The following is a 57,671-nucleotide window of genomic DNA, read 5'->3' on the forward strand; positions in this document are numbered from 1 at the left end:
TCAGTTCCGTCAATAAAACCTGTGAGATCTCGTTCCTCCACCCAACGAAAACCATGAATTTCTTGCTGAACATCAATAGCTTGAGCAAAAGCATTCACTGCAGCTTGTGCCACAGAAAAATTAACATCAGGGCGTAACGATTGAATATGCACTAAAAGATCGGTTTGTGTACTTGGCGCAGTTAAATCACCTTTTCCTAAAGTAACAAAAGGTTTAAGTTCTGATGCGTCCTGCCCACCAAGGGTTTTCCAAGCTTTATCGCCAAAAGCAACTACCGCCCCCAAACGCGCATCGGGATAAGTGTGTTGAAGCTGTTCTAAGCGACTAAGGAATTGGCGAGCCGCTGCTGGAATCTGAGAATAATCTGAGATATTTGCTTCTAAAAATACACCTGCTTTGCAACCATCAAGCAAAATACCAGTTTGTGCTGTCATAAAAATCTCCTAAAAGGGCAATTGGAAAACGCTTGCATTATACAACAGCCATTAAAAAATCTTAAATATTCAAATAAAACTTGATCTAAGTAGCAAAAATTCAAATTTATTGTTGAGATTTTTTATCATTAGATATATCTTTCAAATAAGAATGGATTTCATTTATAAGGTTATTAGTTCTATGCCGTACCTTTTACGTTATATCAGCATATCTTTACTATTTTTATTCTCTCAAACAGTCTTTGCAGATAACTATCAAAAATGGGTAGATGACATTACTCAACGCTTGAATCACACCGAACAACTTCTTAAAGAAAACAAAATTGATGATGCCAAAACCGAAGTACAAATGGCATATTTTGAAGTATTTGAAAATTTAGAAGGGCCGATTCGCATTAATTTTTCAGCGCAAAAAAGCTATCAAATGGAAGCCACTTTTGGTGAAATCCGCAAAATGATTGGCGAAGGTAAACCAATGAATGAGGTTCAAGCCAAAATCAACGGTTTAAAAAATGAATTACAGCAAGTTTTACCTTCTCTTGTTGAAGGGCATCAACTCAATGCTGATAGTCAGCACGGCGTTTATGATAATCAAGCTATCAAACCTTATTGGCAACAAAGTTTCAAAACCATTGATGATTTGATCGCGCAAGCCATTACTGCTTATGAAAGCGGTGATTTTGCCAATGCTAAAAAAGCATTCCAACAAGCCCAATATGACGGCTACAAAAATTCTGAAATGGAAATGTCGGTTAGAACCAACCGCTCTTCTGAAATTTCAGCAGCGATCAATCAACAATTCTATAATTTGATTCGTTTGAGCGAACAACCTGATCAAATGACAGAAATTGCTTACCAAAGCACACAACTCTTGCAAGATATTGAAGAACAGCTTCCTAACTTGCCAACCACTCGCGATGAACAAAATGCTCAAGCGACACAATCACAAGCGCAAACTTCAGATAAAGTTACAGATCAAGATTGGGCAAAAATTACGACTGAAATCAACCAACGTATTCAACAAGCTATTGCCCTTTATGAACAAGGCGATGAGAAAAAAGCCATGCTTGCGGTGCAAGACACTTACTTTGATGTATTTGAAAATTCTGGCATGGAAAACAAAGTAGGCTCTCGCGATAGCAACTTTAAAGCAGAATTAGAAGGTTATTTCACTCGTTTAGTCAGCCTGATGAAAGCGGGAAATGGCGACAAATTACAGGAACAAGCTGCAGGTTTAAGCCAAAACTTAGCGAAAGCCGTTCAAATATTGCAAGGTAGCGAACAAAGTGATTGGTCTATGTTCTTATATAGCTTGCTTATTATTTTACGTGAAGGCTTAGAAGCGTTGTTAATCGTTGCCGCTATTGTGGCTTATATGGTGAAAAACAATCATCACGATAAATTGCCAGTTATTCGCCAATCCGTTTATATTGCGTTAGGGGCAAGCGTAGTTACCGCATTCATCTTCCAACTTATTTTTGAAAACTCAGGGCAAAACCGTGAATTGCTTGAAGGTTTCACAATGATTATTGCGGTCTTTATGCTGTTTAGTATGAGTTATTGGTTGCTTTCTAAAGTCGAAGCACAAAACTGGAAACGCTACCTCGAAGGCAAACTTTCAACGGCATTAACGGCAGGCTCTCTATTCGGCTTATGGCTTACTAGTTTCCTCGCGGTATATCGTGAAGGCGCAGAAACCGTATTGTTCTATTATGCCCTAGTTGGCGATGCGAAAAGTGCGGTCAGTTTAGCCTATCTTTTTGCCGGCTTTATTTGCGGGGTGATTTTACTGGCGATTTGCTACTTTGTAATGCGTTACACCGTGGTTAAATTGCCATTAAAACCATTCTTTATGTTTACTGGTTCATTTATGTATTTAATGGCATTTGTGTTCGCTGGCAAATCTGTACTTGAACTGATTGAAGGTAAACTGTTTGAACCGACATTAATTAACGGTGTACCAGAAATCTCGTGGTTAGGTGTTTATCCTTATGTGGAAACCCTTGTACCACAAGCAATCTTAATTCTTGCTGCTATTTTTGCTTTGTTTGTTATGAAATATCAAAGCAAAAGAGCGGTTTCAAATTAACTCAAAACTCATCTCAGGAGAGAAACTATGAAAAAAGCACTTCTTAGCGCAAGTTTATTAGCAGGAATGTTTGCAGCAACTTCTGCTTACGCATTCCAAGAATATCCAATCGGTGAAGCGGTTACCATGAATGACATGGAAATTGCAGCGGTTTACTTAAAACCAGTGGATATGGAACCTCGCGGCATGGGCTTACCAGCAGCAAAATCTGATATTCACTTAGAAGCAGACATTCACGCAGTGAAAGGTAACAAAAACGGTTTTGGTGAAGGTGAATGGATGCCTTATTTAACCATCAACTATACCTTAGTCAATACCGATACTGGTGCTAAACAAGAAGGTACCTTCATGCCAATGGTTGCTGGCGATGGCCCACACTATGGCGCAAACATCAAAATGATGGGCGTGGGTAACTACAAATTAACTTACCATATCGATCCGCCACCAAAAGCTGGTATGCACCGCCACACTGATGAAGAAACTGGCGTAGGTCGTTGGTGGAAACCATTTGATGTAAATTATGAATTCAAATTTACTGGTTTAAAATAATAGTGCTGTAGGGTGGGCTTCTGCCCACCAATTAACAATCAGACATGAAAAAACGGTGGGCTAAAGCCCACCCTACCATTTAAAAATCCGCTTTCTATGACTTATTTTTTCATTTTTGTTCTGCAATCTCTTTTGCCAATTTCGCTTTTACTCGGTGCATCTTGGGCAATCAAAAAAGGCAATATTTCGCCTAAAACGCTTATTTGGCTAAGCCTTATTGGCTTGGCTTTGGGTGTTGTCCTACGACTCAATATTCCTAATGGACAAACCACCAACCTTATTCTAACCATCGGCTTTTTAATTATCTTCTTACTTTTTGCAATCAGCCAATGGAGCAAATCATCAAACCTTGCCGTATTCTGGCAATTTGCATTAATGCTTATCGCGGGAGCAACTTGGGCAAAAGATCCAAACATCACAGCCCTCACCAACACAGATGTTATTAACACTGACTTTATTTTAAATATAAGTGCGGTCATTTTTGGTGTGATTTTTAGTTTAGCCTCAAGTGCATGGCTCTATATCTTACTTAAACAGCAACAAAAAACACAAGGAAAATCCACCGCACTTTTTGCACTCAGCTTTTTACTTTTTATCGCTTTAATTCTTCCGCTTGTAGCAGAACTGTTGCTTACCTTGATGAAATTACAACTCATTGAACTCACCAAAGTGCGGTTAAGTTTTGTGGCAAAATCAGGAGAAATCTCCGCTTGGCTCAATATCATTTGTGTTGCGTTAATGTCAGTTATTTTGTGTATTTTTACCATTCAAACGCATTCAAAACGTTTAAGAGAAGCAAAAGCTGAAAAAGATCTTATTGAAAAACGCAAAAAATTAGCCTTCGTACAAACATCAAAACGCACAATTTTCTGGGGCATATTGGGTATTTTATTTGTTGCCGCAAGCCAACTTTATTGGGAAAAAGTTGCCTCTCAACCGCCACAACTTTCTGAAGCGGTTCCAGTACAACTTAATAACAAAAATGAAGTGCATTTAGTACTAGAGCCACTTAAAGACGGTAAACTTCACCGTTTTGTTTGGATTGCTGATGATGGCAAAGCCGTACGCTTTTTCATTATCAATCGCCAACCGAATAAAATCAGTATGGCGGCAGTATTCGATGCTTGCCTACTCTGCGGCGATCAAGGCTATGTCATGCAAGGTAATCAAGTGGTCTGCGTTGGTTGTGGCGTGCATCTCTTTATTCCATCTATCGGTAAACCGGGCGGTTGTAACCCTGTACCTATTGAAAATTGGCAACAAACTGAAAATGAAATCGTGATTTCTCGTAAAAGCCTTGAAGATGGCTTAAATCTATTCAGTACGATTGTGGAAATTGAAGTGCAAGATCCGATTAGTGGTGCCAAACTCAAAAACACCAAAACTGAATATAAATATAGCCACGAAGGGCATACTTATTTCTTTGAGAACGAAAAAAATCTCGATTTATTCCGCGATAATCCCGATAACTATCTCGGCATTAACAAAAACGAAAATCCAAAAGGGGGATAACAATGCTTGCTAGAATGTTATTTCAATCTTGGCGATTTGGCATCAAACGTAAATTGCTCGCCATTATCACTATTTTCTTAGCCGCAGGCTTAGTCTCTGCGCTGCTTGCTGTTTCCATTGATATTGGTGACAAAATGGCGAAAGAGCTAAAATCTTACGGTGCCAATATTTTGGTAGAGCCTGCCAGCAATGCGGCATTGCCTGATGAACTCAGTCATAGTGCTTCATTATCTAGCCAAGATTTTTTAGATGAGAAAGAACTTCCCAACATCAAAGATATTTTCTGGCGAAATAATATCGTGGGGTTTGCCCCGTTGCTTTCTGCAAATGTGCAAGCGACAAAATCTTCACAAAATTCCACCGCACTTTCAGCGCCTAAAACGATTAATGTGCTTGGTACCTTCTTTGATCATAATATTGCCGTGCCCGATGAAGAGGATTACCACACTGGGCAACGAATCATTAGCCCTTATTGGAAAGTGGAAGGGGAATGGGTTGATGATTTAAACAATGACTTTGGCGAAATCGTCCCTGCACTTGCTGGCGAACAACTTGCCAAAAGTAATGGTTGGAAAATTGGCGATAAACTTAGCTTAAGCTACACAAACGATAACGGCGAAAGCCAACAAAGTGCGGTAGAAATTAAAGGCATTTTAAGTACGGGTGGAACAGAAGATAATCAGCTTGTAATGCCCCTAAGTGCGGTACAAAATTTGCTGGGTTTAGAAGGCAAAGTGCAATCCGTCCGCGTATCTGCCCTCACCGTGCCTGAAAATGATCTTTCCCGTAAAGCGCGTGCCAATACTGATGCCCTAGATGCGGAAGCCTATGACCGTTGGTATTGCACCGCTTATGTTTCATCAATTTCCCATCAATTAGAAGAAGCGATTTCTGGCGTAATGGTTCGCCCCATTTGGCAAGTTGCCGCTTCTGAAGGTGTCGTCATTGGCAAAATCCAACTCTTACTTGCGATCGTTACCTTCGCGGCATTAATCGCTGCGGCAATGGGTATTGCTTCCTTAATGAGTGCAGGAATTATCGAACGCTCAAAAGAAATTGGCTTAATGAAAGCACTGGGCGCTTATCAATGGCAAATTACCTTACTGTTCTACTGCGAAGCGGTGCTAAGTGCATTAGTAGGCGGAATATTTGGCTGTTTAGCCGGATGGGGATTAGCCAAATTTATCGGTGCCGCACTATTTGGTGCGCCTCTTGATTTCGCTTGGATCGTCGTGCCTTGTGTTCTCATGCTCTCCATTCTTATTGCTGTGATTGGCACTTGGTTCCCTGCACATAAAATCGCTAAACTTTACCCTGTCGAGGTGCTTTATGGCAGAGCATAAAAGCGCAAACACTCAGAGCATGTTCTGGCGATTAATTTTCCGCGCGTTGCGATTACGCCTCCAACGAGTGTTCATTATTTTCACCGCACTTACAGTAGGCGCAAGTATCGTCACTGCAATGGCAGCGGTTTACTTCGACATCAATACCAAAATGAGCCAAGAACTGCGTACTTTCGGAGCAAATTTCTACATTGGTTCAGCCGATGGCGGAATGATGAATCAAGCAGAATTAAACGCAATTTTGCAAAAAGCACCCGATGGTTTTATCACTGCAGCCAGTCCTTACCTTTATGGCGTCGCACGCAGTGATTTAGAAAAAGTTGTACTAATAGGCGTAAATTTTGATGCCATGCGAATCCTCGCCCCTTACTGGCAAATTACAGGATCAGCAATCAACGTAAACTTTGACGATCGCAATGCGATGATCGGGAAAACCCTTGCTGAACGATTACATGTGAAAGTGGGAGACAGCCTACAACTGTCTAAAAATGCCGTGGAAAAACACAGTTTCAATATTAAAGGAATTGTAGAAGCCGGTGATGCAACTGACAATATGCTCATTGTAAATGTTGAATTTGCCCAAAATTGGTTGGATAAAGAAGGTGTAGTAAACAACGCATTACTCAATGTGCAAAATGAGCAAGGCGCCAATACAGTGGATCAATTTGCCGAAAAAATCATACAACAATATCCCGATTTAACCGCTCGCCCGATCCGTAAAGTTTCCGCTTCAGAAGGACAAATTTTAGAAAAAATTAAAGGCTTAATGGGCTTAATTTCCCTTGTGATTTTGGTTCTTGCAACTTTATGTGTGAATACCACCTTAATTGCCATTGTCGGCGAACGCGCCAAAGAATTTGCCTTACAAAAAGCACTAGGCGCGAGAAAATTAGACATCATTCGCCAAATAAGCACCGAAATTTTAATTATCGCGTTTTGTGCCATTATTATAGGGCTTGGCTTGGGGTATTTATTAGCTCAAGTATTGGGAATAACAGTATTCAAATCTTATATTGATATGCGACTTCCTGTATTGCCAATTACGATTGTACTTTCGTTATTAGTAGCATTTGTGGCTGTTATTATTCCAACACGTCGAGCATTGAGTATTAATGTGGCGAATGTGTTGAAGGGTGAGTAAAAGTGGAACACTTATAAATTAGATAATAAAAGAGAAAAACCATGACCAACTTTGTAATAGAAACCCAACATTTATATAAACGCTTTGGGCAAGTGACCGCTCTCGAAGACATTAATATTCAAATCAAACAAGGGGAATTTGTGGCGATTATGGGGGCGTCAGGCTCTGGCAAAACCACGCTGATGAATATTTTAACGGGCTTAGATACTGCTAGTGAAGGTAAAGTGATTTTGGATGGTGTTGATGCCGCCCAATTAGATGAAGTCGGTCGCCAACGTTTCCGTGCTGAAAAAATTGGCTTGGTGTTTCAACAATTCCATTTAATCCCTTATTTGACCGCACTTGAAAACGTTATGCTGGCACAACATTATCACAGCGTGATTGATGAAGCATCCGCCAAAGCGGTATTGGAACAAGTAGGCTTAGGCCATCGCATTGACCACCGCCCTAGCCAACTTTCAGGCGGTGAGCAACAACGTGTTTGCATTGCACGTGCGTTAGTGAATCAACCGCCCGTTATCTTTGCAGATGAACCAACGGGAAATTTAGATGAGCAAAACGAATCTTTAGTGCTAGATTTGCTCACAAAACTTAATCAACAAGGGCGCACTATTGTAATGGTGACGCATAATCCAGAGTTAGGTGAACTCACCGATCGTGTTATTTATTTACATCACGGAAAATTTGTAAAGGAAGAAAATCATGCGAACAAATAAACTATTGAAATTAGTTGCCATAAGTGCGGTTATTTTTGGCGCCGTTTCTTGTAAAGATGAAGTTGCCTCAGTAGGGCAAAAAGCACCTGATATTGCCGCCTATGATCTTCAAGGTAATCCTGCAAACCTTGAGAATTGGAAAGGCACACGCTTACTTATTTTTTGGTCAGAAACTTGCGGACGTTGCATCGCGGAGTTAAAAGAATTTGAAAAACTCGCAGAAGAGAATCCTGGCAAAGTTTCACTGATTGCGATTAATGTGGATAGCGATAAAATGGACACTAAAGCCGTAGTGGCTAAACGTGAACTCCATTTGCCTGTAATTAAAGATCAAATGAAAATTACAGCAGAACGTTATCAACTTGTCGGCACGCCAACTTCCTTTGTCATTAGCTCTGAAGGAAATATTCAAGCTAAATATGAAGGCGCAATTCCCGAAGACGATTTAACTAAATTATTTAAAGGATAACCAATGAAACGAATTTACAACACTACTCTACTTTCTTTAAGTTTACTCACCGCCAGCCAATTTGTATTAGCAGATGTTGATATGGAAAAAGCTGAAAATTTTTATAAACGAACCTGTGCCACTTGCCATGGAAAATCCGCTGAAAAATCAGCATTGGGACAATCCAGAATTATCAATACGCTAAATTCAGAGGAAATTTACACCGCACTTTCCGATCGTAAAAGTGGAAAAATACAAGGTGCAGGCAACATGATAAAAAGCAGATTGAGTGAAGAAGAGATAAAAATGCTGTCTGAGTTTGTGCCGACATTGAAAAATAAGTAAACCAAAATGCGGTCAATATTGACCGCATTTTTTATCACAACCCTACATTATCTCTAATCCGTTCAGCAAACATACCGATGCTCAATGCAAAATAATTAGATTTATTCCAATCCAAAATAGTTCGGAAATTATTTGAAACTAAAAACGCTCTACCCGCTTCGCGATCAGGGCGAACTAACCAAAGCTGAGCATTTTCAAGTGTACTTAATTTTGCTTGCTCCTGTGGATTGGCACTTTTTAATATTAGCCCCATCGCTTGCCAATCTTTTAAAGAACGAGCTTTATTGCTTTCTGTACCAGAATAACTCAAATCAATAGGTTGCGTAAGCATAACCTCTACGCCCCAAGGCAAACTATTATCCCAGCCTACTGTATGCAAATAATTTGCAATAGAAGCGAAAGTATCAAATTGGTTTTTCCAAATATCTTTTACGCCATCATTATTTCCATCAGCCGCATAACGTAAGAAAGTGCTTGGCATAAACTGAGTTTGTCCCATCGCGCCCGCCCACGAGCCTAACATACGTTCACGTTGAATATGATCTTTTTCAAGCATTTTCATGGCGGAGATAAATTCTTTCATAAATAATTTTTCTCTACGACCTTCAAAAGCCAATGTTGCCACTGCAGAAAGTACATCATATTTGCCTTGATAATGCCCGAAACTACTTTCCATTCCCCATAGAGCAAGCAAATACTCCTGCTGAACACCATATTTTTGGCTTGCTTTTTGCAATGGTGCTTGCACTTCCCAATAACGCTCAGCCGCGACATTTACTTTATTTTGAGTTAGCACTCTATTGAGATAATTACTCGTGCCATTAGGATTAGCTACTGGAGGGGAGTTAGGATCTTTTTTACGAATTTTACCGGCTTGTTCACGATCTAAATCTACTGCCTTTTGCATATAGAGAATATTATTTTGAGCATTCAATACCGATAATGACACGCCTTCAGCGGCTGCTTTACCTTTTAAAAATTGAACATAATCATTAAAATTTTCTGGCGTTCTTTGGTTAGTATAACTGGTGCTATTGACCACAGGCTTAATATCAGGCGAACTAGAACAGCCAACTAAAAAAAGTGCGGTGGATAATGCAGAAATTTTAAATAACATATTCAATTTCATCGTATTTCCTATTTACGTAAAAAAGTTTGATAAAGGTTTTTCAATAACGAGGTTGGCAATAAACGAGAACCAAAACGCAATGCAAAAGTAAATAATCCAGATAACAATCCTTGAATTCCCAAACGATATTTTAATTTGAACAAACGCCATTCTGCTTTGGCTTGATTGACACCACGACGACGACTCACCATGCCATTTCCGACTCGTGCATAAACTAAAATATCTGGCAAATTCGCGACATATAAACTTTGTGCAACAAGTTTGATCCACAAATAATAATCTTCTTGAAGATCTTCATATCCACCACAATTAATGACCGCACTTTTTTGATATGCTACCGTCATGTGATTAAATGGACAACGTTTTTGCGTAAATTTGATAATTTCTTGAGCTGACGTTGGCACATTACGATATGCCACAATATCATTTACATTTTCACCAAATTCAGCAATTTGTCCGCCAAAAATGATGGTTTCAGGATGCCGTTCAATAAACGCTACTTGCTTTTCAAAACGCTCAGGCACGCAAATATCATCGGTATCCATACGGAAAACCCAGTCATAAGCACAATACAATAAACCCTCGTTTAAGGCTTTGCCTAATCCTCGATTTTGCGGCAATTTAACTAATTTTAATGGCAGTTTTGTTTCAAACTCCGTCACAACAGATTCTAATTCTGGCGTTACTGCGCCATCAAATACCAATACAATTTCATCGGCTTGACGAGTTTGTGCCACAAGACTTTCAAAACACTCCCGCAAGAATTGAGGATTTTCCTTAATATATAAGGACATTAGAACTGAAAATTTCATTTTATTTTCCTACATAAACCGTTTTAAATTAATGGCTAATTTTGGCGAAATTAAAATAACCAAAGTAATAATGAATTGCTTAATGCTTTTTGTTTTCTTAAAAATATCAAAATAATATTTTGCCGCTTTACGCGATAAATTCATAATATGGGGATAAGCCAAAATATAGCTCGCGTTAATCTCAAAATTACGAGCTTGCTCTACTGTTTTCACATAATGCTCGCGAATATAATCAATCGCTTTCTGTGTATTAGTAGTATCCGTAGACACACTTGAACGTTTAGTATGGAAAGTACAATAAGTCAGTGGCTCATTAATTTTATAAGGGATAAAACTCGGCTCTTGTAGCAGTTTTAATAAGAAATCATAGTCTTCCAAAGAACGAAGTGCGGTGGATAATCCACCTATTTTTAAAAACGTCTCTTTTTTAATCGCAACCATTGGCATGCCACCAATCTTATTGGCTAACAAAATACGTTCTATCGAGATTTCTTGTGGTTCAATCGGTTGAGTCACATAAGTAAACCCTTCATTGACCATTTCACACTTAGCTGGATGATAAATAAAATTAATATTCGGATTTTGCTCAATAACTTGTAATACTTTTTCACATTTTTCTGGCATAAACCGATCATCATCATCGAGAAAAAGTAACCAATCTCCCTTTGATGCACGCGCACCAATATTACGACTTTCCGCTGCACCTTGATTCGTTTCATTACGAATCACTGTAACTGGGAAAGAATAGCTTTGTTTAACAACTACTCTCTCTTTGGAGCAATCATCCACAATAATCACTTCAAAATGAGTCGATGTTTGTTGAGTTAAACTTTCTAATAAAGCTGGCACTTCTGCTTTTCGATTATAAGAAGGCACAATAATGCTTAACATAATTCCTTCCTTTAATTAGCCAAATTTTTCTTAATCGCAAAGATTTTTTTCAATGGATATTTCATTAATTTTTTAAACAAATTATTTGATAAAGATCCACGAACACTTTCTAAATTGCTTATCAATACAGGATTTTCAATGACCATGAGAGGGCGAACCACTTTATTTCTTATATTAAAATCCTGTTCAAAGAGTAAAAAATCATCTGCTAACCAAAATGGTTTGTTTTGAGAAATTTTCTGGATAAATCTTCTTGCAGCAGATTTTTTAATAAGATAACCCACAGTTCCAGCAAAATAACTTTTATAAGGGAAAGCGTAATTTACATTGCCTGTTTTTTTGCATAAAAAAGAAAAAGTTGTCGGGTAATTAATTTCTAAATCGTAATTATTAAAATCATTAATTTTGGACTGTCCAACCAATATAATTTCAGCCTCAAGTTTTTCTGATAAAAGTGCGGTTAAATTTTGCTGAAAATTTGGGTGGAATAAAGCATCATCTTCACAGACTAATGCGTAGCTATCTTCAGAGATTTCGTTGTCTTCAATAATTTTTTGGTACACAGAAAGATGGCTTAATGTACAGCCTATTTCGCCCTTAGTGACATTACGTCCATAATGTGCTTTAAATTGTTCAATATTAAAAATAGCAGCTAATTCATTCCAATCTTTTTGCATGGTATTAATGGCAGAAAAAATTTGGAAATCCTCAGTATTTTTTTGAGAAAAGAATAATTCCCGACGCTGAATATCTTTATCTAAAGAGATCAAATATTTTTTTAACATAAAATTATTCCTTATAAAATCGCTTTCCATTCTCCAATAATTTTCTCAATGCCATAATCTTCACTCATTAAACGAGATTTGTCTGACATTTGTTGATAAAGTTCAGGATTATTCATTAATAAATCTAAACCATTAACCATTTCTTCAATATTATTTTGTTCACAAAGAAAACCATTTTCTTTATGTTCCACTAATTGCTTTACACCAGGAGAACAATTAAAGGCAACAATAGGTAAGCCAAATGCCATCGCTTCAATAACGACTAAAGGCAACCCTTCTGTTTGTGAAGGTAAACAATAAATTGAACTGCTTTCATAATAAAAAGCGACATCATTGGTACGAGGAATAAAATTAACTGAATCTTCAATATCCAATGATTTAGCAAGATTTTTTAAATTCTCTTCTTCCTCACCCGATCCCACTATTTTTAAATTCCAATCTGGGTGATTTTTTACTAAAACTTGCCAGGCTTTTAATAAATAATCAAAACCTTTATAAGAAAATAAATGCCCTACAGATAAAATAGTTTTATTTTCCCATTTTGCTAATTTATTCTTTGGCAAAAGCATATTTGGATTAGCAATACTGATTATATTGTTCGTTTTAAATTTTGCTTGCCACAGCGCTTTTTCTGACTCGGTTAATGTGACGACTTTATCGCATCTTGTTGAAGCTAAATATTTACCGAGTGTACGAACTAGACGATTGTCAGTAAAGTTAAAAGAATAATGCTCCCATAAAATATGCTTTACATGTAAATTGACCAACGCCAAAGCTGAAAAGAGCATAATCGCACCATCAACCACAATTAAAGTATCTAACTGCAATTCTTTAACCAATTCTCTTAATTTTTTTGTAATAGAAAAATAATCTTTTTTCAATGAATAGGGCAATTTATTCATTGCGTAAATATTAATTTTTTCATCAACTTGGAAAAAAGGCTTGTTACCGCCAATGCTAATAAAAGAAACATCATATCCCTGTTTATCAAGGGCATTGGCAACATTAATAGAAACGCGCTCTGTTCCACCTGCACTTTCGATATTCATAATAAAGAAACCAATTTTTTTCATCTTAAATTTCCTTATAAATCGTTAATCCAAGGTCTGGAAATGAATCATAACAAAATTGCCATCTTGGAATACTCGTTCTAATAAAACGAATTTCTACATTAGGATGACTTAATAAATTAAATGCAACTGAACTGAAGAACGTGTAAATAATCACCTTTTTATCCGCTAAATTCTTAAATACGTAATCTTCAAAAATGAGTTCTGATTCAACATAATTTACCCCATCCACTCGGTAATCTTCTGCTGGATGAGGGAAATAATAGTCAAAAGGAATCTGTTCTTTTAATTTTTTTATTAATGAGATATTTTCCTCTTTTGTATTTAACAAGGGTTGTCCAATAAAAAACGAGACCTCACCATCTATCTCACAATCTATTTGATTATCCCATAAGGAAATAGGTTCAATATTGGAAACAATATTTTTGTAATTAGGATAAACCGTATAATGTTTTTTTATTTTATTAAATAATTTATGCACACTATATTTATCGCCAATAAAGGCTTTAATCAGTTTATATTTAAATGTGTCAGGCTCTCTCAATAAATTTGGGTGTGGGAAAATATTATCTGAGCCATCATCAAAGGTATAAAGCTCTTTAAATGAAACATGACTAAGATAAGTTTGTAGCCATAATGAATTAAGATTGGCGAGAAAAACCTTATCAAAACTTTTATGCGTAATTTTATTCTTAAGCTGGCGCATTAATTTCAGGGAATCAAAACCTTTTAGATCTTTTCCCGTATCAATGTTCATCGAATCACTACAAACCTCCGCTAATTTACTAGCGTACAAGGTTCTTTTTTTATCCCATACACCACCAAACATGACGCCAAAGAATTGCTCGTTAGGATGTAATGCAATGATTTTTCTCGCAATTAATACTTGCAATGGTGTGCAACAAAGAATGAGATTCATAGGGTTTTACTCACTTTAGATGTCATAAAATAAAGAATAGGAATAATGGAAAGCGAACCAATAATTCCAGCATAAGGGATATATTTAATTTCTGTAAAAGTTAAAGCCACAAGGCTCGCTACATAAATGATTGTAGATAAAACGGAACATTGGGAAATAAGTTTATTTTTTCCATAATAGAAAAGATAATTAACTAAAATCAAATAAGGAATACTTAATGTGGTCGAAATTAAAAATAAAATAAAATAATATTTCGTTCCCACAAATTGGCTACCTAAAATCCAAACTAGCACATTTTCAGGAATAATCCACATGACTAAAGCAGGAATAGGTATCAGCAAAAAGGAAAATAGCGCCCATTTATGTAGCTGTTGAATCATTAATTTTTTTTGTTTTAAGGCTTCATAAAAATAGGGAATAATTGCTTTATTAAGTGCTTGAATAGCAATAGAAACGACCAAAGCAAGTTGAGCGCCCATGGCATAAAGTCCTAAATCTGTTTCACTGAATTTATGATAAATAAAAATACGGTCTAACTGCCCTTTTAAGAAAAAGCTCGCATGATGCAAAATAAGTGGCAATCCAAATCCTAAAATATAAAATAGTGCGGATTGATAATGCTTAAATTGATATTTTTTAGATGTCGTACTCTTTCTGTAAAGAAAATAAGAAAAAAACCAGACGACTAAATTACTCAATAAAATTGCCAAAATTCTTTTTTCAACAAGATCATTTTGATAATACTCAAGCAATGCGACGGTAAACACTGCACCAGTAACTGTGAGTGAAAATTGAATAAAAGTATAAGACCAAGCCTTTTTCTGGCATTGTCTCACGCTTAACTGAACATTTAAGAAAGACTGAAAAATTGAGGAAAGTGCGGCATAAAATAATATTTCAGACTGAGCAATCCAACAACCCATTAAAATAATACTGCCAATTATCGTGGTATAAGCATAGCCAGTATTCACCACTAAATTTAATGAACGTTTTCCGTAAAAATAAAAATAGCGGGAAATTGCACCCTCTTGAGTTAAAGAAACCACAATTAAAAATAAACTTAAAAAAGTTTGATAATAAGAAAGTGAGCCATACCCTTCTACGCCCAATTTACGCGATAAATAAGGCAAAAGTAAAAAAGGAACTAACTTTGACGATAATTCCCCAACAAGGTAAATGACACTGTCTTTAAAAACTTTCATAAATATAACCGCACTTTTGATGAATTTAGGCGTTTGTTTATCAAAAAATAATAGGCTTATTTTAACAAAATCAACATAGACAAGCTATGACTAATCATTATAATGAAACTGCTCTATATCAAGGATCTTATCTATGTTAGAACTCGGAAAACTTCTTACCGCACTTATCGCACCACCTCTCAATACCTTTGTATTACTGATTATTGCAGCGATTCTTTATCGTGCTCATTTCAAAAAATTAGCCAAATTTATTGCGCTTATCAGTTTCACGTGGCTTTATGTCATGAGTGCGCCTTTTACAGGTTTATTGCTAACAGATAATAATGATTCTCCAGCCCTTACCCTAGATGACTATAAACAAGCTCAAGCCATCGTCATATTAGGCGGTGGATCTTACCCAACCAAAGAACTGTATGCAGAAACAGCTTCTGGCGCGCCACAACTAGAACGTTTACGTTATGCGGCATTTTTACAAAAAGAAACGGGCTTGCCTATTTTAACCACTGGCTATTCTTTGATAGGTATTTCTGAAGGCGACTTAATGGCAAAAGAACTTAACCAATTCTTTAATGTGCCAACGCAATGGATCGAAAATAAAGCTCGTAATACGGAAGAAAATGCCAGTTTCACTAAAAATATTTTAGTGAAAGATCATATTCAAAAAATTATTTTAGTAACAAATCAATGGCATATGAAACGAGCCAAATACCTTTTTGAAAAACAAGGATTTAATGTACTTCCGGCTGCAGCGGCAAGCTATGGCAGCAAAGGAAATCTATCTGCAAAATCTTTTGTTCCTGACTTAGGTGCGTTAAATAGCAATATGGTTTTATTAAAAGAGTGGATTGGTTATTGGAAAGCCCATTATGTAGAATAATTTGCTTATAAAAATGAACCTTCTTTGATGAAAATCACAGCTTGCACATATATTTTCGGTTACCATAAAAACCACTTAATTTTGATGTAGAGAATAAGTTATGAACGGAATCGAATTACGCATTAAAGGCAAAGTGCAAGGTGTGGGATTTCGCCCTTTTGTGTGGTTGTTAGCAAATGAATATGGCCTAAAGGGCGATGTAAATAATGATGGGCAAGGGGTATTAATTCGATTTGTAAATCCAGAAAAAGATGCGCTTACGCATTTTTTAAAAGATTTACAGGAAAAACTACCGCCTTTAGCACTGATCACAGATATTCAACAATGTGAAAAACACTGGGAAAATCTACCGCACTTTGCTGAATTTGTAATCCGAGAAAGCGAAAACAATGCGATGGACACACAAATTGTACCTGATGCCGCCACTTGTCCCGCTTGCGTAGAGGATTTATTCAATCCTGAAAATCGTCGTTATCACTACCCTTTCACTAATTGCACCCATTGCGGACCTCGTTTTACGATTATCAAAAAGATCCCTTATGATCGTAAAAATACATCGATGTCGGATTTTCCTTTCTGCCCAGATTGTGAACATGAATATAAAAATCCAGCAGATCGCCGATTTCATGCCCAACCTAATGCCTGCCCAGTTTGCGGCCCGCATATTTGGTTACAAGATAGCGAACATCAACTTGCAACACATCAAACAGCCTTAAAACAGGCTGCACTTTTGCTCAAAGAAGGGAAAATTTTAGCAATCAAAGGGATCGGTGGTTTTCATTTGGCTTGTGATGCACAGAATTTCAATGCGGTTCAATTACTGCGAGATCGTAAACATCGTCCAAGCAAACCTCTTGCCGTCATGGTGCCAAGTTTAGATTTTTTACAAAATTTAACAGAAATCGAAATCAAACTACTCACTAGCACAGCTGCACCAATCGTTTTGTTACAAAAAAATAAGGTGCCCAATCTTGCAGAAAATATCGCACCAAATCTAAATGAAATTGGTGTAATGTTACCGAGTAATCCATTACAGCATTTACTCTTACGTGAAATCAATCAACCGCTCGTCATGACATCTGCCAATCCAAGTGGGGAGCCACCTGTTTTAGACAACGAAAGTGCGGTGAAAAAATTGAGTTATTTAGCAGATTTCTATCTTTGCCATAATCGCGATATTTTGCAACGCGCTGATGATAGCTTAGTTAGAGCCTCTTTTGATGGTGTGGAAACGATACGCCGAGCACGTGGCTACGTTCCTGATGAAATGCTATTGAAAACGGAAAATACAAAAAATATCTTAGCGTTGGGTTCTGATCTTAAAAATACATTTTGCCTACTAAAACAAAATAAAGCCGTTGTCAGCCAACATATTGGTGATACCGCCAATGAACTTGTGCAACAACAATTAGAAAATAATATCGACTTATTTTACCAAATTTATCAATTCAAACCGGATTTAATCGCGGTTGATGCTCACTCAGGTTATTTTTCATCAAAAACGGGAAAAAATCTCGCAAAAACATTATCGGTACCTTATGTGGAAGTGTTACATCATCACTCACATATTGCTGCCGTATTGGCAGAACATCATTGTGACGAAAAAGTCATTGGTCTTGCTTTAGATGGAATTGGAATGGGTGATAATGGGCAACTTTGGGGCGGTGAATGTTTATTAGTGGATGGCGAACAATCTCAACATTTAGGTGGATTACCCGCTGTTGCTTTGCCAGGTGGCGATCTTGCCGCCACTCAACCTTGGCGTAATTGGCTTGCTCATCTTCAAAAATTTGTACCCAATTGGCGTGACATCGCAGCTAAAACTTGTTCCGAATTACCTTGGGAAATTCTTTCCAATGCTATTGAACGTAATCTCAATTCTCCGCTCATTTCATCGGCTGGACGATTATTTGATGCCGTAGCTTATGGATTAGGTATTGTGGGAGACAAACTCTCTTGGGAGGGGGAGGCTGCTTGTTATTTAGAAGCGCTAGCCACAAAATCTGATTTTATCAAAGATGAAAAAAGTGCGGTCAATATTCAGGTTAAAATGCCAATCAAAAATAATCAATTGGATTTAGCCGCATTTTGGCAAAGGTGGTTGGCTTACGATGATTCAAAAGAAAACAAAGCATTTATTTTCCATTATGCGCTGGCAAAAGGTTTTGCTGAATTAGCTCGTCAGCAAGCAAAACGCCACAATTGCAAAACCATTGTACTTTCAGGCGGTGTAATGCATAACCAATTATTACGTCGTTTATTGAAACAAGCGCTTGCAGAATTTAATGTGTTAAGCGCACATCAATATCCAATGGGAGATGGCGGATTAAGTTTAGGGCAAGCGATAATCGCAGCGAGATTGTCTGGGTAATGCCAAATTCATTTAAGCAAATGTTGCTTATTAACATATAAAAAAACGATCGCAAGTTAAGCGATCGTTTTTTATGAATGAAAGCAATTACAATCGAGTAATTTCGCCTAAATCGCCCCCATCCTTCAAAAATTCATAGAAAAATTCTACCGAACTTTTTACAGCTTCACTCATTGGAAAACCAAAAGAAACAAGATCGGGCTGGATACCAATAAAAATAACCTCAGGAATATCTTCCTCTAATTGCTCGATTAAAAAATTAAGTGGCAAATTATGTGTGCTGACAAAGAACATTTCTGCAATAAGTTCTTTGTCGATAATACGAATTTTGCCAACGGGCAGTTCCATTTCTGTTGCATCAAAAATAATTAAACGCTTTGGTTTCATGGCACGGATCTGGTGCACAAGATTTTCTGGTGCTGAACCTCCATCAAGTGCGGTCCAATTTGGCAACGGATTTTCACTACAAAGCTGAGCAAGATAGGGGCCTGCCCCATCATCGCCCATCATTGTGTTACCAACAGTTAGAATTATATTTTCATTCATCACGACGTTTCACCATTATATACATCACAGGTTCACGCTGGATGGAAGCAAGCGTGTCCATTAAAATATCGACCCATTTTTGATGTTCAGGCGAAAAATTTGCTCTATTTTCATCAAGTGCCTTAGCCAATAAATTCACATGACTTGAATCAATCACTATTTCACCAAATTTCATTAAGCCCGCAAATTTACGTTTTGCATCTCCTTCAGGGAAGGTATCTACAAAACGTTGGTAATCTGCATAATCACAAATTAGCAATTTTTTAAAGCAGTCAATTACTCCAACGTGGTGACCAATCACAAGGGAATAATACATTACTTGCTTGGCTTGCTCTGGAACTTGTTCATCGTTTTCAACAAAACGCTCATTGAGTAAATAGAAAAAAACTTGGGTTGTCATGGTACGTCCTATAAAACTTGTAAAGTAATTTCTTCGCTAATCAATACTGCCAAATCTCCCCTTACCCCTCTTTGCTAAAGAGGGGGATTTTTCTTTAGCAATAAAGTACTTCTCTCTCATTTTAATTTTCTGTTGTTAATGCAGAAAACTAGATTGAAATTGACCGCTCTTATTCCTCTCTTTGCTAAAGAGGGGATTCTTTTTTAGCAATAAAGAATCTTTTCTCTCATTTTAATTTTCTGTTGTTAATGCAGAAAACTAGATTGAAATCAACCGCTCTTATTCCTCTCTTTGCTAAAGAGAGGATTCTTCTTTAGCAAGAAAGTATCTTCTCTCTCATTTTAATTTTCTGTTGTTAATGCAGAAAACTAGATTGAAATCGACCGCTCTTATTCCTCTCTTTTCCAAAGAGAGGATTCTTCTTTAGCAAGAAAGTATCTTCTCTCTCATTTTAGTTTTCTGTTGTTAATACAAAAAAACAGATTGAAATTGACCGCTCTTATTCCCCTCTTTAGCAAAGAGGGGTAAGGGGAGATTTGGCAGAAATCAAAACGGAGCTATTAGTTTATTGAGCAACCGTTAGACTATCCCGAAAACGGCATACTAATTGCATGTAATCGGTTTACGATTTCACTCAAACGAGGATCCGCTTCACGTTCCAAAAATTCGCCAAGGCGAACTCCAAATGGAACCTGATCTTTTTCAGACATCATACTCATAAATTGATTAGCAATGTCTCCGCCTTGTCGATACCCTGCCAAGCGACGTGCTTCACGTTCTAATTCCACGCGTAAATCTAATGGAATATTTGGGAAACGTAATTTAGCCTCTGCATTAGGATCGGCAATTTCTTGTTTACCTTTGAGTTTTTGATCAAGTAAACCAAGTGCCATTGCAAAACCATAAATAGTCGCCGCTGGAGTTGGAGGACAACCGGGAATATACACATCAATTGGCACAATTTGATCGCTACCGCCCCACACGCAGTATAAGTCATGGAAAATACCGCCACCACAACCACACGCCCCATAAGAAATACAGATTTTTGGATCGGGTGCAGCTTGATAAGCACGCATTGCAGGTGTACGCATTGCACGAGTTACCGCACCAGTAAATAATAAAATATCCGCATGGCGAGGTGATGCAACAACCTTAATCCCAAAACGTTCTGCGTCAAAGGTTGGTGTAATGGTACTAAAAATTTCAATTTCACAACCATTACAACCGCCACAGTCAACACGGTAAACATAAGCGGAACGTTGAATATTTTTCAACAAGGTTTGTTTCATTTTCGCAATGTTTTCATCCACACTAAATGGCGTTGAAATACCATTCATGGGCATTGGGATTTGTGTGTTCATCTTGCAATCTCCCTAACGTGATCAAATAACGCCAATTTCACGCGCATATTGGATTCCATATCGGCGGTTTTTTCCAAACTGTTTTGGCGTTTACAGGTTGGGCAAGTGTTGAGCACCGCTAATTTATGTTTTACCAGTTCATCGTTATCCAACGTTTGTTTGAATAAATCCACGGCATAATTGAGTTCTTTATGAGAAACAAAAGGTTGACCACATTGATGACAAATCGTTGTAGTAAAGGTTGTTTCTTGATAAAGATCCTGTTTATTGCTGACTGATAATTCAAAATCTTGGCTTAAACGAATGGCTTTTGTCGGGCAAACTTCTTCACAACGGCCACAGAAAATGCAGCGGCCTAAAAATAATGACCAAGTACGTTCGCCTGTTTCAGGATCAGTACGCATGGTAAGCGCATTAGCTGGACATGCCATCGTACAGGCAGCACAAACAATACATTGATCAGAGTTCAGTTCTGGTTTACCACGGAAATCAGGATCAACTTCATAGGGTTTAAATGGATATTTAGTGGTAACATCCCCCGCGTTTAATACGGTTTTTAGTAATTTAAACATTGTGCGCCCCCTATTTTAATGGTGAATTTTTACGTTCAATGCCGTAGCGTTCAATTTCTTTGTAAGAAACCGTTTGTGCTTTGCGTTTACGTACATCCACTACTGTCACACGGTCAGTACAAGAATAGCAAGGGTCAAGGCTACCAATGATAAGTGGCGCATCTGATACCGTATTGCCACGCAACATATAACGTAAAGTTGGCCAGTTTGCATAAGTCGCTGCACGACAACGCCAGCGATATAATTTTTGGTTATCGCCAAGCATTGACCAGTGAATATCTTCACCACGTGGCGCTTCAGTAATCCCTAAAGCAAAACGTCCAGGAGTGTAATTGAAACCTTCTGTGATAATCGCACCAGTTGGCAAGTTATCCACCATATAATCAATGATATTCATAGATTCAAATACTTCATTTACCCGCACTTTCACACGAGAAATGACATCACAACCGTCTTCAGTGAAAACATTGAATGGCACATCGCCATAACCTGAGAATGGATGAACTTTACGCACATCACGGGCAAAACCAGAGGCACGAATCATTGGACCAACCGGACTGAAGTCACGAGCGATATCTTTTGCCAAGACACCAACACCTACCGTACGTTGTTCCATATTCGGTGTATTTAATAAAATATCGGTTAAGGTCTTGAGTTCTTCACGCATTTCACCGATAAGCTTGATACATTGCTCACGTTGATGTTTCAACATATCACGACGCACACCACCGATTAAGTTGATACCATAGGTTTTACGCGCACCAGTAAGCACTTCCGCAAGAGTCATTGATTTTTCACGAACACGGAAGAATTGCATAAAGCCAGTATCAAAACCGGTAAAGTGGCTAGATAAACCTAAGTTCAATAAATGACTGTGCAAGCGTTCAACTTCCAACAAAATTGCACGAATCCATTGTGCACGTTCAGGAATTTGAATACCTAACGCATTTTCGACTGAGTTAGCATAAGCAACGCTATGGGTAAAACCACAGATACCGCACACACGGTCAGCCAAGAAATTGACTTGATCGTAATCCATTCGGGTTTCTGCCAATTTTTCCATACCACGGTGTACATAGAATAAACGGTAGTCTGCATCAATAATATCTTCCCCATCGACAAACAAACGGAAGTGTCCCGGTTCATCAGATGTGATATGGAGAGGACCGATAGGCACAATGCGCGCTTCGCCTTTTTCGTTAATAAACTCATAGGTTTCCGTTGCCGTAGTTGGATCTGGACGCAAACGGTAATCCATAGAATCTTTACGTAATGGGTAAAGATCATCTGGCCAGTCATCTGGTAACACTAAGCGACGTTGATCGGGAAGACCGACGGCTTTTAAACCATACATATCGAATAATTCACGTTCGCCCCACACCGCTGCTTTGACTTTCGGTGTTACGGAAGGAAATTCGAGTGTGACTGGATCTACGAGTGCTTTAATCGTCACAAAAGTCTTGACGACACCTTCCATAGAAAGCACGTAATAAACGGCATAATGACCATGAATTGAACGTTCATCGTTACCAAAAACCAATGGCAACCAACCTTCATGTTGATAGTAAAGATATTCCACCACATCAGGTAACATATTGGTTTTCACCGTTAAAGTGACTTGATTTGGTGTAGACCACTCCTCATCTAAAATGGTATTCGGAAATTTTGCATTAACGGCTTCAATATAATTTTTGCCGAGCATTTTTACCGGATCGACCGATGTATTTTTAGTTAATTCCATTTTTTCCCCCAGTTGTCGATCATTTCGCTAAACTTTGCCAAGGTAAAACTAGCATATCGCCAAAGGACACATGTTCAGATCCAAGCACAATTCCTACCGCACTTTTTAGTAACTGCAAGATTGGCTCTGCAATATGGATACCCATTACAAACATTAACAACAATAGTATGGCCATTGCCGCCAAAGAGACTTTACTGACTTCGCCTGCTTCCACATTATCAGGTTGTTTGCCAAGCACTGTTTTTAATAGCATTAAGGCAAGTCCTGCAAGCACAATAGTGAGTAAAATTAAGCATAAAATAACTAACCAAGTTTTACCCGCTGTAATCCCTGCGACCACAACACTAAATTCACTCACAAATACGTTAAATGGAGGGATACCGCCCAATGCCAACGCACCACCTGCGAAAAGCACCGCACTCACGGGTGCAACACGCCATAATCCACGCACTTGATTCATATCACGGGTTTTATATTTCAATAGAATATTACCCGATGCACAGAATAATAAGGTTTTCGCAAGACTGTGGTTGATAGTGTGAAGTAAACCTGCAAATACCCCAATTGGGCCACCAAGACCGAAAGCAAAGCTGATTAAGCCCATATTTTCGATACTTGAGTAAGCAAGCATACGTTTAATATCAAATTGCACGATGATAAATAACGCCGCCACAAGCACTGAAAGTAAACCAAAGATCAACATTAAAGTTTGTGGAAATTCTGCGCCAACTGTTTTTGAAACTAGTGTGTAGTAACGCAACACCACAAGCATTGCACAGTTTAATAACACCGCGGATAAAATTGCACTCACTGGGCTTGGTGCTTCACTATGTGCGTCTGATAACCAAGTATGCATTGGAAATAGACCGCACTTCGTGCCGAAACCAATCAATACGAAAGCGAATGTGATATACATCAACATTGGGTTTAAACCAGTGGCTTGTTGATTCACTGCTGACCAGAAAATCGCTTGGCCTGGATCGGCAAGCACGCCATTTGCATTCGCAAAGGTTAAAAGTGTGCCGTATAAACCGAAAGCGACGCCCACAGAACAGATGATGATGTATTTCCACGCAGCTTCAAGGGATGTTTTTTGTTTGTAAGTACCGACCAAAAACGCAGAACTTAATGTTGTTGCTTCAATTGCAACCCACATTAAAATCAAGTTATTCGTGATAACTGACACAATCATCGTAAAGAAGAATAAGTGTAAGAAACCGTGGTAATGGGCATAGGTTTTAAAATCAATATGCCCTTCTTCCAATTCAGTGTTCATATAACCGATGGAATACACACCAGCAAGTGAACCCACGACAGCAATTAAGCCTAAGAAAATGGCAGAAAGACTATCAACATACACCCAGTTGTTAAATGCACTGATACTGCCTTTTTCCAACACGCCAGAAATGACCTGTACAGAAAAGAACAACATCAAAATTAACCCGGTAATATGGAATGCGGTACAAACTGTCCGATTTTTTGTTCCGCGTAGTGCAAAGCTTTCAAAAGCGATGACTAAAGGTGCGACTAATAACGCAATTATCCATTGTTCATACATAGCGTTACCCCTTCAAACTCATAAGTTGTTTAGCATCAACAGTGTTGAAAGTGCGGTAAATTTTATTCACCAACACCACCATAATGATGACCGCAAAAATCGCATCGGTGGCAATGCCGATTTCAACTAATTCTGGCGCATTGTTGGCAAGTAAAGCCAAAGTTAAATGCGCACCGTTTTCCATTAAACAATAACCGAAAACTTGTTTCACAATATTGCGTTGGCTCACAATACACACTAAACCTAAAAGGAAGTGGCTAAGTGATACTGACAACGCTGGTTTTAAATGTTCAACTAACGGTAAGTTCACTGGAATGACAACAAAGTAACATAAGCAAACGATGATAGATGTGATCGGGATCAACCAAGCGACATTCATTCCTGCAGGAGTTTGACTTTCGTCAATTTTTCGTAAAGAAAAGATTAAAATTCCTGGCACTAATAATACTTTCGTAATGAATGCACTAATGGACCACATATAAAGTTCGTGAGCTTGCATTTCAAATGCCAAATAAACGAATAACACCACCAATACAAGAGACTGTAAGCCATAGCACAACGCGGATTTTTTTGCGGTTTTTGCCATAATGACACAAAGCGATGTAATGATGAGTAAACTCGCTAATACATTGATCATTAACATAATTCTCTCCTTAACCCGCAAGGCCTAACCAATAGGCAGCGATAAAGCTAGAACACACAGACATCACCATTAAAATCACTAAAACAAATGTCATAGAGAATGGCAATGGTTGCGCATTTTGCACGTCTTCAGATGGTTTACCGATAACGCATTGACCAAATTTATAAAGCAACCAAACAAATGTTGCCGTAGATTCAATCAACGCAATCACCATTAACCAAGTTACCCATGAATATTCTTGTCCAAGGTCGAAACCAGCGGCAAATAATGGGAATTTGCTGAAGAAACCGTTAAACGGTGGCACACCAGCAATAGCTAATGCGGCAATACCAAATCCAGTACCAACAACAGGCATGGTGCGCATAATCCCTTGTAAACGAGGCATTGAACGTGTACCTGTGGCATAACTCAATGAACCCGCAACCAAGAAGAATAAGCTTTTCGCAAAGGCGTGGTTAAAGATATAAGCAATCGCTGCAACAAAAGCTAATTTAGAACCTAATGCTGCAAGAGAAAGCCCGATGAAAATGTAAGAAAGTTGAGTAATAGTTGAATACGCAAGTAAGCGTTTTAAATCCGCTTGTGGCAAGTACATTAAGAAACCATAAATCAATGTAATCATTGCCATCACAATTCCCACTTCACCCACAATGTGCGGAATTTCACCAGCTGACATCACGGAACGAGCGAAAATATAGACGCCCACTTTTACCATTGATGCCGCGTGCAAATACGCACTGACCGGTGTTGGTGCTTCCATCGCATTTGGTAACCAAATTTGCATTGGAAGTTGCGCTGATTTACCCCATGCGGCAAACATCACCCCAAACAACACGATAGTTTTCGCTTCTGGCGCAAGATGCTCTAACGCCGTGATAGAGAATGTGCCAGATTGGCTAAATAAATAAGCCGCAGCAAGGTATAAACCTAATGAACCTACGTGAGTGATAATCAACGCTTTCATCGCAGCCGCCATTGCTTTTTGGCTTTGATAATAGCTGATTAATGCCCAAGAACATCCCCCTGTGATTTCAAAGAAAAGCAACTGCCCCGCTAAAGTTGATGAATACACCAAGCCTGCCATTGCACCGATGAAAATCAATAAGAAAGCATAAAAACGAGGTAATCCGTTATGCGGATGTTCGCGGTTTTTATCAGTTAAATAACCACAAGAATATAAGCAAATTAAGAAACCTAAACCCACAACGGCAAAGGCAATTAATGTGCTCACTGCATCTAAGGTCACGCCGAAGATTGCGGTATCACCAAATTTGACTAAATCATAGGTGACAGATTGTGCGCCATTTGCATACCACTGCCCCGCCACAGCAAGTGTGCCAAGGGTAGCAAGTGCGGCAAAAATTGTGGCAATTTTTGGGAAAGATTGTTTGTTCACCCCCACAATAAACGCACCGACAAACGGCAAAATGATTGTAATTAGTGCTAAACGTTCCATATTTCCTCCTTACAATCCTGTGAAGTAAAACACAAACGCCAACACTGAAATGCCGAAACCGACCACAGTTAAACGTCCTGTTAGCATAAAGCGGGTACGTGCCAATGTGTTTTCAAACACACATGCGGCGATAAATACCACGAGCAATTTCACAAAGAAAGAAACGATACCTAAAATAACCGCACTTACCGTGAACTCTTGTGCTGCACCGAATGGGAAAAGCACGCTCACAAAGATAGAGGCAACCACCATTGATTTTAAACTCAAACCAACTTTCAATAAGGCGAAAGAAGGGCCTGAATATTCAGTAAGTGGGCCTTCTTGAAGTTCTTGTTCTGCTTCAGCCAAGTCAAATGGAATTTTGCCCATTTCAATAAAGATCGCAAAAGCAGCGGCCACTAAGGCAATTACTGTTGCAACGGGATATTGCCAAGGTTGGCTAGAAAGTGCGGTGCTAATAACTGCAAAATTTGTAGAACCTGCAATTAAAGCAATCACAATGAATGCCAACATTAAGATGGGTTCAACAAGTACGCCTAATGTCACTTCACGGCTTGCACCTAAACTTGAGAAAGTACTGTTGGAATCCAAACCCGCAATTGAGAAGAAAAAGCGGAACAACGCGAACAAATAAATAACGGTGATTAAATCACTGCCTGCCCCAAACGGTGAGTGATGAGTAAACATGGGTAAACTCATCGCAACCACCATGACTGTGCTAATTAACACATAAGGCATAACACGAGATACCCAACCCGCATTATCTGGCCAAATATTTTGACGCGTCATTAATTTGACAATGTCGCGATAATCTTGTAACAAGCCCGGGCCACGACGAGATTGAATACGAGCCCGAATCATCCGTGAAATGCCTGAAAAGAGCGGTGCCAAAGCGAGAAGAATTAACGCTTGCACAATGGCTAAAAGGAACATTCCAGCGGAAGTGGAAATTTCTGAAGGTAATGAAATCATAATTTCCTCCTACATCAACGCAATGGAAAGTAATAACACAACCAAGGCAATCACGAAGTACACGCAATAAACGCGGAAGTCGCCTTGTTGTAGCCATTGAATTTTGCGACCTAACCATGGGATAAAATGCGCAATCGGCATTGTTACTTTTTCTTCCCAGAATGGTTCTGTTTTGGTCGCACCTGAAATTAATGCATTGATACCTTTTGCACCAGCAGGCGCAGGATCAAGCACTTGACGCAAGGTATAAAGTGGTTTGAAGATAATACGAAGCGGACGAGTAAAACTACCCGCAGAGGCTGCCATATCCATTTCGTAAGCATAACCACAAGCCCAAGGATTGCCTTTTGCACGATCTGTCATACGATTGCCTTTGGTATAAGCGTAATACATAAACGGCAACACAAAGAATGCAATCAACATAATGCTCACCATTGGTGTAGAAAGCGCCGTATTCGGTGTATTGCTTGCTACCACTACGCCATTTTCAGCTAAATTAAGCATGTCATTATGAGAAAGTGCGGTTGCAATATTGGCAATTATTGGAGTAACAACAGAAGCGCCCACGCCTAAAAGTACGCAGAATAATGCCAAGATTGCCATTGCAATCACCATTGGTTTCGGCACTTCGCGTGCATGTGCTGCTTTTTCGCTGCGTGGCGCACCACCAAAGCTAATACCATACACTTTCACGAAACAAAGTGCGGCAAGTGCACCTGTTAAGGCAAGCATAATGATTGCAACAGGGCCAGCGATACGTAATACCACATCATTGTGTTGGCTTAGGCTGAATAAAGATTGATAAGTAAACCATTCACTCACAAAACCGTTAAATGGTGGTAATGCAGAAATTGCCATGGTACCAATCAAGAAACAGAAAGCAGTAAATGGCATCAATTTGCCAAGTCCGCCCATTAAATCCATATCTTTTGAATGTAAACGGTACATCACAGAACCTGCACCCAAGAACAACAAGCCTTTGAATACTGCGTGGTTAAGTAAGTGATATAAACCGCCAAGTAAACCGACAATAGCAAGCACTGGATTATGAATGGCCATACCAATCATACCGACACCCACACCCATCATAATAATGCCGATGTTTTCTACGGTGTGATACGCCAAAAGTTTTTTGATGTCATGTTCAGCTAAGGCATAAAGTACGCCAAGTACAGAAGAAACTGCGCCAAAAGCCAGCACAATCACACCAAACCACATATTGTGTGCGCCAAGTAGATCAATACCAACTTTGATAATCCCAAAGATACCGATTTTAACCATCACACCAGACATCATTGCAGAAGCATGAGAAGGTGCAGCTGGGTGAGCTTTTGGTAACCAGCTATGCAATGGAATCATCCCTGCTTTTGCACCGAAACCAAGAAATGCCAAAATAAATACCGTAAAGGCTAAAGGCATTGAAAGCTCGGTGTGGCGGAAGGCTTCAAATTCAAAGCTACCTGCGTAGCAATAGAAAATAAAGAAAGCGATCATAATCAACACAGAACCAGCGTGAGCAATGAAGAAATACAATAAGCCCGCATTGGTTGCGTTGTCGTCTTGTTCGGTCAGTACTAAGAAGTAAGATGCCAAAGACATCATTTCAAAGAACACTAAAAAGTAGAAAGCGTTATCGCTGGTGACTAAAGCAACCATTGAGGCGATAAACAAATTCATAAAGAAACCCATCGTGCCAGCGCCTTTTCCAATGTATTCTTTCACATAGGAAAAGGAATAAAGTGCGGTGATAATAACCATTAAAGAAATTACACACACCATAAACGCAGCTAATCCGTCAATGCGGATTGAAAATTGGGCGAAGTCGAAAGGGGTTGAAAACACATCAACGACCGTATCGTTGCTGATAAGCACGGGAATGCAGGCAACAATGCCTAACAAGCCACCAAGTACACCGGTCACGCCGGATATATTGATTGAAAGTTGTTCATTTTTTCGCACAGCGAGAGAAATAAACGCACCAACGACATAAATCAACAAGGACGTGATGAGCAAACTGATTGAAGAACTCATAATTTCACTCCATTGATTAACGAGTAAACAAACAATAAACTTTTATCTTGGCACGACAGGAGAACCCATCATTGCCATTTCGCGTTTTTTGCGATTTGCTTGTTCGATACTCTCATCACTAATTAAGAATAAAGTTTTGGTTGGGCAAGTTTGCATACAAGCAGGACCTTCTTCACGGAAATAGCAAAGGTCGCATTTTACCGCAATGGCTTTTACACCTGGTTCCCATGCAAGCATATTATGAACATCAGTATTATTCGGTGCAGTACGAATATCACGTTTTACCGCATCAGTAAAAGAGAAACTGTCATAGTGGTTTGGTGCATCTAATGGTGCGCTACCATGTTGAGTAATCGCCCCAAACGGACAAGCAATGGCGCAAAGTTTACAGCCAATACACAAACCTTCGTTTAATTGAATAGTGTCATTTTCGTGCTTAATTGCATGCACAGGACATACCGTAGCACAAGGTGAATCATCACAATGGCGACACAAGATCGGCACAGTAATATCGTCGTTACGCATTACTTGTAACCGCGGAAAGGATTGTAATCCAAAAGCTTTGTGTACTTCGCTGCAAGCAGCCATACAGGTATTGCATCCAATGCAATCTTTCGGATCACCTATAACAAAACGGTTCATATTTTCCCCCAAAGTATGTATAGATAGAAACAGAAAGTAGGTGGAAGGCATTACGCCAATACATCACAATAACCACTCTGGAAATAAGGATACTCCTTCAGAGTTACCTCGACTAGAGTAAAACAATTGTTTTATTGACTGAGATCATAAATTTTTTTGTTTTTATCGAAGAAAAAATTTAGTATTGAGATTGACTCTCAATTCAATTTGTTAAGATTGTAAGTAATTGAAACTATTAAACTAATTATTGAAAAACAATTGCTAATGCTATGTTAAAATCCTGTTGTCATTTTCTCATTTAGCACAAAAGTGCGGTAGATTTTCCGCAAGTTTTGGCGACTGTTTTGAAGTAGATTTTCATTATAAAAATCCTCTTTTCTAAATGAAAATAAGAAAAAAAGCATAAAAAAGACCGCAAAGTGCGGCCAATTTTTTTTAGAATTCTTTTGAAATTAAACTTTCTGCTAATTGCAAATCAAGTGTGGAATCAATATCAATGGAACGATAAGTTGGCATTAAATAAAAACGCATTGGGGCAATAAAAAAGCGTTTTTCTTCAAAGAGACTTGCGATGTCATTAATATAAATTGCACCATTTGCACGATAAGATTTCGGTAATTTTTGGCGAGGAGCTTCAAAATCCGTTAATTCGTGAATAGGCTGAACTTCGGTGCCCTCTAAAGTGAAGGATTTGTAAGGATGATGCTCACATTCGCAAGCGGAAACCACGGATTTATATTTGCCACCAAGGAAAATTTCCATCGCATTACGAATATCTAAAGCATTACGTAATGGGCTGGTTGGCTGCAAAAGTGCGGCAGTGCCTTGTGAAATATTGAGTGTTTCTAAGCAATGCAAAATCGCATCAATAGTGCGTGTATCACTTTGCGCCAAACTTTCAGGGCGTGCCACTGGTTTTGCGCCGTATTTTGTGGCCTCTTTTAAAATATTTTCGCCATCTGATGTCACCACAATTTGATCAAACATACCCGATTCTTGCGCTGCCAAAATCGCACGCCCCACCAAAGAAACGCCCCCCACAAGCTGTAAATTCTTGTCTTTAATTCCTTTAGAACCTGCTCTCGCAGGAATAATTGCAATTCTTGTCATTATTCTCACTCTCTGTGATAAAAGTGCTGACTATTCTAAAATCTTTCCCTTGTTTTAGCAAAAACTAATCTTTAATATGGCACCACATTTTTGTTTAACAAAGAGGAAATAAAATGACTCAACTTACTCGTGAACAAGTTCTTGAACTCTTCCATCAACGTAGCTCAACACGTTATTACGACCCCGCAAAAAAAATCAGTGATGAAGATTTTGAATGTATTTTAGAGTGCGGTCGATTATCGCCGAGTTCTGTAGGCTCTGAGCCTTGGAAATTTTTAGTGATTCAAAATAAAACCTTACGCGAAAAAATGAAACCTTTTAGCTGGGGAATGATAAATCAGCTTGATAATTGCAGTCATCTTGTGGTAATTCTCGCGAAAAAAAATGCCCGTTATGATAGTCCGTTTTTTGTGGATGTGATGGCACGCAAAGGCTTGAACGCAGAGCAACAACAAGCCGCCCTCACAAAATACAAAGCCCTGCAAGAAGAAGATATGAAATTGCTGGAAAGCGACCGCACTTTATTTGATTGGTGCAGTAAACAAACTTATATCGCCCTTGCCAATATGCTTACTGGCGCATCCGCCCTTGGCATCGATTCTTGCCCAATCGAAGGTTTTCATTACGATAAAATGAATGAATGCCTCGCCGAAGAAGGATTATTCGATCCTCAAGAATATGCCGTTTCTGTCGCCGCAACCTTTGGCTACCGCTCACGCGATATTGCGAAAAAATCCCGTAAAGGGTTGGATGAAGTGGTGAGATGGGTGGGGTAAATTAGAGTTGTTTTATTTTTTATTTGCACTACAATGTTACACAAAGTAGCACTTTAATCTAGGAGATCATTATGCAAGCGACATTAAGACAACAAGGTGGTGCCGCAGTTTTAACTGTTCCAATGGCAATATTGCAAAAAATGGGCTGGGAAATTGGAAATAAAATCAATTTAGAACCGCAAGGAGAACAAGTTGTACTGACCCCAGTTAAACGGAAAGCAAGAGGACGAAAGAGCATTGCGGAATTATTAACAACTATTGATAGCAAAGAAATAGAAAACTTACATGCATCAATCTCAGAACTCACTAGCTCTAACCCCGTAGGGAAAGAAGTATGGTAATGCGAGCCCCCAAAAAAGGTGAAATTTGGTACATTGATCCCGATCCAACAAAAGGAAAGGAATTACGTAGCCCGCATTACTTTATTGTCATAACTGATGAGTTATTAAACAAAGCATTAGGAACGACTCTTTGTTGCCCAATTTCAACAGGTGGAAATGCAGCACGTTCACAAAGTGTGACTGTTACTCTTGACGGAAATAGCACTCAATCAGGAAAAATAACTGGTGTTATTTTGTGCCACCAACTAAGAGCATTAGATTTAGAAGAACGACAGGCAAAATTTGCTACAAAAGCAGAAGATTATTTAATCGATGAAGTTATTATGAAACTTGTCGATTTAATTGATCCACAATAAACAAAAGGGCTGTAAATGCAGCCCTATCTTTTTTGATTATTTCACTTCTTTAAATAGAATCTCACTTGGAATTACAGAACCTTGCCAGTAAAGTTCTGTAGAGACTTTCTCTGCGAGTTGTAGGAATGCTTGTGAAATTTCATTTTCAGGCACTCGCACAACAGTTGGGTTGCCCGCATCTAAATCTTCACGGATACGAATGTGTAAAGGAAGTTGAGCTAATACTTTTACATTGTATTTTTCCGCCATTTTCTCTGCACCGCCTGTGCCAAAAATCGCTTCGTGATGACCGCACTTACTACAAATATGCATCGACATATTTTCCACAATGCCTAACACTGGCACGGATACTCGCTCAAACATTGAAATACCTTTCACAGCATCAAGCAAAGCAATATCTTGCGGAGTTGTCACTACCACTGCACCAGTCACAGGGATTTGTTGTGATAAGGTAAGTTGAATATCGCCAGTGCCCGGAGGCATATCGATAACAAGATAATCTAAACTATCCCATAGAGTTTCATTTAATAATTGGCTTAATGCACTACTTGCCATTGGGCCACGCCAAATTGTTGCGCTATCTTCATTCATTAAAAAGCCAATGGAATTTGCAGATAAACCATGTGCTTTAATTGGAGTGATGTGTTGATTATCTGGCGAAGTTGGACGTTGATCCGCTGCGCCTAACATATGTGGAATAGAAGGGCCATAAATATCCGCATCTAAAATCCCAACACGAGCGCCTTGTGCTTGTAATGCTAAAGCGAGATTAACAGAAACTGATGATTTCCCTACACCGCCTTTACCAGAACTCACCGCAATAATATTTTTCACACCTTTTACGGCTGGTTGATTATTTGCACGTTTAAGTGTGGCGATTTGATAAGTCACCGCCCATTTAATTGCTTTGCAATCTGTTGCTTTCAATAACGCATCTGAAACCGCTTGTTTTAATTGTTCTGCACCAGAATTCCACGCAAAAGGTAATTTCAATTCTATACGTAAAGTATCACCGCCCTTTTCCACTTTTTTCAAAGTATTAAGGGAAATCAAATCCTTTTGCAGGGTTGGATGCTGAAATTGTTGAATAATCTGCTGAACTTGATTTTGCTGTTCGGCAGTCAAATTATCAGAAAAGTAGGTTGCCATAATAACTTCCTGTTTAGTAGAGTAAATTTGTCGGGCATATTTAATCACGGAAAGTGCGGTATGTTAAGTTAAAGTTTTTCAAACCGAATAAAAAACCTGTTTCTGATAAGCGATTTCAGAAACAGGTATTTACTCAAATAATGGACTAAACTCAAATCATTCCATTATACAAGCTGTTTTTAGCCCTTTATGACAAGCCTGTTTAAATTTTTCTTTTGCCACCTCAAGGTTTTTTGAGAGATGTTGTCCATTATAATATTGCGCTGCAAGATAGAAATCAGCATTTGCACAATTTTTCTCACTCGCCTTAGTAAATAACTCAAAAGATTGAGCGTATTTCTTATCTTTGTAAGCTGCCACACCTAATTGAAAATCAGATTTAGCTTGTGATGAACAAGTTTCAACATCTAATGCCAAAGGCGAAATCATTGCAGGAAAGGTAATATCTTTATTAGAAGTACAAGCAGATAATACAGAAAGTGTTCCAACCAAAGAAACCATAGCAATCAATTGTTTTTTCATAATATTTTTCCCCTATTTCTTATTGTAACTTTTTAAAGCTTTACAAGCTTCCTTTGTACCTTGTTCACAAGATTTCTTAAATAATTCTTTGGCTTTCGCTTTATTTTGTTTAACGCCTACTCCATTATCATACATCTCACCTAAGAAAAATAGTGCCGTGAAATTTCCTTGCTCTGCAGACTTTCTATACAACTTTATTGCCTCAGCATAATCTTTTTCTACGCCTTTTCCAAATCTATACATTGAACCTAAGGCCATTTGACCTTCTGGACTCCCCTGCTCTGCAGCCTTTCTATACAATTTTACTGCTTCAGCATAATCTTTTTCTACACCTTCTCCGTTTTCATACATCTCACCTAAGAAAAGTAAGCCAAACTTCGCCCCCTGATCTGCAGCTTTACGATACCATTTTGCAGCCTCAACATAATCTTGCTTAAAAAATTCCCCATAATAATACATTTGCCCCAAAAGTATTTGCGCTGTAGGATCTCCTCTCACTATACCTGCATCTTTAAACTGTTCTGCAGCCTGTGCGAAATCCTTCTTCCTATAAGCATCTATACCCACTTGTGTTCCGAAATCCATAGCTGCCACAGTTGGATGAAAAGAAAGAATAGAGGCACCTAACAATGCGCTGGTAAGCAGTGTTTTTGTCAATTTCATATAATAATCTCTTAAGTTGATTTATAAAAAATACCAAATTTTTGTTTGGCAATATGTTTTGTTAGTTTCTCTGTAAAGAGAAACTAACACCCAGTATACTGGGTACAAAATGATTAAATTTTAAGCTTTTAAAATAGGTAATTTTAAATAAAGTGAGGTGGATTTTCCTTCCATTTTCAAACTAGAAAAAATCCCCTATTTAAAGTAAGATAAGCACAATTTTTATATGCTAAAAAAGAGAATAATAAATGACAACTCAACCCCGTAAAATTTTAGTCACTTGTGCCTTGCCTTATGCCAATGGGGCAATTCATTTAGGCCATATGTTAGAACATATCCAAGCGGATATTTGGGTGCGTTTTCAACGTATGCGTGGCAATAAAATCCATTTTGTCTGTGCGGACGATGCACACGGCACACCGATTATGCTGAATGCCGATAAACTTGGCATTACACCCGAAGAATTAATTGCTAACGCAAAAGCCGATCACGTTCGTGATTTTGCAGGTTTCAATATTAGTTTTGATAACTATCATTCCACTCACAGCGAAGAAAACAAAGAGCTTACCGCAGAAATTTACAATAAACTCAAAGCCAATGGCTTTATTAAGAGTAAAGTTATTTCTCAGTTATTCGACCCTGAAAAAAATATGTTCTTGCCTGATCGTTTTGTGAAAGGCACTTGCCCGAAATGTAAAGCTGAAGATCAATATGGCGATAACTGCGAAGTGTGTGCTTCTACTTATAGCCCAATGGATTTAATTAATCCTCGTTCAGCTGTTTCTGGCGCGACACCTGTTGTAAAAGAATCTGAACACTTTTTCTTTGACTTACCTGCATTCGAAGGGATGTTGAAAGAATGGACTCGTTCTGGCTCACTTCAATCTGAAATTGCGAACAAAATGCAAGAATGGTTTGAGAGTGGTTTACAACAATGGGATATTTCACGCGATGCGCCTTATTTTGGTTTTGAAATTCCGGGCGCAAAAGATAAATTCTTCTATGTTTGGTTAGATGCGCCAATCGGCTATATGGCTTCATTCAAAAATCTATGCAATCGTGAAGGCATTGATTTCAATGAATTTTGGGCGGAAGGCAGTGATGCGGAGCTTTATCATTTCATCGGTAAAGACATCGTTTATTTCCACAGTCTATTCTGGCCTGCGATGCTTGAAGGCAGTGGCTATCGTAAACCGACTAATGTATTCACTCACGGCTATGTCACGGTGGATGGGGCGAAGATGTCAAAATCTCGCGGAACTTTCATTCAAGCCAGCACTTATTTGAATCATATCGATCCTGAATGTTTGCGTTATTACTATGCGGCAAAATTAAATGATCGCATTGAAGATTTAGACTTTAACCTTGACGATTTCGTACAACGTGTAAATACAGATATTGTAAACAAATTAGTGAATTTAGCTTCACGCAATGCCGGCTTTATTGCGAAACGCTTTGAAGGCAAACTTGCGGATAAACTGGAAGATGAAACATTATTTGCAGAATTTACCGCCCAAGCCGAACAAATCGCCGCTTACTACGAAAGCCGTGAATACAATAAAGCCATTCGTGAAATTATGGCATTAACGGATAAAGCCAATAAATACATTGATGAAAAAGCCCCTTGGGTGATTGCAAAAGAAGAAGGCAAAGAGGCAGAATTGCAAGCCGTATGTTCAATGGGAATTGAGCTTTTCCGCGTGTTGATGTCTTACTTAAAACCTGTTCTTCCAAAACTGGCAGAACGTGCAGAAGCCTTCTTACAAGCTGAATTACGTTGGGATAATATTCATCAACCATTACTTGGCCATACTCTTGCACCGTTTAAAGCCTTATTCTCTCGTTTAGAGAAAAAACAAATTGATGCCGTTGTGGAAGAAACCAAAGCTTTATTTGCCGCAGCGAATAAAGCCGCAGAAAAAACTGAAGCAAAACCAACCGCACTTTCTACCGTTGAACCTATTGCTGAAACCATCACTATTGATGATTTTGCTAAACTTGATATGCGTGTAGCAAAAGTGTTGAAATGCGAAGCTATGCCAGAATCTAATAAACTTTTACGTTTTGAATTGGATCTTGGCGATCATACTCGTCAAGTCTTCTCTGGCATTAAAGCAGCTTACAATAAACCTGAAGAATTAGAAGGTCGTTTTGTGATTATGGTGGCAAACCTTGCACCACGTAAAATGAAATTCGGTGTATCTGAAGGAATGATTCTATCCGCAGGCACGGGCGGTAGTGATTTATTCTTGTTATCTGCCGATAGCGGTGTCACTGCGGGCATGCAAGTAAAATAATCAATTCAATCTAAATTAGGGCAACATTACGTTGCCCTTTTATTTTCTTGTTGAAAATAGGTGACTTATAACCTACTATAACACTCAACTATTTATCTATTTGGAGAATATTATGAAAAACGAATTAATCTGCTATAAACAAATGCCAGTGTGGACAAAAGACAAATTACCACAAATGTTCCAAGAAAAGCACAACACAAAAGTCGGCACTTGGGGAAAATTAACTGTATTAAAAGGTAAGCTCAAATTTTATGAGCTAACCGAAAATGGCGATGTCATTGCCGAGCATATTTTTACCCCAGAAAGCGATATTCCTTTTGTTGAACCTCAAGCTTGGCATCGTGTTGAAGCGCTTTCTGATGACCTAGAATGTACCCTAGGTTTCTATTGCAAAAAAGAAGATTACTTCAGTAAAAAATACAATATGACTGCCACTCACGGCGATGTAGTGGATGCAGCAAAAATTATCTCGCCTTGTAAAGTATTAGATTTAGGTTGCGGCCAAGGGCGTAATTCACTTTATTTAAGTTTATTAGGCTATGATGTGACCTCTTGGGATCACAATGAAAACAGCATTGCCTTTTTAAATGAAACCAAAGAGAAAGAAAACCTTAATATTTCTACCACACTTTACGACATTAATTCCGCCAACATTCAAGAAAACTATGATTTTATTGTTTCAACAGTAGTGTTTATGTTCTTAAATCGTGAACGTGTGCCGTCAATCATTAAAAATATGCAAGAACACACCAATATTGGCGGGTATAACTTAATCGTTGCAGCCATGTCCACAGATGATGTGCCTTGCCCACTTCCGTTCTCTTTCACTTTTGCTGAAAACGAATTGAAAGAATATTACAAAGATTGGGAATTTTTAGAATATAACGAAAATATGGGCGAACTGCACAAAACCGATGAAAACGGCAATCGCATTAAAATGAAATTTGCCACAATGTTAGCGAGAAAGAAATAGCCCGCTAATTTAAAAAATCACCGCACTTTGCCTCAATAAAAAAGATAACTTAGAAAATATCTTTTGCCTTGCGAAGTGCGGTAAATTCTTCAAGTGTTTTTACTTGTAAAAACGGATTAATTTCTCGCTCAAGTTTTAAGGTGGTCGGCAAACTTGGTTTATTTTCAGACCGCTGTTTTTCAACAAAAATACGTTGTTTTTCTACCGCACTTTTCTCCACCAGCACCGTTTTCGCAAATGCTAAATTCCCCAAGGTATATTCATGAGCAGGGCAAACAATCGTCTCGTCAGGCAATGTATTCAAACGCTGCAAACCATCAAACATCTGCGCATAATTACCAGTGAAAACACGTCCACAACCAGCTGAAAATAACGCATCACCACAAAATAAATGATTATCCACTAAAAAACTAACGTGCTGTTTAGTGTGTCCACCCGTCGGAATGACATCAATTTGATAATGTGTGGTAAGGATCTGCCCTTCGTTCACAATTTGAGTTGCACCTTTTTTCTCACATTCTTGCGGCCCATAAATCGGCACTGTTGGATAGCGTTTTTTAAATGCCGACACACCTTGTGTATGATCATCATGTTCGTGAGTAAGCAACACCGCTTCAATCGTTGCGTTTTGCTTATCTAGCCATGCAAACAGCTTGTCCGTTTCAGGCAAATCGACAATAATAAGAGGCAGATTTTCTCGTTGATAAAGCCAAATGTAGTTATCATTCAGCACAGGTAAAGCAAATAACATAATCGTCCTTTTCATTTGTGATAGAAAAATAAATTGATTCCGCTTGAAACATTAGATGCGATCCACATTCCACCAAATCAACGCCCATTTTTTCTGCCCGTGAGAAATGGGTTCGTTATTGGCTTGTTTACGATTGTAAAAGGCTTTCAAACCTTGTTTTTCTTTTTCGGAAAGCTCGCCTAAAGAGAATTCCACCAAGGCTAATAAATCCTCGTAGCTTTCACCTTGAAAACAACCCGATTCCGTTTCAATAAAATTCAAATTTGCCTGAATGCCTTTTTGATACAACCGATTGAGTAAATAAATATAAGTGGGAAAACCAATATCTTCACGGCCAATCGCCTCAAATACGCCCTCATCTAAAAAATGACGTTGTGTGACAGAAGTCAAAAACACACGTTTTTTCGCTTTGGCACAGAGTTTTTCGATCATATCGTCCAAATCGTCCACCAACGTTGAACGAGATGCCAACACTACATCAGCTTGTGGCACATCATCCCAATTATTCGCCCAAGATTTATGAAATGTCGTAAGATGATGCAACCCCAATTTCTGCTTGAATTGTGCCAAACAGTCTAACATTCCATTGCTATAATCCAAAGCATATACCGTTGAGCCTTGTTGTGCGAGCGGTACAGCAAAAGTACCAGGCCCACAGCCAATATCCAACACAGTTTCATCGGCTTTCACATTCATAGCTTGCAATAATTGCTGATTATATGCAGAAGGCTTTCCGACCAAATTCTCTGCCATTTTCACGGCTTTTTTATCCCATTTTGTCGGAGGCAAGTTGTAATGATTACAAGCGATTAAGTGTTGTTGATAAAGTTCAGCAAAATTGATGTCGTAAATAGTCATAGTGATTTTTCAATGTGGTTATTCAAATGTTGATGTAAAAGTTCGGGCGAAGTGCGGTAAATTTTCGCCAAGTTTTCTAAGGTTAATAAATGTTTTTTATCGCCTTGTTGAAAACTAAATTGTTGATCAAGCAAAACAATATTATCCCCTAAAAATGCCGCTTGTTGTGGATTATGCGTACTAATAATAAGCGCAATATTTTGCTTTTGCAGTTGTTTTATTTTTTCTAACACTCGAATTTGATTACCAAAATCAAGGCTGGAAGTCGGTTCGTCCATAATTAAAAGTTTGGCTTGTTGAGCAATCGCACGGGCAATCAACACAAGCTGTTTTTCGCCGTCACTTAATTGATGATAATAACGTTGCGCAAGATGAGCAATGTCTAACTCTCGCAACGCCATTAATGCTAAATCCAAATCAGATTTTTTCGGAGTTTGATACCACTTCAAAAAAGCACTTCTTCCCATCATCACCATATCCTGTACTAAAAAAGGAAATAAATGAGAATGCGCTTGTGGCACATAAGCAATATGACGAGCCAATTCTGTTGGTGAATAATGAGGAAGTGATTTTTCTTGCCAAAAAATCTCGCCGTTAATTGGAGGCTGTAACCCCAATAAGGTTTTCAAAAACGTACTTTTGCCTGCACCATTTGCACCAAGCAAACAACAAATTTGATTTTCCTCTAGAGTAAATTGGATATGTTGAACCAGTGTTTTTCCTTCATAGCCAATGGCAAGATTTTGTGTTTCGAGTAACATTATTTTTGCCCTCGCACTAATAAATAAAGGAAAAATGGTGCACCACACGCAGAAGTCAAAATACCAAGTGGTAATTCAATCGGTGCAATCGTGCGAGCCAGCGTATCAGTAAGCAATAAAAAAGACGCACCAAGCAATAAGGATGTTGGCAATAAACGAATAAAATTTGCGCCCACCAACAAGCGTGCAATATGCGGTACCAATAAACCAACCCAGCCAATAATCCCCGTCATTGCCACCGCACTTGCCGTACAAAGTGTGGTAAATACAATTAAAATCCAGCGAGTACGTTTAATCGGTACGCCTAGCGTTTGTGCTTCATCTTCATCAAGAGACAGTAAATTTAACCGCCAACGCAATAAAAAAATGGGAATAATCCCTAGCAACAACATTGGGATCAGTTGAATTAAATCTTGTTGATTAATGGCCGTCAGGCTACCAAGTAGCCAAAAAGTGATTGAAGGTAATTGGGTGAAAGGATCGGCAAGAATTTTTAACAAAGAAATGCCAGCACCAAGCAAAGAACCGATTGCAATCCCAGAAAGCACCAGCACTAAAATAGGATCTTGAGTACGACTACGCGAGGCAATGAGTGATACGCATAACACAGCTAAAATGCCACCGCTAAAAGCAAAAAACTGGATATAAACCATTGGCAAATTATAAAAAATTGCCAAACTTGCCCCAAAACCTGCGCCTGCTGAAACGCCTAAAATATCTGGCGAAACAAGCGGATTTTTAAACATACCTTGATAAGTTGCGCCTGCACAAGCAAGCGCAGCACCTACAAAACAAGCGGTAAAAATACGTGGCAAACGAATTTGCCACAATACTATTTGTTCCGTGTTTCCTTCACATTGTCCGTTGAACCAGCAGCTTATCGTCTCCCAAAGTTGGCTAGCCGAAAGCGGGTATTTCCCCACATTCAAAGCAAGTAAAATACTGCCAAGCAACAATCCCACTAACAAGACAAAAAACAAACGAGGCGAACGTAAAAGAAAAGTCGATCTCATCATTTTACTTGAAACAACTTAAGTGCTTGCTCGTCGGTTAAATCAATGTGATAAAACAATTTATAGAAGCGTTGAACTTCAGGCACAAAGTCAGCATTCGCCTTGCCACTCAAAATATGTTGTAACCAACGCACGCCTAATAAACGGTTTAAACTTGGTGGTGAATCAATCCAACCAAATGGTGTATGCGGCACAAAGAAAACTTGCTGATTTTTCACCGCACTTAATTCTTTCCACTGCGGATTGTTTTCAAGATCTTTATAAAACTCATCATATTGGGTGAAAATCATTTGAGGATTCCACAATAAAAGTTGTTCCATTGAAACTTGAGTTAATCCTTTTTGATCTCCCTCTGCGACGTTTTCTAATCCAACCAATTCCATTGCTTCCGTATGAATCGAACCTTTTTGACCAGTTTGCAAGCCATCTGCATTACGCGCTAAATAGGCTGTTTTATGATGTTGTTTAACAAAATCACGTGCTTGTTTCAGAGTTTCTTCCGCATATTTGGCTTGTGCTTCAGCTTGTTTTTCGTTACCAAGCAATTTACCTAATTTGCGCAATAAAGCGGGTGTTTCACTTAATCTTCCATCTAACAACAAATAAGGCACTTGAGTTTGAGCAAAAGTGCGGTCAGCTTGATCTTTATAATTCGGCGCAACATTCCCCACATCAATAATCAAATCAGGTTTTAGCGCAACGATTTTTTCTGCTGAAAGCGTACTGCCTTTTCCTGCAATTTTACCGAGTGTGGGTAATTTTTTAATCTCACCGTCAAACAATACACCTGCCTTTGATTCCATTTTAAAGCCAGCAAAGCCTGCTAATTTTTCAGGCGCAACGGCAAGTAACAACACATCACTCGGATTCCCCGCGCTTAATACTTTTTCAATTTTGGCTGGTTCAGGCAAGCTGCCTGCTTGGTAAGTTAAATCTTGAGCACTCACTTGCAAAGCAAAAAGTGCGGTGAAAATCGTGAACATTTTTTTCATTTTAGCTCCTTAGAAATGAGAAATAATGGCGAATTTTACAATATCGCTATATTTATTTAAATATAACGCAGCAAAAATAGGCAAAATGGTTCTATAATGTTTAACGTTATATATTTTATTATACAAATTTATTTCGTAGATAAGGATAATTCAATGAAATTTGAAGTAATTTATAAATTTTTCTTAGTGTGGGGACTAGCCTTAAGTTTGCTTTTCGTTGTTGCAAGTGGCATTTCAATGTGGCTAGGATTTTCTTTTAGTCAAGCCTTAGAGATTCATCTTTTCTTTTCTGGATTTACCGTATTTGGTTTGTTACTGCATTTTTATAGCCGTAAGAAGAAATGGGTAAAAATCAACACGCAATTTGCCGATCTCATCACAAATAATCGCATGCCCTCTTACTGCAATTTAGATCGCTTGATGATGACTTTCGAGCATTTTTCTATTCAACAAATCACCGAGCAGCTGAATCTTTCGCTCCCGATTTTACTAAATGAATTATCACAAGCTCAAATAAACATAACTGATTCCCACCGCACTTTACGCGAAAACTTTCCTCTCAACGATGAAAAAATTTTCGCCATAATTACGATTGCCTTGAAAATGCGGTTCAATCCAACGTTACTTTAACTCCAATCAAATATACGTTAAAAGTGCGGTAGAAAACCCGGAAATTTTTCGGGGTTTATTTTTGCCGAAAAAATCTTGCCCCGCTATTAAAACTCCCCTATTATTCACCGCACTTTTTTCTTATTTAGGAACAAAAATGACAGAACAAACCTTTATCCCTGGCAAAGATGCCGCATTAGAAGATAGTATTGCAAAATTTCAGCAAAAATTGACCGCACTTGGTTTTAATATTGAAGAGGCATCTTGGTTAAATCCTGTGCCAAATGTGTGGTCTGTGCATATTCGCGATAAAGACTGCCCGCAATGTTTTTCTAATGGTAAAGGGGCAAGTAAAAAAGCAGCATTAGCCTCCGCCCTTGGTGAATATTTTGAGCGTCTTTCCACTAATTATTTCTTTGCCGATTTCTATTTAGGACAAGAAATTGCAAACAGCGATTTTGTTCATTATCCCAATGAAAAATGGTTCCCGATTGAAGATGATGCTTTACTGCCTAATGGCATTTTAGATGATTATTTATTGGATTATTTTGATCCCAATGCAGAGCTGACACCTGAATTATTAGTCGATTTACAATCTGGCAATTATGATCGTGGGATCGTGGCGATGCCTTATGTTCGTCAATCGGATGAACAAACCGTTTACATTCCACAAAGTATTATTGCCAACCTTTATGTCTCAAATGGCATGTCTGCGGGCAATACAAAATTTGAAGCTCGCGTGCAAGGCTTGTCAGAAGTCTTTGAGCGTTATGTAAAAAACAAAATTATCGCTGAAGCGATCAGTCTACCAGAAATTCCAAAATTGGTGATGGATCGCTATCCATCTATTCAGGCCTCCATTGCAAAATTAGAGGAAGAAGGCTTCCCAATTTATGCGTTTGATGCTTCACTTGGCGGAAAATACCCTGTTATTTGCGTGGTGCTACTCAATCCGAATAATGGCACGTGCTTTGCCTCTTTTGGTGCACATCCAAATTTCCAAGTGGCATTAGAACGTACGGTGACTGAACTCTTACAAGGTCGTAGTTTAAAAGATTTGGATGTTTTCTCACCGCCATCTTTCAATAACGATGACGTGGCTGAACACGCTAATTTAGAAACCCACTTTATTGACTCAAGCGGTTTAATTTCTTGGGATTTATTCAAAGAAACGCCTGATTATGAATTTGCTGATTGGGATTTCAGCGGTACAACGCAGGAAGAATACAATAACTTAATGGCGATTTTCCGTGCGGATGAAAAAGAAGTTTACGTGATGGATTACAACCATTTAGATGTCTATGCGTGCCGCATTATTGTGCCAGGCATGTCTGATATTTATCCTGCAGACGATTTAATTTACGCCAACAACAATATGGGCATGGATTGGCGCGAAATTTTACTCGATTTACCAAACTGGCATCACGATGCGGAAACCTATCAAGAGTTATTAGAAGAATTAGATGGCCAAGATATTGACGATGCAACTCGCGTGCGTGAATTTATCGGCATCGTTGCACCTAAAAATAGCGGCTGGACAACTTTACGCGTAGGTGAATTAAAATCTATGCTCCACCTTGCATTAGGCGAATTAGAACAGGCATTAGATTGGGCAAACTGGACGCTGAATATGAACAGTTCTGTATTTACTGTAGAACGTGTGAATTATTACCGTGCATTAATTTCCATCATTGAATTACATTTAGATCAAAATCGCGACCCAGCACAATATCGTGCAGTATTTGAGAAAATGTATGGTAAAGATGCGGTTAAACACGCTTGGGCTGCTGTCTCTGAAGGTGGTAATCCGTTCTACAATCTTCCTGCAAGTGATGAAAATTTGGAAAACTTTAAGGAACATCAGGCGTTACTGGAGGCTTATGGAAAGTTGCAGAAAGCAAAGCGTGAAAATTGGAAATAATTAGGTCAGGATTTCGCCTGACGACGACCTACTTTCTTTTACTCGTGTAAAAGAAAGTAGGCAAAGAAAACACGCCCCAGTTAAATCGCTGTTCTTTGCTTTGTTTCAATTTTCTTAACGGCAATTTGCTGAACTCGCTACGCTCAAACAGACGCAAATTGCCTGAAAATTGAAAGTCGCAAAGGCGATTTATATGGGGCCCCGAATTTATCAGAGCATTATTTAAAAAGTGCGGTTAATTTTAAATTCATTTTAAGAACAAAAAATATTTTGAGTTTTGACCGCACTTTAAATCGGATAAAGAACAAATTGGGTTCCCTTCTTTTCCACCTTTGTGGAATTGAATTTGTAGGAAATTTTCGTCTGTTTGAGCGCAGCGAGTTCAGAAAATTTCCGTGAAACAAATTCAATGGAACAAAGGAAATAAGGAAAAGCAGGGTTGCCTTTCTTTTTGCCTACTTTTTCTTTGGCAAAGCAAAGAAAAAGTAGGTCGCCATTAGGCGAAATCCTAATGTAAAAAACATACCTTTATGCTATAATCCGCCACAATTTTTGATCAAAAAAGGAATACCAATGACGGATTCAATCCAATCATCTATCACCCCTGTCAATATTGAAGAAGAACTCAAATCTTCCTACCTTGACTATGCGATGTCGGTTATCGTTGGGCGTGCATTACCTGACGTTCGAGATGGTTTAAAACCTGTTCACCGCCGCGTACTATTCTCAATGGATCGCGAAGGCAATACCGCCAATAAAAAATATGTAAAATCAGCGCGTGTTGTAGGTGATGTAATCGGTAAATATCACCCGCATGGTGACTCGGCTGTGTACGATACAATCGTTCGTATGGCGCAACCATTCTCACTTCGCTATATGTTGGTTGATGGGCAAGGTAACTTTGGTTCAATTGACGGCGATGCACCCGCTGCAATGCGTTATACCGAAGTGCGTATGCAAAAAATTACGCAAGCATTGCTCACAGATTTGGATAAAGAAACCGTCAATTTCTCGCCAAACTATGATGGCGAATTAATGATTCCAGATGTATTGCCGACTCGTATTCCAGCACTTTTAGCAAATGGTTCTTCTGGTATTGCGGTGGGGATGGCAACTAACATTCCTCCTCACAACTTAAATGAAGTATTAAATGGTTGTTTGGCTTATATCGACAACAATGAAATTACCATCGATGAATTAATGCAACATATTCCAGGGCCTGACTTCCCAACGGCTGCGTTAATTAATGGTCGTAAAGGGATTGAAGAAGCCTATCGTACTGGTCGTGGTAAAGTTTATGTTCGTGCTCGTGCGACGGTAGAAACCAACGAAAAAGGACGCGAGCAAATTATCGTGTCTGAATTGCCATACCAAGTAAATAAAGCAAAATTAGTCGAGAAAATTGCCGAATTAATTCGCGAGAAAAAAATCGAAGGCATCAGCAATATTACTGACCTTTCAAACAAAGAAGGGATCCGTATTGAAATTGATATTAAACGTGATGCAGTAGGTGAAGTGGTATTAAACCATCTTTACTCCCTTACTCAAATGCAAGTGACCTTTGGTATCAATATGGTGGCATTGGATCACGGTCAGCCACGTTTATTTAATCTTAAAGAAATCATTGAATCCTTTGTGTTACACCGCCGTGAAGTGGTTACACGTCGTTCTATCTTTGAGCTTCGCAAAGCGCGTGAACGTACGCATATTTTGGAAGGTTTAGCGGTTGCTCGTTCTAATATCGATGAAATGATTGCGATCATTCGCAACTCTAAAAACCGTGAAGAGGCCGCAACAGCAATCAGTTCGCGCTCTTGGACGTTACATAGCGATATTATTAATCTGCTTGATGTTTCTGCTCGTCCTGATGATTTAGAAGAAAATCTTGGCATTCAAGGCGAACAATATTACTTATCGCCAGCGCAAGTAAACGCAATTCTAGAACTTCGCTTACACCGTTTAACGGGCATTGCGTTTGAAGAAGTTGTAAAAGAATATGAAGAATTATTAGTTAAAATTGCCGATCTTCTTCATATTTTAAGTAGCGCAGAACGTTTAATGGAAGTGATTCGTGAAGAATTGGAAGAAGTGAAAGCACAATTCGGCGATGATCGTTTAACTGAAATTACCACCGCATCTGGCGATATTGATTTAGAAGATTTAATCGCACAAGAAGACGTGGTTGTGACGCTTTCTCACGAAGGTTATGTGAAATACCAACCACTAACTGACTATGAAGCACAACGTCGAGGCGGTAAAGGCAAATCTGCGACGAAGATGAAAGAAGAAGATTTCATCGAAAAATTACTGGTAGCAAACACTCACGATACGATCCTCTGCTTCTCTAGCCGTGGTCGTTTATATTGGTTGAAAGTATATCAACTTCCGCAAGCAAGCCGTGGCGCACGCGGTCGTCCAATTGTGAATATTCTTCCATTACAAGAAAACGAACGTATTACTGCAATCTTGCCAGTTTCTGCTTACGAAGAAGATAAATTCGTGGTCATGGCAACGGCTGGCGGTATTGTGAAGAAAATCGCCTTAACCGAATTTAGCCGTCCACGTTCAAACGGTATCATCGCATTGAATTTACGTGATGAAGACGAATTAATCGGCGTAGATATAACCGATGGCAGCAACGAAATTATGTTGTTCTCATCACAAGGTCGCGTGGTACGTTTTGCAGAAAATGCCGTGCGTGCAATGGGACGTTTAGCAACAGGCGTTCGCGGCATTAAACTCGCTTTAACAAACGATATTTCTGACGATGAAAGTGCGGTAGAAATTGAACATATTTCTGATGACAACGCTGAAGCATCATTAGACTTAAATATCGATAAAGTGGTTTCTCTCGTTGTGCCAAAAGGCGAAGGTGCCATTTTAACCGCAACGCAAAACGGCTATGGAAAACGCACACAATTAAGTGAATACCCAACTAAATCACGTAATACAAAAGGTGTGATTTCGATTAAAGTGAGTGAACGCAATGGTAAAGTCGTTGCCGCAACTCAAGTTGAAGAAACAGACCAAATTATGTTGATTACCGATGCAGGAACCCTTGTTCGTACACGCGTAAGCGAGGTAAGCATCGTAGGTCGTAACACGCAAGGGGTTCGTTTAATTCGTACTGCCGATGATGAACATGTAGTAAGTTTAGAACGTGTTTGTGATGCAGATGAAGAGGATTCTTTGGAAGAAAGCAGTTCTGAAGAATAACCTATAATAAAAGAAGAAGTGCGGTGAAATTTCACCGCACTTTTTTATACCTAATTACCCGCCAAACCATCTCTAATCCGTTTTTCAAACTGATCATAATCCACTAAAAACGCATCGTGTCCGTAATCTGATGGAAATTCGTAAAAATGTAGATCGACTCCACTTTGTTCTAAAAGTTGTTTACTTTTATAAAGGTCAATGGGTTTAAAAAGTTGATCCGTTGTCACAGAAACCAACGTATAGCGCGCTTTAATGCGTGACAATGCCTCTTTAACATTTTCATACCCCAAACTGGGATCATACATATCCAACGCACGCAATAAATGCAAATAACTATTAGCATCAAAACGTTCTAAAAATTTTTTGCCTTGATAAGAAAGGTAGGATTCAACTTGAAAGTAATCGCCCCAAAAGCTGCCATCTGATTTTGTGGCACGCCCAAAGGCTTTCGCAAGTTGTAAATCAGTGCGGTAAGTCAGCATACCTAGCATACGCGCAATAGATAACCCTTGATCTGGCGATGTCCCCTCGTAATAATCGCCACCGTTAAAATTAGGGTCATTAATAACCGCTTGACGCATAACATGGTTAAAGCCTATGGCTTCTGCACTAAAATAAATGGATGAACAAAGATTTACGATATTATCCATAAAATCAGGATAATCAATCGCCCATTGATTCGCTTGCATACCGCCAAAAGATCCACCAATAATCGCTTTTAAATGGCTAATACCAAGATGCTCAAGCAAGGCTTTTTGTACTTTGACAATATCTTGCACAACAATATTAGGAAATTGGCTACCATAAGGTTTACCCGTTTGCGGATTAATCGATGAAGGCCCAGTTGTTCCCTTACAACCACCTAATACGTTCGAGCTAATAAAAAAATAACGATCCGTATCCAATGCTAAACCTGCGCCCATAAAATTCTGCCACCAGCCATCGCGTCCATCATCAAAATAAGGCTCAGCATCGCCAGTCAAAGCATGGCAAACTAATACCGCATTATTTTTTTCGGCATTGAGTGTGCCATAAGTTTGATACGCGACATTAATATGGGAAAGTTTGCCGCCAAGCGTTAGAGTTAAAGGCTGTGTGTCAAAAAGCACTACATTTTGCACAGACATTGAAAACCTATCGTAATAATCAGAATGGCATTTAAACTATCAGTAAGTCGATTAGGTTGTCAAGAAATTTTAGCCGTCTAAACGGCTAAATTATCGCACATCAATGCAATTCACAAAATCCATCAAATTCCCCTTGAAGTGCGGTCGATTTTTCATTATGTTTACCGCTATGCTAGTAAAAAAATTCTCCCCAAAATTCACCGCACTTTTTCGCGCACTACCCTACGCAATCTTTGCATCGATTATACTTTGCTTGCTAGTGGATCGAGGCGTAAGTTTTTATGTTCGCGATAAAATATTCACAAATATTGATGAACTCCCCTTTCGTCCTTACGCCCTTGTGCTTGGCACATCAAAATACACCGTCAGCGGAAAACCGAACGTTTATTACGATAGTCGCTTAATGGCAGCTAAAAGCCTAATCGAACAACAAAAAGTAAATTATCTTTTATTAAGTGGCGACAACCGAACTTTGCAATATAACGAACCAAGAGCAATGTTTCGCGATTTACGCAAAATGGGCGTGCCAGAAACTTTAATGTTCCGTGATTTTGCAGGTTTTCGCACCCTTGATTCCGTTATCCGCGCCGATAAAATTTTCCAAGTGCAAGCATTTACGATTGTCAGCCAAAAATTTCATTGCGAACGCGCACTATTAATTGCCCAAGCACATAATATTGATGCCATTTGCTTTGTGGCAAAACAGCCAGAATTACATTTTTCCACACAAATAAGAGAAGTTTTTGCGCGTATAAAAGCGGTTTTGGATTTGATATTAGGGGTTGAACCTTATTTTTTAGGCGAACCTCAGCCATTGCCAAACAGCACCACATTATAATTATTGATCTAAATCATATTTCTTCTATTTTTCTAAAATCACACTAATCTAAACTTGTTAAATAAACACAAACTGATTAAAATTCAGCCGATAAGGAAGATCCTGTTTTATGCTAAAGGATTTACTTTGATTGTCGTTGAACTCACAACTTTGTTAGGTTAAATTATGAAACAAGAATCCCAAAAGCAAGCAAGCAAGCAAGCAAGCAAGCAAGCAAGCAAGCAAAATTGTAAAAAAAAACTTCTTAGTATTCTAATCTCTTCTGCCCTTTCTACTACCTATTATTCACTTAGTACAACTCCAGCCTATGCTGCTTTAACACAAAGTATAAACGTTGATAGAACAATCGTTGGAGATGAGGATGAACTAACAGATAATGGTATATCTGTAAATTCAGGCGCACATCTCACTCTCACAGGCACAGAAAATCTAACTCTTAAAGTTGCAACTAATGGAGATGGTGAACCTATCCCTATTACAGTTCAAGATTCAAAGCTTACAGCTGATACTTTTGAAATAAAAGTAACTCAAGAACCATCTGCAGTGAACAACCGCCCTAAAGGAATGATTGTTCGTGGCAATTCAACTGCCAATATTAAAAATCTTAATATTGATGTTACTAAATCCAATCGTAATGAAAATACAGGAAATTCTCCAGATAGTGATGCAGCTTATGGGCTTGCTGTAGGGTATAACTATAATGGGGGGAAAGACACTGATAACACCCGTGTTGATGTAGAAAATGCCAATATTACCGTAAAAAACACCAACGATACCGTAAAAGGGAAATTTACTAAGGGAAATTTTCCTGCAGAATTTGAAAGTGGATACCAAATGTCAGGTATTAAAGTTTACCGTAGTAATGGTTCAACACCGATATTTCACGCTACAAAAGAAGTAGATATTAATGTAGAAGATGTAAGTGATAAAAAAGTAGCGGATTATTTAGTAGGCGTTTATGTTTCGGGAAACGACTCTAGTGCCATATTTGATGGAAAAACACATATTGTTGTAAAAGGCAATGGGATAAATTCTGCGGGAATTAAAATTGGTAAACCTGGAAAAAATGATAGTGGCAGTGGTGCATCTGTTGTCGCAAATGGACAACTCACCGTAGATACTACTGGAACAAACGGAACATATAAAGATCACAAAAATAAAATACATACAGGGTCAGGAGCTGTCCGATTATTTGATCAAAATTCCAAATTTGAAGTAAATTCTAATGATATATCTAAAATCCAAGCTAGTACCAACGCTATTGTGTTTGATACTGTAGATTATGAAGGTTTAGGAACAGTTAATTTTCGTGGAATCTACAAAGAATTATTTACTCGAGGAAAACATAATGAAAACAATGAAGTCACATTAAATAATACAGAATTATCCACAAATTCAGACGATGAATCACTTATTTTAGCCAATGCTCGCTATAAAAAAGAAGGTGACGTCTATAGTGGTGCAAGACTGGCATTAGCATTTGGAGGATTATATGATCGCAGATTACCTGATTTAGCAAGACAAGGATTGGCATTACTTGATGAATACTTCAATACTGAAAGCTTCAACGTAACCAACGCTAAATTTACTTTAAAAGGCGACCAATCCACCGCCACTGCCGCACGAAATGGCTGGGCGATATACGCAAAATCAGAAGAAATTAATATTGCAAAAAACACAGCTAAAGCAACTTCACAGCTTACAGCTACCTTTAGCGATGGCGCACAATTAATAGGTTTAGTTCATCAAGATATTGGTTCAAGTTTAACAATGAATGTGAACAATAAAGCCGTTTGGACATTAAAGAAAAAAGAAAATGAAAATGAACAACGTTCTACAGCTTATGACGTTATACTGAATGGTGGTACATTAGATGCTTCAAAAAACTCTACTAACCTAGGTTCTGATTATAAAGTGGTATTAAAGCACGGAGCAAAAGAGAAGAATATTCAGAAAAATATTACTGAGGGTGAAATTTCTAATGCTAAGGGTTTATTAAAAATAACATCTGGTACATTAACCAAAGCGAATGGTACAGAAGAAACATATAATAATAGTTTTGAATATATTACCATAACAAAACCATTAAAAATTGAAAATGGAATAATAGAAATAAAAAATACATTGGGGCTAATCAAAGTTAAAGAGGGTACATTAGAGATTACAGAAGGTTTATTAAAAACAACAGATGGTGAAATTCGACTTGATAAAAGTAAATTTACCCAAGCAACCACAGGTGTGTTATTAGAGGGTATAAGTTCTGTTTTTGAAAAGGGAACATTCACCAACGGCGGTGTCATCACCCTTGCCAATCAATCCTATGCCGACAAACTTACCATTGAAGGGAATTATGTTGGTAATAACGGCTTGTTAAAAGTTAATACAGAATGGAACTCGCCGGGCGATGATCAAGGAGGAAATTCTCAATCTGATTTACTTGAAATCACGGGGGATGCTTCTGGAAAAACAACTGTAATTTCAGTAAGTAAAAACGGCCAAGAAAACATTATTGATGGTTCTATTGCAAGTATCGCTGCAGATTTGCACAAGATTAGTGCACCAGTCGTAAGAGTTTTGGGTTTAGATGATGGTCATAAAGGTGAATCTGCTCTAGCTGGTACTCCATATAAAACTCGCCCAACCTTCAGCGGAACCGCCAGAACCACTGGTGCAGGAGAAGTGCAATTAGCCTCTCGTGAAGTTGATGGTAAAACTGAATATTTCTGGACCGTTACAGCACTTAATCCACAGCCTCAACCTGAACCACAACCTGATCCAAGTCCTGCGCCACAACCGCATCCTCAGCCACAACCTCAGCCTGAGCCAGATCCTGCACCGCAACCACAGCCTCAGCCACAACCTCAGCCTCAGCCTGAGCCAGACCCTGCACCGCAACCACAGCCACAGCCACAACCTCAGCCTGATCCAAGTCCTGCGCCACAACCGCATCCTCAGCCACAACCTCAGCCTGAGCCAGATCCTGCACCGCAACCACATCCTCAACCACAACCTTGGCCTGAGCCAGACCCTGCACCGCAACCGCATCCTCAGCCACAACCTTGGCCTGAGCCAGACCCTGCGCCGCAACCGCATCCTCAGCCACAACCTCAGCCAGAGCCAGACCCTGCGCCGCAACCGCATCCTCAGCCACAACCTCAGCCAGAGCCAGAACCTGCGCCGCAGCCACAGCCTAAGCCACAACCTCAGCCAGAGCCAGAACCTGCACCGCAGCCGCCTGTCGCACCGCCAACAGGGCCTGTAATTATCACGCCAAGTGCGGTTGCTTATACGCTTGTTCCTCGCCAAAACTTGGAATTAGGCTATACAATGTTGGATACACTTCACCAACGTCGTGGCGAAAACCAAACCCTTTCTTGGGATAAACAAGGCAGTTATTGGCAAGATGTGGAAAAACAATCTTGGGGGCGTGTGATTGGCAAACACCTCAAACTCGATGGCAAAGAACGTTTTGGTTTAAAAACCAATATGTACGGTTTCCAAGTGGGGCACGACTTTGATGTCAAAACCAAACAAGATGATGAGGGCAAGCTCACTCGTCGTTTTACTGGCTTGTATTTCGGCGCGTTACGTTCTCACAGCAAATTCTATGATGAATACCGCGCGAAAAACGGTGTCGTGATCGCAGATAAATTAACTTCTCGCGTAAAAACTACCGCACTTAATCTTGGTGTAACTGATACGCGTTACAATGAAAATGGCACTTATATTGACTGGGTGGGGCAGCTTTCTTGGTTAAATAACCGTTATTCATCGGTTGATGGCACAAGTGCGAAAAATCACGGCTGGGGTGCTGCCCTTTCAGTGGAAACTGGTCGTCCTTACGCATTAGGTAAAGATAAAACCAACAACGGGGATAGCTGGATTTTAGAGCCACAAGCACAACTTATTGCTCAATACTTGCGCTTGGGTGATTTTAACGATGGCACTCGTGCAGTTTCGCAAAAAGGTTATGGCTTGCGTGGCCGTGTTGGTTTCCGTTTGGCATATAACAAACCAAATGATAAACAACGCACTCGCACCTATTATTTCATCGGTAATATTTGGCACGATTTTAAAGCAACAGGCAATGCATTAATTGGTCGTGACAAATTAACCGAGAAATTTGACCGCACTTGGTGGGAATTAGGCTTAGGCTCTCAATTCTCCTTAAGTGAAAACACTTACCTTTATGCGGATGCTCGCTATGAAAAATCATTCGATAGCAACCAACACAAAGGCTACCAAGGCACCGTGGGTGTGAAATATTCTTGGAAATAATGAATAACAAAGAGAATAATCAGGGCGTGTAAACGCCCTGTAGTACTACAGGGGGATGTGTAACTATGTTACACATCGAAAAAATTAAAATCCCAATCTCTCACTAAAATTCAATGTAGTACTTCTCTTTTCCTGTTATTTGGTGACAGAAAAGATAAGGATCTATCTATTAGATCTAATCAATTTTCTTCTGTCGTAATAAATTCTTCTTTTATACGATTTTTATTATGAATACAAAAACTTCTTTTTCTTATTCTCTAATTGCTTTGGCTTTGTGGTCCACTTATTCGTTTGGGGCGTATCCTAATAATGTTATTGCAGGAACGCCACCTACCTATGACCCTCATGATACCACTGAACATGGTCAGAATATCTTTGCTGGTGATGGTCCTAGTTTCTACCTAAAAGCCCGTAATAATATTATGAATACAACAGGGAAGCCAAAATTTGGCGGCTCCTATAGCCTGGTGATTGGCGAGGGAGCGGGTCATGCTGCAGGTAATGATGACGGCACTGCTAAATACATCTTTGCAATGGGAGACAATGCTGCTGATTCTAGTTGGGGGAATAGCACATATAAATTTGTATTTGGTAAAGGTGCAGGATGGAATGGTGGTGGCAATTATAATTTCAGCATAGGTGAAAACTCTGGTCGACGGGTGAATGGCGATTATAATTTTACTTTTGGTCTAAATGCTTACTCTCATGGCCTCGATTTTGGTAAGAAGGGGACTTACAATTTTTCCTTTGGTGAAGGAGCAAACTATGAGTCAAAAGGAAGCTACAATGTAAGCATAGGCTACAAAGCAGGTCAAGAAACAACAGGCTCCTACAACTACGCTTTAGGATATAGTGCAGGATGGCACGTATCTGGTGATGAGAACTTTATGGCAGGGCGAGATTCAGGTCATAAAACAACGGGTAGTCATAACGTCGCAATCGGTCAAAACGCAGGTCAAAATGTAAAAGGGAATTACAACTATGCTTTTGGTCCATATGCAGGACAAAATGTTGATGGCTATATAAAAAATGCTAGCGCAACAAACGCTGATGACAAATATGGTCAATCTAAAGGATGGAATAATATGGCCTTTGGCAAAAAATCAGGAAATAGCATCATTGGTAACTTTAACTTAGCTTTTGCTGAGCGATCAGGACGTTATGTTGGTTATAAATATAAATTAACAGCAGAGGAAAAAGCCCAAGGTTTTGCCGAACCAACTTGGAATGCAGATGGAGATATTAGCAATGTAGCCAATCTTAAACCTGTAGATGGTGCAGAACACAACATTGCATTAGGATTTAATGCAGGTAACTTAATTGCAGGACAAGATAACTTCGCTGTTGGCGTATATTCGGGCAATAAGATTATCGGAGAAAGCAATATCGCGCTCGGTAAAATTGCCGGAAATGAAATTGAAGGTAACTTCAATACGGTACTCGGTTACAACAGTGGTAGCAATGTTGTTGGTAATAGTAACTTTGTAGCAGGTGCCGAAGCGGGTAAAAACGTAACAGGTAGCAATAACTATGCAGCAGGATACCAAGCAGGCAATGATGTAGCTGGTGATAATAACCTTGCAATGGGTAAAAATGCTGGAAATAAACTCACTGGTCATGACAACATCTCTATTGGTCATGAAGCTGGTCGTGAATACGAGGACGTGGAAGAAACACAATCTGATGGTACAAAGAGAAAAGTTCGTAAAATAAAATCATCAGGTCTGACTGTAAACTATGCAATTGCAGTTGGTAAACAAGCAGTAGCCACGAAAGAGGATGCAGCAGCATTCGGAAATGAAAGTAAAGCTTCAGAAGTACGATCTTTGGCTTTAGGTTATCAAGCAAATGCAAGCATTGCAAAGAGTGTGGCAATAGGCAGTAATGCAACCACAGTATCTACTTCAAATTATACAAAGGGTACTAATACCTACACATCTCAAGATATTGGCTATTATACAACTGCTAGAAGTGCGGTTAAAAATTTTGCTAATTTTGCAGGTGGAGAAAATGTTGTAGGTGTATTTAGCGTAGGTAATGGAACAGAAACTCGCCGAATCCAACACGTTGCGCCAGGCTTAATTTCAGCAGAGAGTACCGATGCAATCAATGGTTCACAACTCTTTAGTTTTATTCCTCGAGCTTCTTTCTACACAGGAGGAGCGAAGGGTGATGCCTCAACACCAATTGGTACAACAGAAGTTGCAAAAGATCTTTTAGTCAATGGCTTGCGCATGGATTTTGGAGATGGTTTATATGCAGAAAAACGTACTGATTCTAAAGGTGACTTTATTTTTGTAGGCTCGAATACGAAAAATACAACGGGTGATGCAGGAGTTGCGGGTCCTAAAGGTGATAAAGGTGATACTGGAGCAACAGGTCCTAAAGGCGATAAAGGTGATACTGGAGCAACAGGTCCTAAAGGCGATAAAGGTGATACTGGAGCAACAGGTCCTAAAGGCGATAAAGGTGATACTGGAGCAACAGGTCCTAAAGGCGATAAAGGTGATACTGGAGCAACAGGTCCTAAAGGCGATAAAGGTGATACTGGAGCAACAGGTCCTA

At 39.0% G+C, this 57,671-nt stretch carries 50 protein-coding genes (2 of these 50 cut by a window edge); 21 read left to right on the top strand and 29 right to left on the bottom strand.

The features are described from left to right. Positions 1 to 434, bottom strand: the start of a protein-coding gene (locus tag DV424_RS04985) for a Dyp-type peroxidase (RefSeq protein WP_118859274.1). Its footprint begins 454 nt before the window's first position; the window shows 434 of its 888 coding nt (coding positions 1-434); its start codon is at positions 432 to 434; its stop codon lies beyond the left edge, outside the window. A 181-nt stretch (positions 435 to 615) separates the two neighbouring features. On the opposite strand from DV424_RS04985, the gene DV424_RS04990 reads away from it, so the two are divergent. The 8 genes from DV424_RS04990 to DV424_RS05025 all read left to right on the top strand — a co-directional run bounded on the left by DV424_RS04990 (position 616) and on the right by DV424_RS05025 (position 8,577). Next, positions 616 to 2,523 (top strand): FTR1 family iron permease, encoded by a 1,908-nt coding sequence (locus tag DV424_RS04990; protein ID WP_239993571.1) that lies wholly within the window; start codon positions 616 to 618, stop codon positions 2,521 to 2,523. A gap of 27 nt (positions 2,524 to 2,550) precedes the next feature. Beyond that, positions 2,551 to 3,072: an iron transporter gene (locus tag DV424_RS04995; RefSeq protein ID WP_005626197.1), complete on the top strand. Its 522-nt coding sequence runs from the start codon at positions 2,551 to 2,553 to the stop codon at positions 3,070 to 3,072. Positions 3,073 to 3,168: 96 nt separating this feature from the next. Further along, a complete protein-coding gene (locus DV424_RS05000; RefSeq protein ID WP_118859276.1) occupies positions 3,169 to 4,584 on the top strand; it encodes a Fe-S-containing protein in 1,416 nt (471 codons plus the stop codon). Positions 4,585 to 4,586: 2 nt separating this feature from the next. Beyond that, a complete protein-coding gene (locus DV424_RS05005; RefSeq protein WP_118859277.1) occupies positions 4,587 to 5,927 on the top strand; it encodes an ABC transporter permease in 1,341 nt (446 codons plus the stop codon). Next, a complete protein-coding gene (locus DV424_RS05010; RefSeq protein ID WP_118859278.1) occupies positions 5,914 to 7,068 on the top strand; it encodes an ABC transporter permease in 1,155 nt (384 codons plus the stop codon). The genes DV424_RS05005 and DV424_RS05010 overlap by 14 nt, the downstream gene beginning before the upstream one ends. A 41-nt stretch (positions 7,069 to 7,109) precedes the next feature. Further along, complete coding sequence (locus tag DV424_RS05015) at positions 7,110 to 7,784, top strand: ABC transporter ATP-binding protein (RefSeq protein WP_005636775.1); 675 nt, start codon at positions 7,110 to 7,112, stop codon at positions 7,782 to 7,784. Then, complete coding sequence (locus DV424_RS05020; RefSeq protein WP_118859279.1) at positions 7,771 to 8,253, top strand: TlpA family protein disulfide reductase; 483 nt, start codon at positions 7,771 to 7,773, stop codon at positions 8,251 to 8,253. The genes DV424_RS05015 and DV424_RS05020 overlap by 14 nt, the downstream gene beginning before the upstream one ends. 3 nt (positions 8,254 to 8,256) lie before the next feature. Beyond that, a complete protein-coding gene (locus tag DV424_RS05025) occupies positions 8,257 to 8,577 on the top strand; it encodes a c-type cytochrome (protein ID WP_118859280.1) in 321 nt (106 codons plus the stop codon). A 34-nt stretch (positions 8,578 to 8,611) separates the two neighbouring features. Here DV424_RS05025 and DV424_RS05030 read toward each other — a convergent pair whose 3' ends face one another. Genes DV424_RS05030 through lsgA form a run of 7 tightly spaced genes read right to left on the bottom strand, consistent with a single transcriptional unit; the run spans position 8,612 to position 15,385 of the window. Further along, on the bottom strand, positions 8,612 to 9,706 hold the full coding sequence (locus DV424_RS05030) for a lytic murein transglycosylase (RefSeq protein ID WP_118859281.1): 1,095 nt from the start codon (positions 9,704 to 9,706) through the stop codon (positions 8,612 to 8,614). Positions 9,707 to 9,714: 8 nt separating this feature from the next. Then, positions 9,715 to 10,518, bottom strand: a complete 804-nt coding sequence (gene lsgF, locus DV424_RS05035) for a lipooligosaccharide biosynthesis galactosyltransferase LsgF (RefSeq protein ID WP_192880652.1) — start codon at positions 10,516 to 10,518, stop codon at positions 9,715 to 9,717. Positions 10,519 to 10,527: 9 nt separating this feature from the next. Beyond that, positions 10,528 to 11,409 (bottom strand): lipooligosaccharide biosynthesis N-acetyl-glucosamine transferase LsgE, encoded by an 882-nt coding sequence (gene lsgE / locus DV424_RS05040; protein ID WP_118859282.1) that lies wholly within the window; start codon positions 11,407 to 11,409, stop codon positions 10,528 to 10,530. Between the two features lie 11 nt (positions 11,410 to 11,420). Continuing rightward, entirely contained in the window at positions 11,421 to 12,194 is a 774-nt protein-coding gene (gene lsgD / locus DV424_RS05045; RefSeq protein ID WP_118859283.1) for a lipooligosaccharide biosynthesis galactosyltransferase LsgD, read from the bottom strand. Positions 12,195 to 12,205: 11 nt separating this feature from the next. Beyond that, a complete protein-coding gene (gene lsgC, locus DV424_RS05050; RefSeq protein WP_118859284.1) occupies positions 12,206 to 13,267 on the bottom strand; it encodes a lipooligosaccharide biosynthesis family 4 glycosyltransferase LsgC in 1,062 nt (353 codons plus the stop codon). A gap of 1 nt (position 13,268) precedes the next feature. After that, positions 13,269 to 14,183 (bottom strand): lipooligosaccharide biosynthesis sialyltransferase LsgB, encoded by a 915-nt coding sequence (lsgB, locus tag DV424_RS05055; RefSeq protein ID WP_118859285.1) that lies wholly within the window; start codon positions 14,181 to 14,183, stop codon positions 13,269 to 13,271. Continuing rightward, the gene (gene lsgA / locus DV424_RS05060) at positions 14,180 to 15,385 is read right to left on the bottom strand and encodes a lipooligosaccharide flippase LsgA (RefSeq protein WP_118859286.1); all 1,206 of its coding nucleotides are present in this window, start codon (positions 15,383 to 15,385) and stop codon (positions 14,180 to 14,182) included. Before lsgA ends, lsgB begins: the two co-directional genes overlap by 4 nt. Before the next feature lie 133 nt (positions 15,386 to 15,518). Here lsgA and DV424_RS05065 point away from each other — a divergent pair, with 133 nt between their 5' ends. Next, the gene (locus tag DV424_RS05065) at positions 15,519 to 16,262 is read left to right on the top strand and encodes a YdcF family protein (protein WP_118859287.1); all 744 of its coding nucleotides are present in this window, start codon (positions 15,519 to 15,521) and stop codon (positions 16,260 to 16,262) included. Between the two features lie 100 nt (positions 16,263 to 16,362). Continuing rightward, the gene (hypF, locus tag DV424_RS05070; protein ID WP_118859288.1) at positions 16,363 to 18,633 is read left to right on the top strand and encodes a carbamoyltransferase HypF; all 2,271 of its coding nucleotides are present in this window, start codon (positions 16,363 to 16,365) and stop codon (positions 18,631 to 18,633) included. An 87-nt stretch (positions 18,634 to 18,720) separates the two neighbouring features. Here hypF and hycI read toward each other — a convergent pair whose 3' ends face one another. The 12 genes from hycI to siaB form a co-directional block, all read right to left on the bottom strand. Further along, complete coding sequence (hycI, locus tag DV424_RS05075) at positions 18,721 to 19,179, bottom strand: hydrogenase maturation peptidase HycI (RefSeq protein ID WP_065250418.1); 459 nt, start codon at positions 19,177 to 19,179, stop codon at positions 18,721 to 18,723. Then, positions 19,172 to 19,579, bottom strand: coding sequence for a formate hydrogenlyase maturation HycH family protein (locus DV424_RS05080; protein ID WP_118859289.1), 408 nt, complete (start codon positions 19,577 to 19,579; stop codon positions 19,172 to 19,174). The genes hycI and DV424_RS05080 overlap by 8 nt, the downstream gene beginning before the upstream one ends. 584 nt (positions 19,580 to 20,163) lie before the next feature. Next, positions 20,164 to 20,940: an NADH-quinone oxidoreductase subunit B family protein gene (locus tag DV424_RS05085; RefSeq protein WP_118859290.1), complete on the bottom strand. Its 777-nt coding sequence runs from the start codon at positions 20,938 to 20,940 to the stop codon at positions 20,164 to 20,166. Further along, positions 20,937 to 21,512 (bottom strand): formate hydrogenlyase complex iron-sulfur subunit, encoded by a 576-nt coding sequence (locus tag DV424_RS05090; protein WP_005626087.1) that lies wholly within the window; start codon positions 21,510 to 21,512, stop codon positions 20,937 to 20,939. Before DV424_RS05090 ends, DV424_RS05085 begins: the two co-directional genes overlap by 4 nt. A gap of 10 nt (positions 21,513 to 21,522) precedes the next feature. Next, positions 21,523 to 23,253, bottom strand: coding sequence for a hydrogenase large subunit (locus DV424_RS05095; RefSeq protein ID WP_118808931.1), 1,731 nt, complete (start codon positions 23,251 to 23,253; stop codon positions 21,523 to 21,525). 19 nt (positions 23,254 to 23,272) lie between these two features. Continuing rightward, positions 23,273 to 24,811 (bottom strand): hydrogenase 4 subunit F, encoded by a 1,539-nt coding sequence (locus DV424_RS05100; protein ID WP_118859291.1) that lies wholly within the window; start codon positions 24,809 to 24,811, stop codon positions 23,273 to 23,275. A 4-nt stretch (positions 24,812 to 24,815) separates the two neighbouring features. Beyond that, complete coding sequence (gene hyfE / locus DV424_RS05105; RefSeq protein ID WP_005626080.1) at positions 24,816 to 25,454, bottom strand: hydrogenase 4 membrane subunit; 639 nt, start codon at positions 25,452 to 25,454, stop codon at positions 24,816 to 24,818. A gap of 10 nt (positions 25,455 to 25,464) precedes the next feature. Next, entirely contained in the window at positions 25,465 to 26,910 is a 1,446-nt protein-coding gene (locus DV424_RS05110) for a hydrogenase 4 subunit D (RefSeq protein WP_005640539.1), read from the bottom strand. Positions 26,911 to 26,919: 9 nt separating this feature from the next. After that, the gene (locus DV424_RS05115; protein WP_118859292.1) at positions 26,920 to 27,882 is read right to left on the bottom strand and encodes a respiratory chain complex I subunit 1 family protein; all 963 of its coding nucleotides are present in this window, start codon (positions 27,880 to 27,882) and stop codon (positions 26,920 to 26,922) included. A gap of 9 nt (positions 27,883 to 27,891) precedes the next feature. Next, positions 27,892 to 29,913 (bottom strand): hydrogenase 4 subunit B, encoded by a 2,022-nt coding sequence (gene hyfB / locus DV424_RS05120; RefSeq protein WP_118776550.1) that lies wholly within the window; start codon positions 29,911 to 29,913, stop codon positions 27,892 to 27,894. Positions 29,914 to 29,955: 42 nt separating this feature from the next. Next, positions 29,956 to 30,555, bottom strand: coding sequence for a 4Fe-4S dicluster domain-containing protein (locus DV424_RS05125; protein WP_032803273.1), 600 nt, complete (start codon positions 30,553 to 30,555; stop codon positions 29,956 to 29,958). 435 nt (positions 30,556 to 30,990) lie between these two features. Beyond that, on the bottom strand, positions 30,991 to 31,665 hold the full coding sequence (gene siaB, locus DV424_RS05130) for a 5-acetyl neuraminic acid cytidyl-transferase (RefSeq protein ID WP_118859293.1): 675 nt from the start codon (positions 31,663 to 31,665) through the stop codon (positions 30,991 to 30,993). 113 nt (positions 31,666 to 31,778) lie between these two features. Between siaB and DV424_RS05135 the strand changes: the two genes are divergently transcribed. The 3 genes from DV424_RS05135 to DV424_RS05145 all read left to right on the top strand — a co-directional run bounded on the left by DV424_RS05135 (position 31,779) and on the right by DV424_RS05145 (position 33,138). Next, a complete protein-coding gene (locus tag DV424_RS05135) occupies positions 31,779 to 32,441 on the top strand; it encodes an NAD(P)H-dependent oxidoreductase (RefSeq protein WP_118859294.1) in 663 nt (220 codons plus the stop codon). 71 nt (positions 32,442 to 32,512) lie between these two features. After that, complete coding sequence (locus DV424_RS05140; protein WP_118776070.1) at positions 32,513 to 32,782, top strand: AbrB/MazE/SpoVT family DNA-binding domain-containing protein; 270 nt, start codon at positions 32,513 to 32,515, stop codon at positions 32,780 to 32,782. After that, positions 32,782 to 33,138, top strand: coding sequence for a type II toxin-antitoxin system PemK/MazF family toxin (locus DV424_RS05145; RefSeq protein WP_239990814.1), 357 nt, complete (start codon positions 32,782 to 32,784; stop codon positions 33,136 to 33,138). The genes DV424_RS05140 and DV424_RS05145 overlap by 1 nt, the downstream gene beginning before the upstream one ends. A 36-nt stretch (positions 33,139 to 33,174) precedes the next feature. On the opposite strand, the gene apbC is transcribed toward DV424_RS05145, so the two are convergent. The 3 genes from apbC to DV424_RS05160 all read right to left on the bottom strand — a co-directional run bounded on the left by apbC (position 33,175) and on the right by DV424_RS05160 (position 35,472). Continuing rightward, positions 33,175 to 34,287 (bottom strand): iron-sulfur cluster carrier protein ApbC, encoded by a 1,113-nt coding sequence (gene apbC, locus DV424_RS05150; protein WP_118859295.1) that lies wholly within the window; start codon positions 34,285 to 34,287, stop codon positions 33,175 to 33,177. 156 nt (positions 34,288 to 34,443) lie between these two features. Continuing rightward, entirely contained in the window at positions 34,444 to 34,809 is a 366-nt protein-coding gene (locus tag DV424_RS05155) for an SEL1-like repeat protein (protein WP_118803477.1), read from the bottom strand. 12 nt (positions 34,810 to 34,821) lie between these two features. Further along, positions 34,822 to 35,472 (bottom strand): tetratricopeptide repeat protein, encoded by a 651-nt coding sequence (locus tag DV424_RS05160; protein ID WP_118859296.1) that lies wholly within the window; start codon positions 35,470 to 35,472, stop codon positions 34,822 to 34,824. A gap of 248 nt (positions 35,473 to 35,720) precedes the next feature. On the opposite strand from DV424_RS05160, the gene metG reads away from it, so the two are divergent. Continuing rightward, positions 35,721 to 37,769 carry a methionine--tRNA ligase gene (metG, locus tag DV424_RS05165; protein ID WP_118859297.1) on the top strand — a complete coding sequence of 683 codons (2,049 nt, stop codon included), beginning with the start codon at positions 35,721 to 35,723 and terminating at the stop codon, positions 37,767 to 37,769. A gap of 112 nt (positions 37,770 to 37,881) precedes the next feature. Further along, entirely contained in the window at positions 37,882 to 38,742 is an 861-nt protein-coding gene (gene tehB / locus DV424_RS05170; protein ID WP_118859298.1) for an SAM-dependent methyltransferase TehB, read from the top strand. A gap of 49 nt (positions 38,743 to 38,791) precedes the next feature. On the opposite strand, the gene gloB is transcribed toward tehB, so the two are convergent. Genes gloB through DV424_RS05195 form a run of 5 tightly spaced genes read right to left on the bottom strand, consistent with a single transcriptional unit; the run spans position 38,792 to position 43,117 of the window. Beyond that, positions 38,792 to 39,493, bottom strand: coding sequence for a hydroxyacylglutathione hydrolase (gene gloB, locus DV424_RS05175; protein WP_118859299.1), 702 nt, complete (start codon positions 39,491 to 39,493; stop codon positions 38,792 to 38,794). Between the two features lie 51 nt (positions 39,494 to 39,544). Further along, on the bottom strand, positions 39,545 to 40,351 hold the full coding sequence (locus DV424_RS05180; RefSeq protein WP_118859300.1) for a class I SAM-dependent methyltransferase: 807 nt from the start codon (positions 40,349 to 40,351) through the stop codon (positions 39,545 to 39,547). Continuing rightward, complete coding sequence (locus tag DV424_RS05185) at positions 40,348 to 41,112, bottom strand: ABC transporter ATP-binding protein (protein WP_118859301.1); 765 nt, start codon at positions 41,110 to 41,112, stop codon at positions 40,348 to 40,350. Before DV424_RS05185 ends, DV424_RS05180 begins: the two co-directional genes overlap by 4 nt. Then, positions 41,112 to 42,128, bottom strand: coding sequence for a FecCD family ABC transporter permease (locus DV424_RS05190; RefSeq protein WP_118805875.1), 1,017 nt, complete (start codon positions 42,126 to 42,128; stop codon positions 41,112 to 41,114). The genes DV424_RS05185 and DV424_RS05190 overlap by 1 nt, the downstream gene beginning before the upstream one ends. Next, the gene (locus DV424_RS05195; protein WP_118859302.1) at positions 42,125 to 43,117 is read right to left on the bottom strand and encodes an iron ABC transporter substrate-binding protein; all 993 of its coding nucleotides are present in this window, start codon (positions 43,115 to 43,117) and stop codon (positions 42,125 to 42,127) included. Before DV424_RS05195 ends, DV424_RS05190 begins: the two co-directional genes overlap by 4 nt. Before the next feature lie 153 nt (positions 43,118 to 43,270). Between DV424_RS05195 and DV424_RS05200 the strand changes: the two genes are divergently transcribed. The 3 genes from DV424_RS05200 (at position 43,271) to gyrA (ending at position 48,863) form a co-directional block, all read left to right on the top strand. After that, positions 43,271 to 43,747 (top strand): hypothetical protein, encoded by a 477-nt coding sequence (locus DV424_RS05200; protein ID WP_192880653.1) that lies wholly within the window; start codon positions 43,271 to 43,273, stop codon positions 43,745 to 43,747. A gap of 136 nt (positions 43,748 to 43,883) precedes the next feature. Then, positions 43,884 to 45,647: a 30S ribosomal protein S12 methylthiotransferase accessory factor YcaO gene (ycaO, locus tag DV424_RS05205; protein ID WP_118859303.1), complete on the top strand. Its 1,764-nt coding sequence runs from the start codon at positions 43,884 to 43,886 to the stop codon at positions 45,645 to 45,647. A gap of 573 nt (positions 45,648 to 46,220) precedes the next feature. Next, positions 46,221 to 48,863, top strand: a complete 2,643-nt coding sequence (gene gyrA / locus DV424_RS05220; RefSeq protein WP_118859304.1) for a DNA topoisomerase (ATP-hydrolyzing) subunit A — start codon at positions 46,221 to 46,223, stop codon at positions 48,861 to 48,863. A gap of 50 nt (positions 48,864 to 48,913) precedes the next feature. Here gyrA and metX read toward each other — a convergent pair whose 3' ends face one another. Then, positions 48,914 to 49,990 carry a homoserine O-acetyltransferase MetX gene (gene metX, locus DV424_RS05225; RefSeq protein WP_118859305.1) on the bottom strand — a complete coding sequence of 359 codons (1,077 nt, stop codon included), beginning with the start codon at positions 49,988 to 49,990 and terminating at the stop codon, positions 48,914 to 48,916. A gap of 157 nt (positions 49,991 to 50,147) precedes the next feature. Between metX and DV424_RS05230 the strand changes: the two genes are divergently transcribed. The 3 genes from DV424_RS05230 to DV424_RS09025 all read left to right on the top strand — a co-directional run. Continuing rightward, positions 50,148 to 50,828 (top strand): SanA/YdcF family protein, encoded by a 681-nt coding sequence (locus DV424_RS05230; protein WP_118859306.1) that lies wholly within the window; start codon positions 50,148 to 50,150, stop codon positions 50,826 to 50,828. A 165-nt stretch (positions 50,829 to 50,993) separates the two neighbouring features. Further along, positions 50,994 to 55,106 (top strand): autotransporter outer membrane beta-barrel domain-containing protein, encoded by a 4,113-nt coding sequence (locus DV424_RS05235; protein WP_239993572.1) that lies wholly within the window; start codon positions 50,994 to 50,996, stop codon positions 55,104 to 55,106. Between the two features lie 227 nt (positions 55,107 to 55,333). After that, positions 55,334 to 57,671 carry the 5' portion of a YadA-like family protein gene (locus tag DV424_RS09025; RefSeq protein ID WP_118859307.1) on the top strand. 500 nt of this gene lie beyond the right edge of the window, so the window shows 2,338 of its 2,838 coding nt (coding positions 1-2,338); it begins with the start codon at positions 55,334 to 55,336; the stop codon falls past the right edge of the window.

The organism is Haemophilus haemolyticus (assembly GCF_003493605.1).
Lineage (GTDB): Bacteria > Pseudomonadota > Gammaproteobacteria > Enterobacterales > Pasteurellaceae > Haemophilus > Haemophilus haemolyticus_J.

What these genes read in the sequence shown, in the direction of transcription:
- DV424_RS04990 (WP_239993571.1), top strand. Translation starts at nt 616, where the DNA reads ATGCCGTACCTTTTACGTTATATCAGCATATCTTTACTATTTTTATTC.
- DV424_RS04995 (WP_005626197.1), top strand. Translation starts at nt 2,551, where the DNA reads ATGAAAAAAGCACTTCTTAGCGCAAGTTTATTAGCAGGAATGTTTGCA.
- DV424_RS05000 (WP_118859276.1), top strand. Translation starts at nt 3,169, where the DNA reads ATGACTTATTTTTTCATTTTTGTTCTGCAATCTCTTTTGCCAATTTCG.
- DV424_RS05005 (WP_118859277.1), top strand. Translation starts at nt 4,587, where the DNA reads ATGCTTGCTAGAATGTTATTTCAATCTTGGCGATTTGGCATCAAACGT.
- DV424_RS05010 (WP_118859278.1), top strand. Translation starts at nt 5,914, where the DNA reads ATGGCAGAGCATAAAAGCGCAAACACTCAGAGCATGTTCTGGCGATTA.
- DV424_RS05015 (WP_005636775.1), top strand. Translation starts at nt 7,110, where the DNA reads ATGACCAACTTTGTAATAGAAACCCAACATTTATATAAACGCTTTGGG.
- DV424_RS05020 (WP_118859279.1), top strand. Translation starts at nt 7,771, where the DNA reads ATGCGAACAAATAAACTATTGAAATTAGTTGCCATAAGTGCGGTTATT.
- DV424_RS05025 (WP_118859280.1), top strand. Translation starts at nt 8,257, where the DNA reads ATGAAACGAATTTACAACACTACTCTACTTTCTTTAAGTTTACTCACC.
- DV424_RS05030 (WP_118859281.1), bottom strand. Translation starts at nt 9,706, where the DNA reads ATGAAATTGAATATGTTATTTAAAATTTCTGCATTATCCACCGCACTT.
- lsgF (WP_192880652.1), bottom strand. Translation starts at nt 10,518, where the DNA reads ATGAAATTTTCAGTTCTAATGTCCTTATATATTAAGGAAAATCCTCAA.
- lsgE (WP_118859282.1), bottom strand. Translation starts at nt 11,409, where the DNA reads ATGTTAAGCATTATTGTGCCTTCTTATAATCGAAAAGCAGAAGTGCCA.
- lsgD (WP_118859283.1), bottom strand. Translation starts at nt 12,194, where the DNA reads ATGTTAAAAAAATATTTGATCTCTTTAGATAAAGATATTCAGCGTCGG.
- lsgC (WP_118859284.1), bottom strand. Translation starts at nt 13,267, where the DNA reads ATGAAAAAAATTGGTTTCTTTATTATGAATATCGAAAGTGCAGGTGGA.
- lsgB (WP_118859285.1), bottom strand. Translation starts at nt 14,183, where the DNA reads ATGAATCTCATTCTTTGTTGCACACCATTGCAAGTATTAATTGCGAGA.
- lsgA (WP_118859286.1), bottom strand. Translation starts at nt 15,385, where the DNA reads ATGAAAGTTTTTAAAGACAGTGTCATTTACCTTGTTGGGGAATTATCG.
- DV424_RS05065 (WP_118859287.1), top strand. Translation starts at nt 15,519, where the DNA reads ATGTTAGAACTCGGAAAACTTCTTACCGCACTTATCGCACCACCTCTC.
- hypF (WP_118859288.1), top strand. Translation starts at nt 16,363, where the DNA reads ATGAACGGAATCGAATTACGCATTAAAGGCAAAGTGCAAGGTGTGGGA.
- hycI (WP_065250418.1), bottom strand. Translation starts at nt 19,179, where the DNA reads ATGAATGAAAATATAATTCTAACTGTTGGTAACACAATGATGGGCGAT.
- DV424_RS05080 (WP_118859289.1), bottom strand. Translation starts at nt 19,579, where the DNA reads ATGACAACCCAAGTTTTTTTCTATTTACTCAATGAGCGTTTTGTTGAA.
- DV424_RS05085 (WP_118859290.1), bottom strand. Translation starts at nt 20,940, where the DNA reads ATGAACACACAAATCCCAATGCCCATGAATGGTATTTCAACGCCATTT.
- DV424_RS05090 (WP_005626087.1), bottom strand. Translation starts at nt 21,512, where the DNA reads ATGTTTAAATTACTAAAAACCGTATTAAACGCGGGGGATGTTACCACT.
- DV424_RS05095 (WP_118808931.1), bottom strand. Translation starts at nt 23,253, where the DNA reads ATGGAATTAACTAAAAATACATCGGTCGATCCGGTAAAAATGCTCGGC.
- DV424_RS05100 (WP_118859291.1), bottom strand. Translation starts at nt 24,811, where the DNA reads ATGTATGAACAATGGATAATTGCGTTATTAGTCGCACCTTTAGTCATC.
- hyfE (WP_005626080.1), bottom strand. Translation starts at nt 25,454, where the DNA reads ATGTTAATGATCAATGTATTAGCGAGTTTACTCATCATTACATCGCTT.
- DV424_RS05110 (WP_005640539.1), bottom strand. Translation starts at nt 26,910, where the DNA reads ATGGAACGTTTAGCACTAATTACAATCATTTTGCCGTTTGTCGGTGCG.
- DV424_RS05115 (WP_118859292.1), bottom strand. Translation starts at nt 27,882, where the DNA reads ATGATTTCATTACCTTCAGAAATTTCCACTTCCGCTGGAATGTTCCTT.
- hyfB (WP_118776550.1), bottom strand. Translation starts at nt 29,913, where the DNA reads ATGAGTTCTTCAATCAGTTTGCTCATCACGTCCTTGTTGATTTATGTC.
- DV424_RS05125 (WP_032803273.1), bottom strand. Translation starts at nt 30,555, where the DNA reads ATGAACCGTTTTGTTATAGGTGATCCGAAAGATTGCATTGGATGCAAT.
- siaB (WP_118859293.1), bottom strand. Translation starts at nt 31,665, where the DNA reads ATGACAAGAATTGCAATTATTCCTGCGAGAGCAGGTTCTAAAGGAATT.
- DV424_RS05135 (WP_118859294.1), top strand. Translation starts at nt 31,779, where the DNA reads ATGACTCAACTTACTCGTGAACAAGTTCTTGAACTCTTCCATCAACGT.
- DV424_RS05140 (WP_118776070.1), top strand. Translation starts at nt 32,513, where the DNA reads ATGCAAGCGACATTAAGACAACAAGGTGGTGCCGCAGTTTTAACTGTT.
- DV424_RS05145 (WP_239990814.1), top strand. Translation starts at nt 32,782, where the DNA reads ATGCGAGCCCCCAAAAAAGGTGAAATTTGGTACATTGATCCCGATCCA.
- apbC (WP_118859295.1), bottom strand. Translation starts at nt 34,287, where the DNA reads ATGGCAACCTACTTTTCTGATAATTTGACTGCCGAACAGCAAAATCAA.
- DV424_RS05155 (WP_118803477.1), bottom strand. Translation starts at nt 34,809, where the DNA reads ATGAAAAAACAATTGATTGCTATGGTTTCTTTGGTTGGAACACTTTCT.
- DV424_RS05160 (WP_118859296.1), bottom strand. Translation starts at nt 35,472, where the DNA reads ATGAAATTGACAAAAACACTGCTTACCAGCGCATTGTTAGGTGCCTCT.
- metG (WP_118859297.1), top strand. Translation starts at nt 35,721, where the DNA reads ATGACAACTCAACCCCGTAAAATTTTAGTCACTTGTGCCTTGCCTTAT.
- tehB (WP_118859298.1), top strand. Translation starts at nt 37,882, where the DNA reads ATGAAAAACGAATTAATCTGCTATAAACAAATGCCAGTGTGGACAAAA.
- gloB (WP_118859299.1), bottom strand. Translation starts at nt 39,493, where the DNA reads ATGTTATTTGCTTTACCTGTGCTGAATGATAACTACATTTGGCTTTAT.
- DV424_RS05180 (WP_118859300.1), bottom strand. Translation starts at nt 40,351, where the DNA reads ATGACTATTTACGACATCAATTTTGCTGAACTTTATCAACAACACTTA.
- DV424_RS05185 (WP_118859301.1), bottom strand. Translation starts at nt 41,112, where the DNA reads ATGTTACTCGAAACACAAAATCTTGCCATTGGCTATGAAGGAAAAACA.
- DV424_RS05190 (WP_118805875.1), bottom strand. Translation starts at nt 42,128, where the DNA reads ATGATGAGATCGACTTTTCTTTTACGTTCGCCTCGTTTGTTTTTTGTC.
- DV424_RS05195 (WP_118859302.1), bottom strand. Translation starts at nt 43,117, where the DNA reads ATGAAAAAAATGTTCACGATTTTCACCGCACTTTTTGCTTTGCAAGTG.
- DV424_RS05200 (WP_192880653.1), top strand. Translation starts at nt 43,271, where the DNA reads ATGAAATTTGAAGTAATTTATAAATTTTTCTTAGTGTGGGGACTAGCC.
- ycaO (WP_118859303.1), top strand. Translation starts at nt 43,884, where the DNA reads ATGACAGAACAAACCTTTATCCCTGGCAAAGATGCCGCATTAGAAGAT.
- gyrA (WP_118859304.1), top strand. Translation starts at nt 46,221, where the DNA reads ATGACGGATTCAATCCAATCATCTATCACCCCTGTCAATATTGAAGAA.
- metX (WP_118859305.1), bottom strand. Translation starts at nt 49,990, where the DNA reads ATGTCTGTGCAAAATGTAGTGCTTTTTGACACACAGCCTTTAACTCTA.
- DV424_RS05230 (WP_118859306.1), top strand. Translation starts at nt 50,148, where the DNA reads ATGTTTACCGCTATGCTAGTAAAAAAATTCTCCCCAAAATTCACCGCA.
- DV424_RS05235 (WP_239993572.1), top strand. Translation starts at nt 50,994, where the DNA reads ATGAAACAAGAATCCCAAAAGCAAGCAAGCAAGCAAGCAAGCAAGCAA.